This is a genomic window from Streptomyces sp. ME02-8801-2C (assembly GCF_033793965.1).
Lineage (GTDB): Bacteria > Actinomycetota > Actinomycetes > Streptomycetales > Streptomycetaceae > Streptomyces.
Window position 1 is genome coordinate 442849 of sequence record NZ_JARAXP010000001.1, and the last position, 57671, is coordinate 500519.

The 57671-nt window shown below is 69.4% G+C and carries 44 protein-coding genes, 1 tRNA gene and 2 rRNA genes (2 of these 47 only partly in view); 30 read left to right on the forward strand and 17 right to left on the reverse strand.

Annotated elements, in window-relative coordinates:
* The 4 genes from PV396_RS02025 to PV396_RS02040 form a co-directional block, all read left to right on the forward strand.
* A 23S ribosomal RNA gene (locus PV396_RS02025) occupies positions 1-1502 on the forward strand; it begins 1373 nt to the left of the window's first position.
* Between the two features lie 94 nt (positions 1503-1596).
* Positions 1597-1713 (forward strand): 5S ribosomal RNA (gene rrf / locus PV396_RS02030).
* Positions 1714-1829: 116 nt separating this feature from the next.
* Complete coding sequence (locus tag PV396_RS02035) at positions 1830-2492, forward strand: DegT/DnrJ/EryC1/StrS family aminotransferase (RefSeq protein WP_319200620.1); 663 nt, start codon at positions 1830-1832, stop codon at positions 2490-2492.
* Positions 2493-2575: 83 nt separating this feature from the next.
* Positions 2576-2651 (forward strand) — tRNA-Thr (locus PV396_RS02040).
* Between the two features lie 47 nt (positions 2652-2698).
* Here PV396_RS02040 and PV396_RS02045 read toward each other — a convergent pair.
* Positions 2699-5449, reverse strand: coding sequence for a SpoIIE family protein phosphatase (locus PV396_RS02045; RefSeq protein ID WP_319199821.1), 2751 nt, complete (start codon positions 5447-5449; stop codon positions 2699-2701).
* A 316-nt stretch (positions 5450-5765) separates the two neighbouring features.
* Between PV396_RS02045 and PV396_RS02050 the strand changes: the two genes are divergently transcribed.
* The 9 genes from PV396_RS02050 (at position 5766) to PV396_RS02090 (ending at position 20302) form a co-directional block, all read left to right on the forward strand.
* Complete coding sequence (locus PV396_RS02050) at positions 5766-11237, forward strand: HAMP domain-containing protein (RefSeq protein ID WP_319199822.1); 5472 nt, start codon at positions 5766-5768, stop codon at positions 11235-11237.
* 306 nt (positions 11238-11543) lie between these two features.
* Complete coding sequence (locus PV396_RS02055; RefSeq protein WP_319199823.1) at positions 11544-12230, forward strand: two-component system response regulator; 687 nt, start codon at positions 11544-11546, stop codon at positions 12228-12230.
* Positions 12231-12364: 134 nt separating this feature from the next.
* Positions 12365-15106 carry a DNA translocase FtsK gene (locus PV396_RS02060; RefSeq protein ID WP_319199824.1) on the forward strand — a complete coding sequence of 914 codons (2742 nt, stop codon included), beginning with the start codon at positions 12365-12367 and terminating at the stop codon, positions 15104-15106.
* Between the two features lie 271 nt (positions 15107-15377).
* Entirely contained in the window at positions 15378-16223 is an 846-nt protein-coding gene (locus PV396_RS02065) for a helix-turn-helix domain-containing protein (RefSeq protein WP_319199825.1), read from the forward strand.
* Between the two features lie 98 nt (positions 16224-16321).
* Positions 16322-17893, forward strand: coding sequence for a 30S ribosomal protein S12 methylthiotransferase RimO (rimO, locus tag PV396_RS02070; protein ID WP_319199826.1), 1572 nt, complete (start codon positions 16322-16324; stop codon positions 17891-17893).
* Entirely contained in the window at positions 17890-18702 is an 813-nt protein-coding gene (pgsA, locus tag PV396_RS02075) for a CDP-diacylglycerol--glycerol-3-phosphate 3-phosphatidyltransferase (RefSeq protein WP_319199827.1), read from the forward strand. The genes rimO and pgsA overlap by 4 nt, the downstream gene beginning before the upstream one ends.
* On the forward strand, positions 18699-19244 hold the full coding sequence (locus PV396_RS02080; protein WP_319199828.1) for a CinA family protein: 546 nt from the start codon (positions 18699-18701) through the stop codon (positions 19242-19244). The genes pgsA and PV396_RS02080 overlap by 4 nt, the downstream gene beginning before the upstream one ends.
* Positions 19245-19353: 109 nt before the next feature.
* Positions 19354-19728, forward strand: a complete 375-nt coding sequence (locus PV396_RS02085; RefSeq protein WP_235474452.1) for a helix-turn-helix domain-containing protein — start codon at positions 19354-19356, stop codon at positions 19726-19728.
* 274 nt (positions 19729-20002) lie between these two features.
* The gene (locus tag PV396_RS02090; RefSeq protein WP_319199829.1) at positions 20003-20302 is read left to right on the forward strand and encodes a hypothetical protein; all 300 of its coding nucleotides are present in this window, start codon (positions 20003-20005) and stop codon (positions 20300-20302) included.
* On the opposite strand, the gene PV396_RS02095 is transcribed toward PV396_RS02090, so the two are convergent.
* The 4 genes from PV396_RS02095 to PV396_RS02110 form a co-directional block, all read right to left on the reverse strand.
* Positions 20250-21014: an SDR family NAD(P)-dependent oxidoreductase gene (locus PV396_RS02095; RefSeq protein ID WP_319199830.1), complete on the reverse strand. Its 765-nt coding sequence runs from the start codon at positions 21012-21014 to the stop codon at positions 20250-20252. The genes PV396_RS02090 and PV396_RS02095 overlap by 53 nt on opposite strands.
* 99 nt (positions 21015-21113) lie before the next feature.
* Positions 21114-21953 carry an Fpg/Nei family DNA glycosylase gene (locus PV396_RS02100; protein WP_319199831.1) on the reverse strand — a complete coding sequence of 280 codons (840 nt, stop codon included), beginning with the start codon at positions 21951-21953 and terminating at the stop codon, positions 21114-21116.
* A 51-nt stretch (positions 21954-22004) separates the two neighbouring features.
* On the reverse strand, positions 22005-26864 hold the full coding sequence (locus PV396_RS02105; protein ID WP_319199832.1) for a DEAD/DEAH box helicase: 4860 nt from the start codon (positions 26862-26864) through the stop codon (positions 22005-22007).
* A gap of 153 nt (positions 26865-27017) precedes the next feature.
* Entirely contained in the window at positions 27018-27962 is a 945-nt protein-coding gene (locus PV396_RS02110; protein ID WP_319199833.1) for a hypothetical protein, read from the reverse strand.
* An 80-nt stretch (positions 27963-28042) separates the two neighbouring features.
* On the opposite strand from PV396_RS02110, the gene PV396_RS02115 reads away from it, so the two are divergent.
* The 4 genes from PV396_RS02115 (at position 28043) to recX (ending at position 32047) form a co-directional block, all read left to right on the forward strand.
* The gene (locus PV396_RS02115) at positions 28043-28237 is read left to right on the forward strand and encodes a DUF3046 domain-containing protein (protein WP_319199834.1); all 195 of its coding nucleotides are present in this window, start codon (positions 28043-28045) and stop codon (positions 28235-28237) included.
* An 82-nt stretch (positions 28238-28319) separates the two neighbouring features.
* On the forward strand, positions 28320-29639 hold the full coding sequence (locus PV396_RS02120) for an AI-2E family transporter (protein WP_319199835.1): 1320 nt from the start codon (positions 28320-28322) through the stop codon (positions 29637-29639).
* Positions 29640-29974: 335 nt separating this feature from the next.
* On the forward strand, positions 29975-31099 hold the full coding sequence (gene recA, locus PV396_RS02125) for a recombinase RecA (RefSeq protein ID WP_319199836.1): 1125 nt from the start codon (positions 29975-29977) through the stop codon (positions 31097-31099).
* Between the two features lie 3 nt (positions 31100-31102).
* On the forward strand, positions 31103-32047 hold the full coding sequence (gene recX, locus PV396_RS02130) for a recombination regulator RecX (RefSeq protein WP_319199837.1): 945 nt from the start codon (positions 31103-31105) through the stop codon (positions 32045-32047).
* 214 nt (positions 32048-32261) lie between these two features.
* On the opposite strand, the gene PV396_RS02135 is transcribed toward recX, so the two are convergent.
* The 8 genes from PV396_RS02135 to PV396_RS02165 form a co-directional block, all read right to left on the reverse strand.
* Positions 32262-32660, reverse strand: a complete 399-nt coding sequence (locus PV396_RS02135) for a rhodanese-like domain-containing protein (RefSeq protein WP_319200621.1) — start codon at positions 32658-32660, stop codon at positions 32262-32264.
* Positions 32651-33202, reverse strand: a complete 552-nt coding sequence (locus PV396_RS02140; protein WP_319199838.1) for a cysteine dioxygenase — start codon at positions 33200-33202, stop codon at positions 32651-32653. The genes PV396_RS02135 and PV396_RS02140 overlap by 10 nt, the downstream gene beginning before the upstream one ends.
* Before the next feature lie 78 nt (positions 33203-33280).
* A complete protein-coding gene (locus tag PV396_RS44975; RefSeq protein WP_416071316.1) occupies positions 33281-33373 on the reverse strand; it encodes a putative leader peptide in 93 nt (30 codons plus the stop codon).
* A gap of 102 nt (positions 33374-33475) precedes the next feature.
* Positions 33476-35212: an FAD-dependent monooxygenase gene (locus PV396_RS02145; protein WP_319199839.1), complete on the reverse strand. Its 1737-nt coding sequence runs from the start codon at positions 35210-35212 to the stop codon at positions 33476-33478.
* A gap of 177 nt (positions 35213-35389) precedes the next feature.
* Positions 35390-36295: an amino acid ABC transporter permease gene (locus PV396_RS02150; protein ID WP_319199840.1), complete on the reverse strand. Its 906-nt coding sequence runs from the start codon at positions 36293-36295 to the stop codon at positions 35390-35392.
* A complete protein-coding gene (locus PV396_RS02155) occupies positions 36292-36960 on the reverse strand; it encodes an amino acid ABC transporter permease (RefSeq protein WP_319199841.1) in 669 nt (222 codons plus the stop codon). Before PV396_RS02155 ends, PV396_RS02150 begins: the two co-directional genes overlap by 4 nt.
* 75 nt (positions 36961-37035) lie before the next feature.
* Complete coding sequence (locus PV396_RS02160; protein WP_319199842.1) at positions 37036-37878, reverse strand: glutamate ABC transporter substrate-binding protein; 843 nt, start codon at positions 37876-37878, stop codon at positions 37036-37038.
* 88 nt (positions 37879-37966) lie between these two features.
* Positions 37967-38743 (reverse strand): amino acid ABC transporter ATP-binding protein, encoded by a 777-nt coding sequence (locus PV396_RS02165; protein ID WP_319199843.1) that lies wholly within the window; start codon positions 38741-38743, stop codon positions 37967-37969.
* A 288-nt stretch (positions 38744-39031) separates the two neighbouring features.
* Between PV396_RS02165 and PV396_RS02170 the strand changes: the two genes are divergently transcribed.
* The gene (locus PV396_RS02170; RefSeq protein WP_319199844.1) at positions 39032-39718 is read left to right on the forward strand and encodes a response regulator transcription factor; all 687 of its coding nucleotides are present in this window, start codon (positions 39032-39034) and stop codon (positions 39716-39718) included.
* A gap of 9 nt (positions 39719-39727) precedes the next feature.
* Positions 39728-41140 (forward strand): HAMP domain-containing sensor histidine kinase, encoded by a 1413-nt coding sequence (locus PV396_RS02175; RefSeq protein ID WP_319199845.1) that lies wholly within the window; start codon positions 39728-39730, stop codon positions 41138-41140.
* Between the two features lie 21 nt (positions 41141-41161).
* On the opposite strand, the gene PV396_RS02180 is transcribed toward PV396_RS02175, so the two are convergent.
* A complete protein-coding gene (locus tag PV396_RS02180; protein ID WP_319199846.1) occupies positions 41162-42157 on the reverse strand; it encodes a TAXI family TRAP transporter solute-binding subunit in 996 nt (331 codons plus the stop codon).
* Positions 42158-42225: 68 nt separating this feature from the next.
* Between PV396_RS02180 and PV396_RS02185 the strand changes: the two genes are divergently transcribed.
* From PV396_RS02185 to PV396_RS02195, 3 genes are all read left to right on the forward strand, one after another.
* Positions 42226-42684 carry a MazG nucleotide pyrophosphohydrolase domain-containing protein gene (locus tag PV396_RS02185; protein WP_319199847.1) on the forward strand — a complete coding sequence of 153 codons (459 nt, stop codon included), beginning with the start codon at positions 42226-42228 and terminating at the stop codon, positions 42682-42684.
* A gap of 40 nt (positions 42685-42724) precedes the next feature.
* A complete protein-coding gene (gene miaB / locus PV396_RS02190; protein ID WP_319199848.1) occupies positions 42725-44242 on the forward strand; it encodes a tRNA (N6-isopentenyl adenosine(37)-C2)-methylthiotransferase MiaB in 1518 nt (505 codons plus the stop codon).
* A 113-nt stretch (positions 44243-44355) separates the two neighbouring features.
* A complete protein-coding gene (locus tag PV396_RS02195; protein ID WP_319199849.1) occupies positions 44356-45069 on the forward strand; it encodes a class III extradiol dioxygenase subunit B-like domain-containing protein in 714 nt (237 codons plus the stop codon).
* 106 nt (positions 45070-45175) lie between these two features.
* Here the strand turns inward: PV396_RS02195 and PV396_RS02200 are convergent, their stop codons facing one another.
* Both PV396_RS02200 and PV396_RS02205 read right to left on the reverse strand, forming a co-directional pair.
* Entirely contained in the window at positions 45176-45445 is a 270-nt protein-coding gene (locus PV396_RS02200) for an antitoxin (protein WP_319199850.1), read from the reverse strand.
* A 23-nt stretch (positions 45446-45468) separates the two neighbouring features.
* On the reverse strand, positions 45469-45744 hold the full coding sequence (locus tag PV396_RS02205; protein WP_319199851.1) for a hypothetical protein: 276 nt from the start codon (positions 45742-45744) through the stop codon (positions 45469-45471).
* Positions 45745-45925: 181 nt separating this feature from the next.
* On the opposite strand from PV396_RS02205, the gene miaA reads away from it, so the two are divergent.
* The 6 genes from miaA (at position 45926) to hflX (ending at position 54071) form a co-directional block, all read left to right on the forward strand.
* Positions 45926-46864 (forward strand): tRNA (adenosine(37)-N6)-dimethylallyltransferase MiaA, encoded by a 939-nt coding sequence (miaA, locus tag PV396_RS02210; protein WP_319199852.1) that lies wholly within the window; start codon positions 45926-45928, stop codon positions 46862-46864.
* Between the two features lie 108 nt (positions 46865-46972).
* Positions 46973-47464, forward strand: coding sequence for a hypothetical protein (locus tag PV396_RS02215; RefSeq protein WP_319200623.1), 492 nt, complete (start codon positions 46973-46975; stop codon positions 47462-47464).
* 23 nt (positions 47465-47487) lie between these two features.
* Entirely contained in the window at positions 47488-48357 is an 870-nt protein-coding gene (dapF, locus tag PV396_RS02220) for a diaminopimelate epimerase (RefSeq protein ID WP_319199853.1), read from the forward strand.
* A gap of 298 nt (positions 48358-48655) precedes the next feature.
* Positions 48656-50872 (forward strand): RelA/SpoT family protein, encoded by a 2217-nt coding sequence (locus PV396_RS02225; protein WP_319199854.1) that lies wholly within the window; start codon positions 48656-48658, stop codon positions 50870-50872.
* A gap of 69 nt (positions 50873-50941) precedes the next feature.
* Entirely contained in the window at positions 50942-52396 is a 1455-nt protein-coding gene (locus PV396_RS02230) for a M1 family metallopeptidase (RefSeq protein ID WP_319199855.1), read from the forward strand.
* Between the two features lie 178 nt (positions 52397-52574).
* Positions 52575-54071 carry a GTPase HflX gene (hflX, locus tag PV396_RS02235; protein ID WP_319199856.1) on the forward strand — a complete coding sequence of 499 codons (1497 nt, stop codon included), beginning with the start codon at positions 52575-52577 and terminating at the stop codon, positions 54069-54071.
* A 106-nt stretch (positions 54072-54177) separates the two neighbouring features.
* Here hflX and PV396_RS02240 read toward each other — a convergent pair whose 3' ends face one another.
* Positions 54178-55407, reverse strand: a complete 1230-nt coding sequence (locus PV396_RS02240) for a hypothetical protein (RefSeq protein ID WP_319199857.1) — start codon at positions 55405-55407, stop codon at positions 54178-54180.
* 381 nt (positions 55408-55788) lie between these two features.
* Between PV396_RS02240 and PV396_RS02245 the strand changes: the two genes are divergently transcribed.
* Both PV396_RS02245 and PV396_RS02250 read left to right on the forward strand, forming a co-directional pair.
* Complete coding sequence (locus PV396_RS02245) at positions 55789-57276, forward strand: diaminobutyrate--2-oxoglutarate transaminase family protein (protein WP_416071317.1); 1488 nt, start codon at positions 55789-55791, stop codon at positions 57274-57276.
* Positions 57277-57447: 171 nt separating this feature from the next.
* Positions 57448-57671, forward strand: partial view of an IucA/IucC family protein gene (locus PV396_RS02250; protein ID WP_319199858.1) — the start only. Its footprint extends 1711 nt past the window's final position; 224 of the gene's 1935 nt are visible here — the first part of the coding sequence; the start codon lies at positions 57448-57450; its stop codon lies beyond the right edge, outside the window.

The following is a 57671-nucleotide window of genomic DNA, read 5'->3' on the forward strand; positions in this document are numbered from 1 at the left end:
TGCAGTAGGTGAGTGATGGGGTGACGCAGGAAGGTAGTCCATCCCGGGCGGTGGTTGTCCCGGGGTAAGGGTGTAGGACGGTGTGTAGGCAAATCCGCACACCACATAGTCTGAGACCTGATGCCGAGCCGATTGTGGTGAAGTGGATGATCCTATGCTGTCGAGAAAAGCCTCTAGCGAGTTTCATGGCGGCCCGTACCCTAAACCGACTCAGGTGGTCAGGTAGAGAATACCGAGGCGTTCGGGTGAACTATGGTTAAGGAACTCGGCAAAATGCCCCCGTAACTTCGGGAGAAGGGGGGCCACGCTTGGTGAGGAGACTTGCTCTCCGAGCTGGGGGTGGCCGCAGAGACCAGCGAGAAGCGACTGTTTACTAAAAACACAGGTCCGTGCGAAGCCGTAAGGCGATGTATACGGACTGACGCCTGCCCGGTGCTGGAACGTTAAGGGGACCGGTTAGTCACATTTCGGTGTGGCGAAGCTGAGAACTTAAGCGCCAGTAAACGGCGGTGGTAACTATAACCATCCTAAGGTAGCGAAATTCCTTGTCGGGTAAGTTCCGACCTGCACGAATGGCGTAACGACTTCTCGACTGTCTCAACCATAGGCCCGGTGAAATTGCACTACGAGTAAAGATGCTCGTTTCGCGCAGCAGGACGGAAAGACCCCGGGACCTTTACTACAGTTTGATATTGGTGTTCGGTTCGGCTTGTGTAGGATAGCTGGGAGACTGTGAAGCGGGCACGCCAGTGCTTGTGGAGTCGTCGTTGAAATACCAGTCTGGTCGTGCTGGATGTCTAACCTGGGTCCGTGATCCGGATCAGGGACAGTGTCTGATGGGTAGTTTAACTGGGGCGGTTGCCTCCTAAAGAGTAACGGAGGCGCCCAAAGGTTCCCTCAGCCTGGTTGGCAATCAGGTGTTGAGTGTAAGTGCACAAGGGAGCTTGACTGTGAGACCGACGGGTCGAGCAGGGACGAAAGTCGGGACTAGTGATCCGGCGGTGGCTTGTGGAAGCGCCGTCGCTCAACGGATAAAAGGTACCCCGGGGATAACAGGCTGATCTTCCCCAAGAGTCCATATCGACGGGATGGTTTGGCACCTCGATGTCGGCTCGTCGCATCCTGGGGCTGGAGTCGGTCCCAAGGGTTGGGCTGTTCGCCCATTAAAGCGGTACGCGAGCTGGGTTTAGAACGTCGTGAGACAGTTCGGTCCCTATCCGCTGCGCGCGCAGGAACATTGAGAAGGGCTGTCCCTAGTACGAGAGGACCGGGACGGACGAACCTCTGGTGTGCCAGTTGTTCTGCCAAGGGCATGGCTGGTTGGCTACGTTCGGGAGGGATAACCGCTGAAAGCATCTAAGCGGGAAGCCTGCTTCGAGATGAGTGTTCCCACCTCCTTGAGAGGGTAAGGCTCCCAGTAGACGACTGGGTTGATAGGCCAGATCTGGAAGCCCGGTAACGGGTGGAGGTGACTGGTACTAATAGGCCGAGGGCTTGTCCTCAGTTGCTCGCGTCCACTGTGTTGGTTCTGAAACCACGAACAACCCCATTGCCCATGGTCACGGGTGGTGGTGCGGTTGAGTTGTTTCACTGTGTTTCGGTGGTCATAGCGTGAGGGAAACGCCCGGTTACATTCCGAACCCGGAAGCTAAGCCTCACAGCGCCGATGGTACTGCAGGGGGGACCCTGTGGGAGAGTAGGACACCGCCGAACAAATATTGAAAAAGGGTTGGATCCTGAACTTCGGTTCGGGGTCCAACCCTTTTTTATTGTGCGTCACTTGACGTTCACGTCGCGAGCCCAACATCCAGAGCATGGGTACCGCTGAAATGCTCAGGGCCGCCGGAGTCGGAATCGGCGACGAGGTCGTCGTGTCGGCCTTCGGGAACGTGGAAGTCACCGAGGCGGTGATCACGGCCGGTGGGACACCGGTGTTCGCCGACATAGATCCCGTGACGTACTGCCTGGACCCGGCAGCTGTCGAGGCGGCCACAACTGCGCGGACCGCGGCCGTCGTTGTCGTACACCGCTTTGGCCGGCCTGCCGACATGGGGCGGTTGCTCGAGGTCGGGCAGCGGCACGGGCTGTTGGTGTTGCAGCACAGGGAGTCCGAGGCGCCGTACGGCGAGATCGCTCAGCGGCGGCAGCGCGCGGCGTTTCTCGATCTGCGGCTGCGGGGTGTGCGTACGCCCCACGACGGGGACGGGCACACGTATCAGCAGTACGTGGTGCGAGTGCCCGGCAATGGGCGGCCCGATCGGGATGCCTTCGCCCGCGCCTTGCGGGCCAGGGGAGTTGACTGCCGGGTGCCGGTGAAGGCGCCGGTGCATCGCATGCCGGTGTTCAGGTCCTGTGTCTCGCTGCCCGAGACCGAGCTGGCGGTCGACGAGACTCTGGCGTTGCCGGTGGACGCCTCTTTGACCAAACGGGAAATGCAGCGGATCGTGTCGGCGTGCAACTCTCTCGGGGGACTGTTGCAGCCCGCGTTCTGATTGCGCGGGCGTAGTTGGGAGCACGGGCCTGTTCGGGGTATGATCTATTTCGTTGCCGCGAGGGAAACCTCGAAAGGTGACCGGCCCCCCTAGCTCAGTCGGCAGAGCGTCTCCATGGTAAGGAGAAGGTCAACGGTTCGATTCCGTTGGGGGGCTCCACACAGAAGGCCCCGCCCAATCGGGCGGGGCCTTCTGCATGTCTGCAGTCAGTTCTTCTGGAGGCCCGGCACACGCATCGCGAGGATCGCCATGTCGTCGGACGGGGCGTCGGAGGCGAAGCGTTCGACGGCTCGCATGATGCGGGCCGCGACCGCGCCGGCCGTCAGGCCCGTACATGTCGTCAGGACGTCGGTCAGGCCGTCGTCGCCCAGCATGCGGGCGCCCTCGCGGCGTTCGGTGACGCCGTCCGTCACGCAGAGGAGGACGTCGCCGGGGTCGAGGGTGATCGTCTGCTCGTACAGCTCCAGGTCCTCCAGAACGCCCAGGAGCGGCTGGGGTTCGGCTGCCGGTTCCACCGTGCCGTCCTGACGCAGGCGGAGCGGGAGGGGGTGGCCGGCGCAGACGATCTTGAGTACGGCGCTGCCGTCCTCCTGCGGCCACAGTTCGCCGTACAGAAGAGTCAGGAAGCGGCTGCGGGCGCCCTCGTCGAGGATCGCCGAGTTCAGGCGTTCCAGGACCGCCGGGCCGCCGAAGCCCTCCCTGGCGAGCAGGCGGAGGGCGTGGCGGGCCAGGCCTGTCACTGCTGCGGCCTCCGGGCCCGTACCGCAGACGTCGCCGATGGCGAAGCCGTAGGCGCCGTCGCGGATGGGGAAGAGGTCGTAGAAGTCGCCGCCGACCTCGTTGCCCTCGCCGGCCGCGCGGTAGATGACCTCCACCTCCACGCCGTCGATCTCCGGCAACTCCGGGGGCAAGAGGCTGCGTTGGAGCGACTGGCTGATGGCGGTGCGTTCCGAGTAGAGGCGGGCGTTGTCCAGGGCCAGGGCGGCCCGGCGGCTCAAATCCTCGGCCAGTTCAAGGATCTCCTGGCGGAAGTGTTCGTCGGTCGGCTTGCCGAGGGTGAGCATGCCGATCACACGGTTGCGGGCGACCAGGGGGAGGACGACTGTCTCGCCGCCGACTGCCGCCGCCGTGGCGAGGGTCGTACCGATGCCCGAGCTGACCGTGGTGGTGGGCGAGTTGAGGCCCAGGCTGCGCATGGACGTACGCAGGGCTGCCTGGTGGGCGGCTGCCGCGGGGGCCGACCAGACGCGGGCGCCCGGTGTGGGGACCGGGTCCGGCGGGGCGATCTTGGACAGGAGGGCCTTGAGGCCGTCGATGCGGTCCTCGTCCTCGTGCAGGACGTACGAGAGGTAGGGCTCGGAGGCCTGGTCGGCGATCGTGTAGACCGCGCACCAGGTGGCCAGGGTCGGGACCGTCATCTGGGCCATGAGAGCCAGGGTCTGGTCGCGGTCGAGCGTTCCCGCGAGGAGATCGGAGGCCTCCACCAGGAAGCTGAGGGAGCCTCGGCGCAGTCGTTCCAGTTCTCCCAGGCGGGCCGACTCCACCGCCAACGCGATGCGGTCGGCGGCGAACTGGAGACGGAGGGCCTCCTCGTTCGTGTAGCGGCCGGGGGACTCGGCGGCCACGCCCAGGGCGCCGGTGAGGCGGCCCTCCACCTTCAGGGGGACGGTGACGACCGAGCGCATGCCCGTGCCGCTCAGGAGGGGGACGGCACCGGGGACGGCCGAGAGGTCGTCGTGTACGGCCGGCATACGGGCCGAGCCGTAGCGGCCGGGGCCCGCCTCGACCGGGACGCGGGCGAAGCGCTGGCGGGCGGAGGGCAGACCGGTGGAAGCCCGTACCTCCAGCTCTGTTTCGTCGTCGGTGGCGAGGAGGAGGAAGGCGGAGTCCGCGTCGAGCATGTCCCGGGCGCGCTCCACCGTGCGCTGGAGCAGGCCGTCGAGGTCGTCCGGTGCCGGGGAGCCGATGAACACCTCGAAGGGGTCGGTGTTCGGGCCCTCCGAGCTTGACGTCGTGTCGGACGAGCTGCCGCGGAGCGGGGTCTGCAGGACCGCCCGTTCGTGGTCGCGTACGAGGAGGCAGACCGTGGAGGGCTCGCCGTCCGTGTCGCGGACGCGGAGGTGGGAGGCGTACACCGGGATGACGCGGCCGTTGGCGCCCCTTATGCCGTAGCTGCCTTCCCAGCGGGAGAGCTGGAGGGCGTCGGCGATGCCGGTGCTGGTGCCGGGGGTGTGCGGCCACGCTGCGAGATCGGTGAGGGGTTTGCCGATGACGGACTCGGGCGCGTACCCGAAGAGTTCCTCGGCGTCCTCGTTCCACGCCGCGATGGATCCGGCGCGGTCGATCTGGATGACCGCGACCCTGACCCGGCCGTCGGCCAGCGGGAGGAGAGCGGCCGGCAGGGAGGGGCCGGCGGAGCGGGTGCCCACCGCGCGTTCGGGAAGGTCGAGTTGGAACCAGACCTGTTTCTGTGTGGGCGTGTACTCGACGCCCCAGCGTCCGGCCAGCGCCGCGCACAGCTGGAGGCCGCGGCCTCCCTCCCGGTCGGGGCTGCCCATGTTGACGGGCGAACCCTGGAGGGGGATCTCCCGCTCCGGGTAGCGGTCGGCCACCTCGACGCGTACGCCGTCGTCACTGCGTAGACACAGGACGTCCGCGGAGGTGCCCGCGTGGATCACGGCGTTGGTGACCAGTTCGCTCGTGAGGACCACGGCGTCGTCGACGATGTCGGCGAAGCCCCAGCCCTGCAGGGTGTCGCGGACGAAGGAGCGGGCGGTCGCGACCGATCGCCCCACGGGGTCGAAGCTGGCTGCCGCGCGCGCGGTGATCACAGAACTCCTCGTCCGGTTGTCGGCATGCGGCGTGCCGGGGCTGTTCCGCTCCTGCTTGGGCAGAGGCGGGTTCCCCGTCGCCCGGGGATCCTGGGGGGATTCCCCGGGACGCAGTCCGGTGGTCATGGTGCGGTGCCCCTCCGATGCCTGCCCGCTCGTGGTCGTGCCACCGCCCAGACCGGACGGACCGGTGTGGCTGGACAGCCGTATGCAAGGTTACTTACCTTCGCGGTCCCTGAGGATGCAGGTCTGCAGTGTTTACGTCCCGAGAGTGTGCGGACGGTGTGCGAAGGTGCCGAACTGTTATGGCCGGGTTCGGACGGGGTGAAACACTGGGCAGGCTCCAGGAGAAGGTCTGAGCACGGCTGGCAGTATCCGGGTACGCCCGGGTGATGGCAGAGCACACAGAGCAGAAACGGTCGACCCCTTCGGGAGGGACACAGTGGAGTCTGGCGCAGCGACGCGGGGCACAAAGGCGCGCGCGAAAGGCGGACAGTACCCCAGTAATCGGCGTAAACCACGCAATGGGACGATCGAGGTGGACACGGCCTCCCTGGATCGGTTGCTGTCGGCGCTGGAGTCGATGCGTGACGGGAACTTCCGGAAACGGCTCACGGTGTCCGGCGACGGCGTCATGTCGGAGATCGCGGCGGTCTTCAACGAGGTGGCCGACCGCAATCTCCATGTGACGGGTGAACTGTCGCGCGTACGGCGCATGGTGGGGCGCGAGGGGAAGTTGACGGAGCGGCTGGAGGTGGGGGTCAGCGAGGGCTCGTGGGCCGCCGCGATCGAGGCCTCGAACGCGCTCGTGGACGATCTCGTACGTCCGGTCTCCGAGGTCGGGCGGGTGCTGAGCGCCGTCGCGGAGGGGGACCTCTCCCCTCGTATGGAGCTGCGGGCGCATGTCGCGGACGGCAACGGGCATCCGCTGCGCGGGGAGTTCCTCAAGGTCGGGCGCACGGTCAACAATCTTGTCGACCAGCTGTCGACGTTCACCGACGAGGTCACGCGTGTGGCCAGTGAGGTCGGTACGGAGGGCAAGTTGGGCGGTCAGGCCCAGGTGCGCGGGATGTCCGGTTCGTGGCGGGATCTCACGGACTCCGTCAACACGATGGCGTACCGGCTGACGGCGCAGGTGCGGGACATCGCGCTGGTGACGACCGCGGTCGCCAAGGGTGATCTGTCGCGCAAGGTCACGGTTCACGTGGCCGGCGAGATGCTGGAGCTGAAGAACACCGTCAACACGATGGTGGACCAGCTGTCGTCCTTCTCCTCCGAGGTGACGCGAGTCGCGCGCGAGGTGGGTACGGAGGGCGAGCTCGGCGGGCAGGCGCAGGTGCCCGGCGTGGACGGGGTGTGGAAGGACCTCACCGATTCGGTGAACCTCATGGCCGGCAACCTGACGGCCCAGGTGCGCGGGATCGCGCAGGTAACGACCGCGGTCGCCAACGGTGATCTGTCGCAGAAGGTGACCGTTTCGGCACGCGGTGAGATGGCGCAGCTCGCCGAGACGATCAATCAGATGACCGAGACGCTGCGCACGTTCGCGGACGAGGTGACCCGGGTCGCCAATGAGGTCGGTGGCGAGGGGCGGCTCGGCGGTCAGGCGAATGTGCCGGGTGCGGCGGGAACGTGGAAGGACCTCACCGATTCGGTGAACACGGTTTTCCGCAACATCACCACCCAGGTGCGGGACATCGCGTCGGTGACGACGGCCGTGGCCAGTGGTGACCTGTCGCAGAAGGTCACCGTCGATGTGGCCGGCGAGATGCTGGAGATGAAGAACACCGTCAACACGATGGTGGACCAGTTGTCCTCCTTCGGTGACGAAGTCACGCGGGTGGCGCGGGAGATCGGTGTCGAGGGTGAGCTGGGCGGCCAGGCTCAGGTGCCCGGGGCGGCCGGTACCTGGAAGGATCTGACGGACTCCGTCAACACCGCGTTCCGCAACCTCACCGGTCAGGTGCGCAACATCGCGCAGGTGACGACGGCGGTGGCCAACGGCGATCTGTCGCAGAAGGTCACCGTGGACGTCTCCGGCGAGATGCTCGAGCTGAAGAACACCGTCAACACGATGGTGGATCAGCTGTCGACCTTCGCCGACCAGGTGACGCGTATGGCGCGTGACGTGGGTACGGAGGGCCGGCTCGGCGGTCAGGCGCGGGTGGACGGCGTCAGCGGCACCTGGAAGGACCTCACCGACTCCGTCAACTTCATGGCGGGCAACCTGACGTCCCAGGTGCGGCAGATCGCGCAGGTGACGACGGCGGTGGCGCGGGGTGACCTGTCGCAGAAGATCGAGGTCGACGCGCGCGGCGAGATCCTCGAACTGAAGAACACCATCAACACCATGGTCGATCAGCTCAGTGCCTTCGCCGAGCAGGTGACCCGGGTGGCCCGTGATGTGGGTACGGAGGGTCGGCTCGGCGGCCAGGCGCAGGTGCCCGGTGTCGCCGGTGTGTGGCGTGACCTGACCGACTCCGTGAACGGCATGGCGGGCAACCTCACCTCCCAGGTGCGCAACATCGCGCAGGTCGCGACGGCGGTGGCCCGGGGTGATCTGTCGCAGAAGATCGGTGTGGACGCGCGTGGCGAGATCCTGGAGCTGAAGAACACCCTCAACACGATGGTGGACCAGCTGTCGAACTTCGCCGAGCAGGTCACGCGGGTGGCGCGTGAGGTGGGTACGGAGGGCATCCTCGGCGGTCAGGCCGAGGTGCAGGGTGTCTCCGGCACCTGGAAGGACCTCACGCAGTCCGTGAACTTCATGGCGAACAACCTGACCATCCAGGTGCGCAACATCGCCGAGGTGACGACCGCGGTCGCCAAGGGCGATCTGTCGAAGAAGATCACTGTTGACGCGAAGGGCGAGATCCTCGAACTCGTCACGACGGTCAACACGATGGTCGATCAGCTGTCGTCGTTCGCCGAGCAGGTGACCCGGGTGGCCCGCGAGGTGGGTACGGAGGGCATCCTCGGTGGTCAGGCCCATGCGTCGGGCGTGACGGGCATCTGGAAGGACCTCACCGACAACGTCAACCTGATGGCGAACAACCTGACCGTGCAGGTGCGGAACATCTCCCAGGTGGCGGCGGCCGTCGCCAACGGCGATCTGACGCGGACGGTGACGATCGAGGCGCGTGGTGAGGTCGCGCAGCTCGCCGACACCTTCAACACCATGGTGAAGACGCTGAGTTCGTTCGCCGACCAGGTCACCAAGGTGGCCCGTGAGGTGGGTACGGACGGCATCCTGGGCGGGCAGGCGCGGGTGCCGGGTGTGGCCGGCACCTGGAAGGACCTGACCGAGTCGGTGAACGGGATGGCGTCCAACCTGACCGGCCAGGTGCGCAACATCGCCATGGTGACGACGGCCATCGCCAAGGGTGACCTGACGAAGAAGATCGACATTGACGCTCGGGGCGAGATCCTCGAGCTCAAGACGACGATCAACACGATGGTTGACCAGCTGTCGTCCTTCGCCGAGGAGGTCACCCGGGTCGCCCGGGAGGTGGGTACGGAGGGCCAGCTCGGCGGCCAGGCACGCGTGCGTGACGTCGACGGCACCTGGCGCGACCTCACCGAGTCGGTGAACGAGATGGCCGGGAACCTGACCCGGCAGGTGCGTGCCATCGCGCGCGTGGCGACGGCGGTGACCCGCGGTGACCTCAACCTGAAGATCGACGTGGACGCCGCCGGCGAGATCCAGGAGCTGCAGGACTACATCAACAAGATGATCGCCAACCTGCGAGACACCACGATCGCCAACAAGGAACAGGACTGGCTCAAGGGCAACCTGGCCCGTATCTCGGCCCTGATGCAGGGCCGCCGGGATCTGGACGACGTGGCTTCGCTGATCATGAGCGAGCTGACGCCGGTCGTGACCGCCCAGCACGGCGCGTTCTTCCTGGCGATGCAGACGGTAGACGGCAAGGAGGCGGGCAGCGCTCCGGAGAACGCGTACGAACTGCGCATGCTCGGGTCGTACGGCTACTCCATGGGCTCCATGCCGACCTCGTTCAGGCCCGGTGAGGCGCTGGTCGGGACGGCCGCCCAGGAGAAGCGCACGATCCTGGTGGAGAACGCGCCAAGCGGTTATCTGAAGATCTCCTCGGGGCTCGGCGAGGCGCCGCCCGCGCAGGTGATCGTGCTGCCGCTGCTGTTCGAGGGCAAGGTGCTCGGGGTCATCGAACTGGCGTCGTTCACGCCGTTCACACAGATCCAGAAGGACTTCCTGAACCAGATCGCCGAGATGATCGCGACCAGCGTCAACACGATCTCCGTCAACACCAAGACGGAGGTGCTGCTGAAGCAGTCGCAGGAGCTGACCGAGCAGCTCAGGGAGCGTTCGGCCGAGCTGGAGAACCGGCAGAAGGCGCTTCAGTCGTCCAACGCGGAGCTGGAGGAGAAGGCCGAACTGCTGGCCCAGCAGAACCGCGACATCGAGGTCAAGAACACGGAGATCGAGGAGGCGCGGCAGGTCCTGGAGGAGCGCGCCGAGCAACTCGCCGTGTCGATGCGCTACAAGAGCGAGTTCCTCGCCAACATGTCGCACGAACTGCGTACGCCGCTCAACTCGCTGCTGATCCTGGCCAAGCTGCTCGCCGACAACGCGGACACCAACCTCACCCCGAAGCAGGTGGAGTTCGCCGAGACGATCCACGGGGCGGGCTCGGACCTGCTCCAGCTGATCAACGACATCCTCGACCTGTCGAAGGTCGAGGCGGGCAAGATGGACGTCTCGCCGACGCGTATCGCCCTTGTCCAGCTCGTGGACTACGTGGAGGCCACCTTCCGGCCGCTGACCGCGGAGAAGCGCCTCGACTTCTCCGTGCGGGTCTCGCCGGATCTGCCCGCCACGCTGCACACCGACGAGCAGCGGTTGCTCCAGGTGCTGCGCAACCTGCTGTCCAACGCGGTGAAGTTCACCGACTCGGGAGCGGTGGAGCTGGTGATCCGGCCGGCCGGCGCGGAGGTTCCGGTGGCCATCCGGGAGCAGTTGCTCGAGGCGGGCTCGCTGCGGGACGCGGACGCGGACCTGATCGCGTTCTCGGTGACCGACACCGGTATCGGTATCGCCGCGAGCAAGATGCGGGTGATCTTCGAGGCGTTCAAGCAGGCGGACGGCACGACCAGCCGCAAGTACGGCGGTACGGGCCTGGGGTTGTCCATCTCGCGGGAGATCGCGCGGCTGCTCGGCGGTGAGATCCACGCGCAGAGCGAGCCGGGCCGGGGCTCGACGTTCACGCTCTATTTGCCGCTGCACCCGAGTGAACTGCCCCCGCAGGGCTATGCGCAGCTGGCGCCTTCCCTGGAGGTCGGCGAGTTGTTGGCCTCCGACGCGGAGCGTGCCGGGGCGGACCTCGGGACGCCGGCCGAGGTGAAGTCGTACCAGGAGGCGCAGAACGGGCCCGCCGCGCTCTTCAGGCGGCGCCGCAGGGCGGTGTCGGTGGCTGATCTGAACGCATCCTCCCGGGCGAACGGCCATTGGGCGGGCGGCGAGCAGGAGGTGGCGCAGCAGCCGCGCCCGGGGATCAGGTTCGAAGGCGAGAAGGTGCTGATCGTCGACGACGACATCCGTAACGTGTTCGCGCTGACGAGTGTTCTCGAGCAGCACGGGCTGTCGGTGCTGTACGCCGAGAACGGCCGGGAAGGCATCGAAGTCCTGGAACAGCACGACGATGTGACGGTCGTACTGATGGACATCATGATGCCCGAGATGGACGGCTACGCGACGACCACGGCGATCCGCAGGATGCCGCAGTTCGCCGGGCTGCCGATCATCGCGCTGACCGCCAAGGCGATGAAGGGCGACCGGGAGAAGGCGATCGAGTCGGGAGCCTCCGACTATGTGACCAAGCCGGTCGATCCCGACCACCTGCTGTCGGTGATGGAGCAGTGGATGCGGGCGGAGTGACGTTTGAGCTGGGTGTTTCCGTCGCGCGGACGGGAACCCCGGTGTTCACACGGAGTTGCTGACTCAGTGTGGCCGAAGCCGTGTAGAAGTACGGGATTCGGGGAACCTTCTGGTCTCCCGCTACGTTTCTGCTACGTGCACAGTGACATCGCGGTGACAGGGTGTGGCGACAGGCAGGGTGCGGCTACCATGACCGGCACGAGGACGGACGGCGCAAGGGAGCCGTCCGCTGGGGCGGTACCCGGTGGTGCCGCCTCAAGTCCTGAGGACAGGGGAGGCCCCAAGCCGGGGCGAGGAGGGCGGGCCATGGTGCAGAAGGCCAAGATCCTCCTGGTCGATGACCGGCCGGAGAATCTGCTGGCGCTGGAGGCCATCCTCTCTGCGTTGGATCAGACACTGGTGCGGGCATCGTCCGGGGAGGAAGCGCTCAAGGCGCTTCTGACGGACGACTTCGCGGTCATTCTGCTGGACGTGCAGATGCCGGGCATGGACGGTTTCGAGACGGCCGCGCACATCAAGCGGAGGGAGCGGACCCGGGACATCCCGATCATCTTCCTCACCGCGATCAACCACGGTCCGCACCACACCTTCCGGGGGTACGCGGCGGGTGCGGTGGACTACATCTCCAAGCCGTTCGACCCGTGGGTGCTGCGGGCGAAGGTCTCGGTGTTCGTCGAGCTGTATATGAAGAACTGCCAACTCCGGGAGCAGGCAGCCCTGTTGCGGCTTCAGCTGGAGGGCGGTGGCGGCAAGACGGCGGTCGGCGCGTCCAAGGAGCCGGCGGGTCTGCTCGCCGAACTGTCCGCGCGGCTCGCGGCCGTCGAGGAACAGGCCGAGGCGCTGTCCAAGCAGCTCGACGACGAGTCGGCGGACGCGGCGGCGGTGGCCACGGCGGCCCATCTCGAACGCAAACTGACCGGTCTGCGCCGGGCACTGGACGCGCTCGAACCAGGCACGGGCAGTGGGGCGCCCGCGCTCCCGTCGCAGAACTGACCCAGAACTCACCCCGACATCGAACGTAGTTGCGCGTGAGCGCGCGTCAGTTTCGTGCTCACGCAACGCGACACGAACGGGTGAAGCAGTAGGCGCACGTGTCCGCTGTCGTCTCCACCGGTAACCTCACACCCATGGCCTCACGTCCTTCCGCAGCCAAGAAGCCGCCCGCGAAGAAGGCGGCCGCGAAGAAGGCGGCCGCGCCCGCGAAGGCTCCGGCGAAGAAGGCCGCGGCGAAAAAAGCCCCCGCGAAGAAGGCGCCCGCCAAGAAGGCCGCGGCGAAGAAGGTCGCGCCCCCTCCGGCCCCCAGTCCCACCGGCGGTATCTACCGCCTCGTACGCGCGCTGTGGCTGGGCATCGCGCACGGCGTCGGTGCCGTGTTCCGGGGCATAGGACAAGGTGCGAAGAACCTCGACCCGGCCCATCGGAAGGACGGCGTGGCACTGCTGTTGCTCGCCCTCGCGCTGATCGTCGCCGCGGGTACCTGGTCCAGCCTGCGCGGGCCCGTCGGTGACCTCGTCGAGATGCTGGTCACCGGCGCGTTCGGACGCCTCGACCTGCTCGTGCCCATACTGCTGGCGGTCATCGCCGTACGGTTCATCAGGCACCCCGAACAGCCGGATGCCAACGGCCGGATCGTGATCGGTCTGTCCGCGCTCGTCATCGGTGTGCTCGGGCAGGTCCACATCGCGTGCGGCGCCCCCGCCCGCAGCGACGGCATGCAGGCCATAAGGGACGCCGGCGGGCTCATCGGCTGGGGAGCGGCGACCCCGCTGACGTACACCATGGGCGAGGTTCTCGCGGTACCGCTGCTGGTGCTGCTCACCGTGTTCGGGCTGCTCGTCGTCACCGCGACGCCCGTCAACGCGATTCCGCAGCGGTTGCGGCAGCTCGGGATCCGGCTCGGGATCCTTCGCGACCCGGAGGAGGACGCTCTTTCCGAGGACGACGAGCGGTACGACGACCAGTGGCGCGAGTCGCTTCCCGCGGGCCCGCGCAGACGCGGGTCCGCCCCCGAGGCGTATGACCCGGACGAGGCCGAGCAGGAGGCGCTCTCCAAGCGCCGGCGCCGCCCCAGGCGCTCCGCTGTGCGGCAGCCCGACCCCGGGCGGCCCATGGACGCCGTGGACGTCGCCGCGGCCGCCGCTGCCGCCCTCGACGGGGCCGTCCTGCACGGAATGCCACCGTCGCCGATCGTCGCCGACCTCACCCAGGGGGTGACCTCGGCCGGAGATCGCGAGGAGACGGCCCGGACGCCCACTCCCGTTCCGGCGGCGCGGCCCAAGCAGGAAAAGCTCAAGGCGGAGCCGGCCAAGGCCGCCGTGCAGGACCTCACGAAGGCGCCGCCGGAGGTGATGCGCGACCTGCCGCCGCGTGCCGAGCAACTGCAGCTCTCCGGGGACATCACCTACTCGCTGCCGTCCCTCGATCTGTTGGAGCGCGGCGGACCGGGCAAGACCCGCAGCGCGGCGAACGACGCCGTGGTGGCCTCCCTCTCGAACGTCTTCATGGAGTTCAAGGTCGACGCCGCGGTCACCGGCTTCACCCGTGGCCCGACGGTCACGCGGTACGAGGTCGAACTGGGCCCCGCGGTGAAGGTCGAGCGCATCACCGCCCTCACCAAGAACATCGCGTACGCCGTCGCCAGCCCCGACGTCCGGATCATCAGCCCGATCCCCGGCAAGTCGGCGGTCGGCATCGAGATCCCCAACACCGACCGCGAGATGGTCAACCTGGGGGACGTGCTCAGGCTGGCCGACGCCGCCGAGGACGACCACCCGATGCTGGTCGCGCTCGGCAAGGACGTCGAGGGCGGTTACGTGATGTCCAACCTCGCAAAAATGCCCCATATGCTCGTCGCAGGTGCGACCGGTTCGGGTAAATCATCCTGTATCAACTGTCTGATCACCTCGGTCATGGTCCGGGCGACTCCCGAGGATGTCCGCATGGTCCTCGTCGACCCCAAGCGCGTCGAGCTGACCGCGTACGAGGGCATCCCGCACCTGATCACGCCGATCATCACCAACCCGAAGCGGGCCGCGGAGGCACTCCAGTGGGTCGTACGGGAAATGGATCTGCGGTACGACGATCTGGCCGCGTTCGGATTCCGGCACATCGACGACTTCAACGAGGCCATCAGGAACGGCAAGGTCAAGCTGCCCGAGGGCAGTGAGCGCGAGCTGCAGCCGTACCCCTATCTGCTGGTGATCGTCGACGAGTTGGCCGACCTGATGATGGTGGCCCCCAGGGACGTCGAGGACGCCATCGTCCGTATCACGCAGCTCGCGCGCGCGGCCGGCATCCACCTCGTCCTCGCCACGCAGCGGCCGTCCGTCGACGTGGTGACCGGGTTGATCAAGGCGAACGTGCCGTCGAGGCTCGCCTTCGCCACCTCCTCCCTGGCCGACTCGCGGGTCATCCTCGACCAGCCCGGCGCCGAGAAGCTGATCGGCAAGGGCGACGGACTGTACCTGCCGATGGGCGCCAACAAGCCCACCCGTATGCAGGGGGCGTTCGTCACCGAGGACGAGGTCGCCGCGATCGTCCAGCACTGCAAGGACCAGATGGCACCGGTCTTCCGGGACGACGTCACCGTGGGCACCAAGCAGAAGAAGGAGATCGACGAGGAGATCGGCGACGACCTCGAACTGCTCTGTGCGGCGGCCGAACTGGTCGTCAGCAGTCAGTTCGGGTCCACGTCGATGCTCCAGCGCAAGCTGCGGGTCGGGTTCGCCAAGGCGGGGCGGCTGATGGACCTCATGGAGACGCGGGGGATCGTCGGGCCGAGCGAGGGGTCCAAGGCTCGTGACGTTCTTGTGAAGGCTGACGGTCTGGACGAGATGCTCGCGGTGATTCGTGGGGAGACTGAGGCGTAGGGAGCCGTCCGGCGTGTCGGCGTCTGTGTGTGCGGCAACCGGGTGGTCGAAAGTGACTCACTCGTAAGGGATCATTGAGCAACCGTTTCCCTTCCTCGTACGTCAAGTTGAGGGAGGCAACAGATCCTTGCCTCTCCAATGACCTCACCATCAGCGTGTCCTGGCCATTCTGATGGCGTACAAAGTCCCTCCGCCCGGTTGCCCGACCCTTCCCGAACCCCCCTAAACTGAACCTCCAGCACAGGTGGCTAAACGCTCGAAAGGCGCCCCCGTGTCCATCGGCAACTCTCCACAAGACGAGCGTCCGTTCGAAGAAGACCGTGACGATCGCGAGGAAGCAGCCCGCCCTTCGATCGGTCGCGCCCTCCAGCAGGCGCGTATCGCGGCCGGGCTGACCGTCGACGACGTCAGTTCCGCCACCCGGGTCCGCATCGCCATCGTGCACGCGATCGAGCAGGACGACTTCGCCCCCTGCGGCGGAGACGTCTACGCGCGCGGGCACATCCGGACCCTCGCCCGTGCCGTCCACCTCGACCCCGAGCCGCTGCTCGCGCAGTTCGCCGACGCCCACGGCGGGCGTCCGGCACCGACTCCGGCCGCGCCCCTGTTCGAGGCGGAACGCATCCGCCCCGAGCGACGCGGACCGAACTGGACCGCGGCGATGGTCGCCGCGATCGTCGCGGTGATCGGCTTCGCCGGTTTCACGCTGGTCAAGGGCGACGACGGGGACGCGAACGCGCGGGCGCAGGTCGCCTCGCCCACGCCCAGCGGCCCGGCCTCGCCCACGCCCAAGAAGGACAAGCCCGCCGACCCGAAGCCGGAACCGTCGGACAGCGCGATCGCGGCGGCGCCGCGCGACAAGGTGACCGTCCAGGTGAGCGCCGCGGACGGACGAAGCTGGATCTCCGCCAAGGACCACAACGGCCGACTGCTCTTCGACGGCCTGCTCAAGCAGGGCCAGTCCCAGACCTTCCAGGACAACGAGGAGATCAACCTCGTCCTGGGTGACGCGGGCGCCATCCAGCTGTACGTGAACGGCAAGAAGATCGAGGACGAGTTCAAGCCGGGGGCCGTCGAACGGCTCACCTACACGAAGGGCGACCCCGAGGTCGGCTGAGCGGTACCGCACTCGCGGGGTTGACACAAACGGGGCTGGCCGGCAACGGCCAGCCCCGTCGACGTGGGGTGTCAGTGGGACGAAGTAGTCTTGAGCCCATGCCTGAACGCCGTACCGTCGCACTCGTCACCCTTGGCTGCGCCCGTAACGAGGTGGACTCGGAGGAGCTCGCAGGCCGCTTGGAGGCGGACGGCTGGCAACTCGTGGAGGACGCCGAGGAAGCGGACGTAGCCGTCGTCAACACCTGTGGCTTCGTCGAGGCCGCCAAGAAGGACTCCGTCGACGCCCTCCTGGAGGCCAACGACCTCAAGGGGCACGGCAGAACCCAGGCCGTCGTGGCGGTGGGCTGCATGGCCGAGCGGTACGGCAAGGAACTCGCCGAGGCCCTGCCCGAGGCCGACGGCGTGCTCGGCTTCGACGACTACGCCGACATCTCCGACCGCCTCCGGACCATCCTCAACGGCGGCATCCACGCCTCGCACACCCCGCGCGACCGGCGCAAGCTGTTGCCGATCAGCCCGGCAGAGCGGCAGGGTGCCGGTGCCGGGGTCGCTCTTCCGGGGCACGGTACGGCCACGGAGGCTGACGCCGGTTCGGTCGCCGGGCCGGTGGAACCGGTCGAGGCGCCCGCCGATCTGCCCGAGGGCGTCGCCCCGGTCTCCGGTCCCCGTGCGCCGCTGCGCCGTCGGCTCGACGGCGCGCCCGTTGCCTCGGTGAAGCTCGCCTCCGGCTGCGACCGGCGGTGCACCTTCTGCGCCATCCCGTCCTTCCGCGGCTCCTTCATCTCGCGCCGCCCGAGCGACGTGCTGAACGAGACCAGGTGGCTCGCCGAGCAGGGCGTCAAGGAGGTCATGCTGGTCTCCGAGAACAACACCTCGTACGGCAAGGACCTGGGCGACATCCGGCTGCTGGAGTCGCTGCTGCCCGAGCTCGCGGACGTCGACGGCATCGAGCGCGTGCGCGTGAGCTACCTCCAGCCCGCCGAGATGCGCCCGGGACTCATCGACGTACTGACGTCGACCCCGAAGGTCGCCCCCTACTTCGACCTCTCCTTCCAGCACTCCGCGCCCGACGTGCTGCGCGCGATGCGGCGCTTCGGTGACACCGACCGCTTCCTGGAACTGCTCGACACCATTCGGAGCAAGGCGCCGCAGGCCGGTGTGCGGTCCAACTTCATCGTGGGCTTCCCCGGCGAGTCCGAGGCCGACCTGGCGGAGCTGGAGCGGTTCCTGAGCAACGCGCGCCTGGACGCCATCGGTGTCTTCGGGTACTCCGACGAGGACGGCACGGAAGCGGCGACGTACGAGAACAAGCTGGACGAGGACGTCGTCGCCGCCCGGCTCGCCCGGGTCTCGCGGCTGGCCGAGGAACTGGTCTCGCAGCGAGCGGAGGAGCGGGTCGGCGAGACGGTGCAGGTGCTGGTCGAGTCGGTGGGCGGCGAGGAGGGCGCGTATGGCCGCGCGGCGCACCAGGCTCCCGAGACGGACGGGCAGGTGCTGTTCACCAACCTCGCCGAGTTCGAGGGCTTCACGAGCGGCGAGGAGCTGACTGTCGGCCGTATGGTCGAGGCCAAGGTCGTCGGTACGGAAGGTGTCGACCTGGTGGCTGAGCTGCTTCCCGGCTCGCTCGGCTCGCACGCGTGTTCGGCGTCAGAGGAGGCGGCCAGATGACCGGAGTCCCGGCATCCGCAGCGGGCGGCCCCTCCAGTGCGCGGAACGCCAAGAGCGTGCCGGGTGCGGTGGGTGTGCCGGGCACGGTGGGGGCCGCCGGCTCTCCGGTCGCTCCCGGGGCTGCCGGCTCCGCTGTGGGGTCCGGCGACTCCCGGGTCTCCGGTGATCAGGGGGGCACGAAGGCGGTGCGCGGCGGGAAGCTGGGGGCCGCGGCCGTCAATCAGGCCAGCCTCTGGAACATCGCGAACATTCTGACGATGATCCGTCTGCTGCTGGTGCCGGGTTTCGTGGCCCTGATGCTGACGGACGGCGGATACGACCCGGCGTGGCGCTCGCTCGCCTGGGCGGCCTTCGCCATCGCCATGATCACCGACATCTTCGACGGCCACCTCGCACGTACGTACGACCTCGTCACAGACTTCGGGAAGATCGCCGACCCCATCGCCGACAAGGCGATCATGGGGGCGGCGCTGATCTGTCTCTCCGCGCTCGGCGATCTGCCGTGGTGGGTGACCGGTGTGATCCTCGGGCGTGAACTCGGGATCACCCTGCTGCGCTTCGTGGTGATCCGCTATGGCGTGATCCCCGCGAGCCGCGGCGGCAAGCTCAAGACGCTCACGCAGGGCGTCGCGGTCGGGATGTACGTGCTGGCGCTGACAGGTCCGCTGGCGACTCTGAGGTTCTGGGTGATGGCCGCGGCGGTCGTACTGACCGTCGTGACCGGCCTCGACTATGTAAGACAGGCCATTGTGCTGCGCAGCCAGGGAATCGCCGAGCGCGAGGCCGCGTCGGCGGAGGCGGAACGGTGAGTTCCACGGCCGCCGACGTGGTGAGACTACTGACGGTGAGAGGCGAGACGCTCGCTGTCGCGGAATCCCTCACGGGCGGACTGGTTGCGGCGGAGATCACATCGGTGCCCGGAGCCTCGAAGGTGTTCCGGGGTGCGGTGACGGCCTACGCAACCGACTTGAAGCACCAGGTGCTCGGTGTCGACGCCGCTCTGCTGGCCGGTAGAGGAGCGGTGGATCCGCAGGTCGCGGCCCAGATGGCGGCCGGCGCGCGCAGGGTTCTCGGTGCTGACTGGGGCGTCGCGACCACCGGCGTCGCCGGCCCGGATCCGCAGGACGGGCAGCCCGTCGGGACGGTTTTCGTCGCCGTGGCCGGCCCCTTCGCGGCGGAAGCCGGGGCCGAATCTGGCGGAAAAGTGGCGTCGCTGCGGTTGAACGGCTCCCGGGCGGAAATTCGTATGGAGAGTGTACGGAGCGTACTCGCACTCCTCCTGGAGGAGATCGCGGGCGAACAGACCGGGAACGAGCGGGCACAGGATACGGAACAGAACGGGGGGACCTGATGTTTGCAGCCCTGAGTGAACACGACATCGCTCCCCGCACGGCCGCGGCGCAAGGCGGTACGGTGGGGCGTGAAGGATGCGGCTACGCGGTCCGAGGAGGGAGCCACCGATGATTCTGCTCCGTCGCCTGCTGGGTGACGTGCTGCGTCGGCAGCGCCAGCGCCAGGGCCGTACTCTGCGCGAAGTCTCCTCGTCCGCCCGAGTCTCACTCGGCTATCTCTCCGAGGTGGAGCGGGGGCAGAAGGAGGCATCCTCCGAACTGCTGTCCGCTATCTGCGACGCGCTGGACGTACGGATGTCCGAGCTCATGCGGGAAGTGAGCGACGAGCTCGCCCTCGCGGAGCTGGCCCAGTCTGCTGCGGCCAACGAGCCTGTACCCACGCCGGTGCGTCCCATGCTGGGTTCCGTATCGGTGGCCGGTGTGCCACCGGAACGGGTGACCATCAAGGCGCCCGCCGAGGCGGTGGATGTCGTCGCCGCCTGAGGGTGCACGAGTAGCGAGTGTGTGAGAGCCCCGGCCGGGGCCTCTCCGGGGAAACCCGGAGGGGCGCGGTCGGGGCTCTCGCGTTGTGCGCACTCTCCGGGGCGCTTTCCGGGTCCGTTTGCCGGTGGGTCCCGGGGCGGTCATGGTGGGGAGGAGTCGGCCGCGTCCGGGTACACCGGGCCGCCGGCTCAGAGAAGGCGGTGCGCCTCTGTGCCGGTGATGCGCCCTGGTTGCGGGTGAGCGTGGCGTTCTAGCGTGGTGCTGGAGGTGAGCCATGGCGGTGCGGACAGTGCGCTGGGGGGTGCTGCTGGGGCTCGGAGCCGTGTGGTGGTGGGCCGTTCTGCGGCTCGCGCTGGCCCCCGGCGCGGGGGTGCTGGAGGGGGCGGTCGCGGCCGGGGGGTGGGGGCTGAGCCTGCTGCCGGTGCACTGTGCGCCGAAGGGGCGGGCGGTGAGGGCCTCGGGGGTCGTGGGCGTGGTGGGGCCGGGGACGGTCGGCGGGGGCGTTCGAGTGGGTGCCGGAGCTACCAGGGCATCGCCACGCCGCCGTTCGGGCGGAGGATCTGGCCCGTTGTGAAGGCCGACGCGTCGGACGCCAGATGCAGCACAGTGTGGGCGACCTCCTCCGGTTCGCCGACCCTGCCCAGCGGAGCCATCCGGGCCATCAGTGCCTCGGTGTGCGCCTGTGCCTCGTCGTCGTGGCGGTCGGTCATGGGCGTACGGATCCAGCCCGGCGCGACGGCGTTCACGCGGATGCCGTGGCGCCCGATCTCGGCGGCCAGCGTCCTCGTCAACTGCACGACCGCTGCCTTCGCCACGCCGTAGCAGAGCAGGCCGGGGCTCCCCGTGTCGACGGCGCCCGAGGCCATGGTGATGATGCTGCCCCTCGTGTTCCCGGAGATCATCAGACGGGCCGCCTCCTGACAGGCGTACAGGACGCCCTTGAAGTTGACGCCCAGGATGCGGTCGAGGTCCTCGTCGCGGGTCTCCAGCACGGGGCTGCTGTGCATGATCCCGGCCACCGCCGCCATGACGTCCAGCCGCTCGCACGCGGCCACGGCCTGCCGGACCTGGGCCCGGTCGCTGACATCCAGGTGGTGGGTACGGGCCGTGCCGCCCATGCCCTTGATCAGCGTCGCCGTCTCGTGCAGTCCCTGCGCGTCCCGGTCTGCGCAGTGCACTGTGGCGCCGGCTTCGGCGAGCAGCACGGCGGATGCGCGTCCGATGCCGCTGGCGGCCCCGGTGACGAATGCGGTGCGTCCGGTGAGGTCGTACGCCTGTACGGGCATGGTGGGACGGTACGAGTATTTCTGACGGGTCGTCAATTGTCGTGCGGGGTTCGGTTCTGGGCACTCCGGGCGAGGTCGTGATCGGGTGCAGGTGCGCTGTCAGTTGTACGGGGGTGAACTCCGGCGAGCTCTGGTGGCGCCGGGGGCGGGGGCCGGGCCCAGTTGGCAGGTCGGGCACCAGTAGGTGGGGCGTTCGCGGGAGCCGTCGCCCTGGTCGGCGACGCGGATCGGCGTGCCGCAGCGCAGACAGGGACGGGGGGCGCGGCCGTACACGAACAGGTCCTGGCCACGGTGTCCTGTCGTGCTGCGGATCGGACGGTCCCGGTTGGCTTCGAGGAGTTTCTTCGCCAGCGCGGGCAGCATCGCGGCGCGGTCGGCGGGCAGACCGCCGATGGGGAGCCATGGTGTGGCACCCAGGATGAAGCACAGCTCGCTCTTGTAGACGTTGCCGATGCCGGCGAGATTGCGTTGGTCGAGCAGCGCTTCGCCGAGGGAGCGGGCGGGGTCCGAGACGAGGTTGGCGAGAGCCTGGTCGGGATCCCAGTCCGGGCCCAGGAGGTCGGGGCCGAGGTGGCCGACGGCCCGTTGCTCGTCGGTGGTGCGGAGCAGTTCGAGTACGGGGAGGCGGTAGCCGACGGCGGTGCGGTCCGTGGTGGCGAGGATGGCGCGGATCTGGTGCGACGGGCCGCCGCTCCAGCGGCGGCCGTTCTCGTACACCTTCCAGGAACCGTCCATCCGTAGATGGGAGTGGAGGGTCAGGCCGCCCTCGATGCGGGTGAGAAGGTGCTTGCCGCGCGGGGTGACCTCGAGGACGGTGCGGCCGGTGAGATCGGCCGTGGCGTACCTGGGCACCCGGAGGTCGGAACGGGTCAGCGTTTTGCCGGCGAGCGCGTTGTGCAGTCGCCTCGCGGCTTGCCAGACCGTGTCACCTTCGGGCATGGGTCCAGGGTGGCATGTCGTGGGGCACGGCGGGGTGGGGCGGGGACTCGCTCAGGCGCGCAGGCGCAGTCCGCGAGGGGTCGCGATGAAGCCCGCTCCTTCCAGGAGGGCCCCGATGGGCGAGGTCAGGGCCGAGGCACCGTTGACGCGCTCCACCGTGACCGTGCCGAGGGAACCCGCGCGGGCCGCTGCGGAGAGGGCCTCCGCCGCCGCGCGCAGCCGGGGGTCCTCGATGGGTCTGCCGTCCGGTTCGGAGGGCCAGGCCAGCAGGGTTTTGCCGCCTCGTTCCATGTACAGCGTCAGCTCTCCGTCCACGAGTACCACCAGCGATCCGGCCTTGCGGCCCGGCTTGTGGCCGGCGCCGGTCGGGGGTTCCGGCCAGGGGAGCGCGGCACCGTACGCGTTCGCCGGATCGGCTGCTGCGAGGACGACGGCACGGGCGGCGTCGGAGGAGGGAGCTCCGGACCCGGTGTTTCCGGGGAAACCCTGGGCCGAGGCGTGCCTGGTCTGTGCGGCGGGGGTGTGGGGGAACGCGGAACTGAAATCGAGGTCGAAGTCCTCTGCGAAACCGTGGTCAGCGGGAAACGCGACGCCGTGGGCATCGGCCGGGGCGGTGCCAGTTCCAGTGCCGGGGGCCGGGGCGGGCCGGGAGTCGCCGCGATCACGCGCGTTCGCTGTCGCCCGGAGGCGGTCCACGGCACCGTCCATGGCGAACTGGGCGGCGCCGAGGCCCTCCACCACGTAACCGCGCCGGGCCTGACCGCTGTCCTCGAAGGCGGAGAGGACGCGGTACACGGCTGAGAAGCCGCCCTCGACGCCCTCCGCGGAAACGGCACCTCTGGTCACCACCCCGTGGCGGTCGAGCAGGGTGCGGGCCAGGGCGTGGGCGCGGACGGTGGGGTCGGGCTCATGCCCGGGGAGCAGGGACCAGCGGCCGGCGACGGTCGGGGGGCCGCCGCGAGAGGCGGGGCGGGCGGCAGCCGTCAGCGAGCCGTACCGGCCGCGCGGCACGGCGCGTTTGGCCCGGTGCGCCGTCGAGCCCGCTGTGCGGCCGGAGCCGAGGAGTGAGCGCATCGGGGTGAGTGTGTCGTTCGTGAGCCGGCCCGACCACGCCAGGTCCCAGACGGCGTCGGCCAGTTGGGGATCCGTGGCGTCCGGGTGCGCGGTGGCGCGGACCTGGTCGGCGATCTGGCGGAAGAAGAGCCCGTACCCCCCGCCGAGGGCGTCGAGGACGGACTGGTGGAGCGCGGTGGGCTCCAGGGGGTGGGGCGGTGGCAGGAGCAGCGGGGCCGCCTCTGCCAGGTACAGGGACACCCAGCCGTCCTTTCCGGGGAGGGCGCCTGCCCCGGCCCAGACGATCTCCCCGGCTGCCGTGAGCTCGTCGAGCATCGCGGGGGCGTAGTTCGACACCCGGGACGGCAGGACCAGCTTCTCCAGGGCGGACGCGGGCACGGAGGCGCCCTGCAACTGCTCGACGGCGCGCACCAGTCCGTCGATGCCGCGCAGCCCGTGACCCTTGCCGATGTGCTGCCACTGCGGCAGGAACTGCGCGAGCGCCGCGGGCGGCACCGGTTCCAGCTCGTGCCGCAGGGCAGCCAGGGAACGGCGCCGAAGACGGCGCAGCACCGCCGCGTCGCACCACTCCTGGCCGATGCCCGCCGGATGGAACTCCCCCTGTACGACGCGACCGTTCGCCGCCAGACGTTGAAGCGCGCCCTCGGTGACCGCCACGCCCAGGCCGAAACGGGCTGCCGCCGTGGCAGAGGTGAACGGGCCGTGAGTGCGGGCGTGGCGGGCGAGGAGGTCGCCGAGGGGGTCCTTGACCGGCTCGGTGAAGGCCTCCGGGACACCGACCGGCAGGGCTGTGCCGAGCGCGTCGCGCAGGCGTCCCGCGTCCTCGATCGCCGCCCAGTGGTCGACGCCGCCGATGCGGACCCGGATCGCGCGGCGGGCGTCCGCCAGTTCCCGGGCCCACTGTGGATCGGCGCCGCGCGCGGCCAGTTCGACGTCGGTGAGCGGGCCGAGCAGACGCAGCAGGTCCGCGACGCTCTCGGTGTCCTTCGCGCGTCGGTCCTCGGTGAGCCACTGGAGTTCTCGCTCCAGTTCGGTCAGTACATCGGCGTCGAGCAGTTCGCGCAGCTCCGCCTGGCCGAGCAGTTCGGCCAGCAGCCGCGAGTCCAGCGACAGGGCGGCGGCGCGCCGCTCGGCCAGCGGTGAGTCGCCCTCGTACAGGAACTGTGCGACGTACCCGAAGAGGAGGGAGCGGGCGAAGGGAGAGGGCTCCGGGGTGGCGACCTCCACCAGGCGCACCTTGCGGGACTCGATGTCGCCCATCAGCTCCACGAGCCCGGGCACGTCGAAGACGTCCTGAAGGCACTCGCGGACCGCTTCGAGGACGATGGGGAAGGAACCGAACTCGCTTGCCACCTGAAGCAGTTGGGAGGCCCTCTGGCGCTGCTGCCAGAGCGGGGTGCGCTTGCCGGGATTGCGGCGCGGCAGGAGCAGGGCCCGGGCGGCGCACTCGCGGAAACGGGCCGCGAACAGGGCCGAGCCGCCCACCTGGTCGGTGACGATCTGGTTGACGTCGCCCTTGTCGAAAGCGACGTCCGCCGCGCCCACGGGGGCCTGCTCGGCGTCGTACTCCGTGCTCAGGGGGGCGCCCGCCCTCATCGGCTCCTGGTCGAGGAGGTCCAGGCTCATCAGGTCGGCGTCCGGCAGACGCAGCACGATTCCGTCGTCGGCGTGCATGACCTGGGCGTCCATACCGTACCGCTCGGAGAGACGGGCGCCGAGGGCGAGCGCCCACGGGGCGTGGACCTGGGCGCCGAAGGGGGAGTGGACGACGACCCGCCAGTCCCCGAGTTCGTCCCGGAACTGTTCCACGACGATGGTCCGGTCGTCCGGGATGTGGCCGCAGGCCTCACGCTGTTCGGCCAGGTAGGAGAGCACGTTGCCGGCCGCGTAGGTGTCGAGCCCGGCGGCGAGGAGCCTGAGGCGGGCGTCGTCCTCGGGCAGGGAACCGACCTCGCGCAGGAACGCGCCCACCGCGCGGCCCAGTTCGAGCGGGCGCCCCAGCTGGTCGCCCTTCCAGAAGGGGAGGCGGCCGGGAACACCGGGAGCCGGGGACACCAGGACGCGGTCGCGCGTGATGTCCTCGATACGCCAGGAGCTCGTACCGAGTGTGAAGACGTCCCCCACGCGGGACTCGTACACCATCTCCTCGTCCAGCTCGCCGACCCGGCCGCCACCCTTCTTCGGGTCGGAGCCGGCGAGGAAGACACCGAAGAGCCCGCGGTCGGGAATCGTGCCCCCGGAGGTCACGGCGAGCCGCTGCGCGCCGGGGCGGCCGGTGACGGTACCGGCGACGCGGTCCCACACCACACGCGGGCGCAACTCCGCGAACGCGTCGGACGGATAGCGCCCCGCGAGCATGTCCAGGACCGCCGTGAACGCCGACTCCGGGAGGGAGGCGAAGGGCGCCGCTCGGCGGACAGTGGCCAGCAGATCGTCGACCTGCCACGTGTCCAGCGCCACCATCGCGACGAGCTGCTGGGCAAGGACGTCCAAGGGGTTGGCGGGGACCCGCAGGGACTCGATGGAACCGGTGCGCATGCGTTCGGTGACCACGGCCGCCTGGACGAGGTCGCCCCGGTACTTGGGGAAGACGACGCCCGTCGAGACCGCGCCCACCTGGTGTCCGGCGCGGCCCACGCGCTGCAGACCGGAGGCCACGGACGGGGGCGACTCGACCTGGACGACCAGATCCACGGCGCCCATGTCGATGCCCAGTTCGAGGCTGGAGGTGGCCACCACGGCAGGCAGCCGGCCCGCCTTGAGGTCCTCCTCGACGAGTGCGCGCTGCTCCTTGGAGACCGAGCCGTGGTGGGCCCGGGCGATGACCGGAGGGGCGCCCTGGGCCGCGCCCGAGCCGCCCATCAGCTCGGCGGGAGCGTGGTGCTCGGCGAGGGGCTCACCGGTGGCCCGCTCGTAGGCGATCTCGTTGAGCCGGTTGCACAGGCGCTCCGCCAGGCGGCGCGAGTTGGCGAACACGATCGTCGAGCGGTGCGCCTGGACGAGATCGGCGATCCGCTCCTCGACATGCGGCCAGATGGACGACCGTTCGGCCCCGTCGTTCGCGTCGGCCACCGGGGAGCCGCCCAGCTCGCCCAGATCCTCGACCGGGACGACGACCGAGAGGTCGAACTCCTTGTCGGACGTGGGCTGGACGATCTCCACCTTGCGACGGGGGGACAGATACCGCGCGATCTCGTCGACCGGGCGGACGGTGGCGGAGAGCCCGATGCGCCGGGCGGGTTTGGGCAGCAGTTCGTCCAACCGCTCCAGGGAGAGTGCGAGATGCGCGCCGCGCTTGGTGCCCGCGACCGCGTGCACCTCGTCCAGGATCACCGTCTCCACGCCCGTCAACGCGTCGCGCGTGGCCGACGTCAGCATCAGGAACAGCGACTCCGGGGTGGTGATCAGGATGTCCGGTGGGCGGGTGGCCAGGGCGCGGCGCTCGGCCGGCGGGGTGTCGCCGGAGCGGATGCCCACCTTGACCTCGGGTTCGGGCAGGCCCAGACGTACGGATTCCTGGCGGATACCCGTGAGGGGGCTGCGCAGGTTGCGTTCCACATCGACCGCGAGGGCCTTGAGCGGTGACACGTAGAGCACGCGGCAGCGTTTGTGGGGGTCGGCGGGCGGGGGTGTCGAGGTGAGCTGGTCGAGTGCGGCGAGGAACGCCGCCAGGGTCTTGCCGGAGCCGGTCGGGGCGACCACCAGCACGTCCGAGCCCTCACCGATGGCCCGCCACGCCCCGGCCTGGGCGGCGGTGGGCGCGGAGAAGGCCCCCGTGAACCAGCCACTGGTCGCGGGGGAGAAGCCATCGAGGGCTCGGTGTGCGGAGCTGACCATGCGTCCATCCTGCACCCCACCACTGACAATCGCGCTGACCTGCGCGTTTGCCTCCGACGGTGGGGCGGTGCCGTGAGGCGGCGGGGCCATGGACGAGCCGGGGGTGTCCGTCCTCGGCCGAAGCGGAAGCGGACACCCCCGATCGTGGTGGCGTCAGCCGATGGGGCGGCCGTACGCCCTCAGGGTGCGCAGTGCCTCGACCGTCACCATGGGGCGTGCCTCGAGGGCGGTGCCCGGTGCCCACGCGCGCCAGCGGATGGGCCAGCCGCCGTCCTCGCACTGCTCGCCGGCGAGGAAGTCCAGGGAGCGTGCCATCTCCTCGTCCGTGAACCACGCGCGCGCGAGTGAGCCCGGCGTTTTCGCGTAGTCGTACGGGAAGTGGTGCTCACCCGGGGCGTAGCCGGACGCCACCGGGGAGGCGTCGAGTCGCTCCGGGTCGAGTGCCACGAGCCGGTGCTCGCGTACCAGGCGGCCCAGCCGGTCGGCCGTCGCCTCGGCGCGCGAGCGGTCGGGAACCGAGTCCAGGAAGGCCACGGCGGCCTCGACCTCGTACGGATGGGACTTCTCCAGCGAGTCGACCGCCTGCCAGCAGAAATCCGTGGCCCGGAACAGCCAGGCGTGCCATACCTCGTTGCGGTGCAGCAGACCCACCACCGGGCCGGTGGCGAGGAGTTCGCTGGGCGGGTCGTCCACGATCGGGACGAACGGCGCCGCCGGATAGCCGCGCTGGCTGGGATGGATGGCCGGCAGCGCGCCGTCCGTAGTGGAGATGGACGTCAGATACCGGCACACACGCTCGACCCGCTGTCCGCCGCAGCGCCCGATGGCGTCCAGGACGCGCAGCGCGTGTCCGACGTGCAGGGGTTGGCTGACGGGGCCGCGCAGGTCGGGTTCCAGCGCGTGGCCGTATCCGCCGTCCTCGTTGCGATAGGCCTCCAGCGCGGTCTCGACCGCGTCGGCGCCTCCGTTCAGGAAGTGGTACGCGAAGCGGCGCTGTTCCAGCACGCGCGCGGTGAGCCACATGAAGTGCTCGGCACGGAAGAGCGGGGAACGCGCCGGAGGCGTCGGGGGAAGTGGGGATTCTCCTGTTTCGGCCATGGGTCAGACCGTAGGGCGCAAAGCACCCCTGGCGAGCGGTCCCGGCGCGGGCCCACCCTCAGGGGCGGGATACTGAAGTCATGCGGTTGACGGTCTTCTGGCAGCGGATGGCGGAACACTTCGGTTCGGGCTACGCCGACACCTTCGCGCGCGATCACGTGATGACGGAGCTCGGCGGCCGGACCGTGCACGAGGCCCTGGACGCCGGCTGGGAGGCGAAGGACGTGTGGCGTGTGGTGTGCGTGGCGATGAACGTTCCGTCGGAGAACCGGTGAAATCGCACTGAAACGGCGCCTGTCGGCCACAAAGAGCGCAGGGCGGCGACTGATTGTCGGCGGCGTGGGCGAGACTTGGACCGTGGCATCCACAGACGAGACCGGGCAGCTCGGACAGCAGAAGTCCCAGTTCGGCGCGCAGCCGCCCGCACCCCCGGTCGGGCATGACGCCGGGCAGGGCGCGCGCATGCCACGCTGGCTGCCGCGCGCCATGATGCTGGCGCTTGCCCTGGTCGGCGCGTTCCAGCTGGGCAGCTGGGCCTTTCACCAGCTCACGGGCCTGTTGATCAACATCCTCATCGCGTTCTTCGCGGCGCTCGCGATCGAACCCGCGGTGAGCCGTATGGCGTCGCGCGGTATGCGCCGGGGGCTGGCCACCTTCCTCGTCTTCATCGGTCTGCTCATCGCGATCGCCGGATTCGTCACCCTGCTCGGGTCCATGCTCGCGGGCCAGATCATCAAGATCGTCGAGGACTTCCCGAGCTATCTCGACTCCGTCATCAGCTGGGTCAACGCGCACTTCAACACCGACCTGAAGCGGGTGGACGTCCAGGAGGGCCTGCTCCGTTCCGACTGGCTGCGCAGTTACGTCCAGAACAGCGCCACCGGGGTCCTGGATGTCTCCGCCCAGGTGCTGGGCGGCCTCTTCCAGCTTCTGATGATCACACTGTTCGCGTTCTACTTCGCCGCCGACGGGCCGCGCCTGCGCCGTGCGCTGTGCTCCGTACTGCCGCCCGCCCGGCAGGCCGAGGTACTGCGCGCGTGGGAGATCGCCGTCGACAAGACCGGCGGCTATCTGTACTCGCGCGGCCTGATGGCGCTCATCTCCGGGGTGGCCCACTATGTGCTGCTGGAGATCCTCAGCGTGCCGTACGCGCCCGTGCTCGCCGTCTGGGTGGGACTGGTGTCGCAGTTCATCCCGACCATCGGCACCTATCTCGCGGGCGCCCTGCCGATGCTGATCGCCTTCACAGTCGATCCCTGGTACGCGCTGTGGGTGCTGGTCTTCGTCGTGCTCTACCAGCAGTTCGAGAACTACGTCCTGCAGCCCAAGCTGACCGCGAAGACGGTCGACATCCACCCCGCCGTCGCCTTCGGCTCGGTCATCGCCGGCACCGCACTCCTCGGCGCCGTCGGCGCGCTGATCGCCATTCCGGCGATCGCCACGCTCCAGGCGTTCCTGGGGGCATACGTGAAGCGGTACGACGTCACGGACGACCCTCGTGTCCAGGGGCACCGCAGCCGCGGCGCGGGCGCCCTCACGCGGCTGCGGGGTCTGCTGGAGGGGCGGCGCGGTGCCGGCGCCGACCACCGGGCGCCCTCCGCGGAGGAGCCGGAACCGGGGTCGGGTTCAGGGCCGGATGCCGATTCGTCGTCGGGGGAAGGCTCCGGACGCTCGTAAAAAGCGTTGCTCGTGTCGCGGTGCCGCTGATGAGCGTCGGGTAGCTCGTCCGACGGTGTGCAGAGGTGTCCCCGAGGGGGTCGAACCCGACATCCCGACCGTTGACGTACCGCGAACCCGGTCCCGAACGTGCAGGGTGTTGCGCTTGACACGAAAATCGAACATCCATTCTGATGGAGGTTCCGGCGAGGCTCTCGACGGGGATTTCGTCAGGGTTTCCATGGAGATGTGCCCGAGTTATCCACAGGCCGGACGGGCGTCGGGGCGCATTGTCAGTGGCAGGCGTTAGCGTCTTTGACGTGAAGCGATCGACACAAGCAAATCGGGTGGAACCCATGGCAGGAACCGACCGCGAGAAGGCGCTCGACGCCGCGCTCGCACAGATTGAACGACAGTTCGGCAAGGGCGCGGTGATGCGCCTGGGCGAGCGGCCGAACGAGCCCATCGAAGTCATCCCCACCGGGTCGACCGCGCTCGACGTAGCCCTCGGCGTCGGCGGCCTGCCGCGCGGCCGAGTGGTGGAGGTGTACGGCCCGGAGTCCTCCGGTAAGACGACCCTGACCCTGCACGCCGTGGCGAACGCGCAGCGGGCCGGCGGCCAGGTCGCGTTCGTGGACGCGGAGCACGCCCTCGACCCCGAGTACGCGAAGAAGCTCGGCGTCGACATCGACAACCTGATCCTTTCCCAGCCGGACAACGGCGAACAGGCGCTGGAGATCGTGGACATGCTGGTCCGCTCCGGTGCCCTCGACCTCATCGTCATCGACTCCGTCGCCGCACTCGTCCCGCGCGCGGAGATCGAGGGCGAGATGGGCGACAGCCACGTCGGCCTTCAGGCCCGTCTGATGAGCCAGGCGCTGCGAAAGATCACCAGTGCGCTCAACCAGTCCAAGACCACCGCGATCTTCATCAACCAGCTCCGCGAGAAGATCGGCGTGATGTTCGGCTCCCCGGAGACCACGACCGGTGGCCGGGCGCTGAAGTTCTACGCCTCGGTGCGGCTCGACATCCGTCGCATCGAGACCCTGAAGGACGGCACCGACGCGGTCGGCAACCGCACCCGGGTCAAGGTCGTCAAGAACAAGGTCGCGCCGCCCTTCAAGCAGGCCGAGTTCGACATCCTCTACGGGCAGGGCATCAGCCGCGAGGGCGGTCTGATCGACATGGGCGTGGAGCACGGCTTCGTCCGCAAGGCCGGCGCCTGGTACACGTACGAGGGCGACCAGCTCGGCCAGGGCAAGGAGAACGCCCGCAACTTCCTGAAGGACAACCCCGATCTCGCCAACGAGATCGAGAAGAAGATCCTCGAGAAGCTGGGCGTCGGCGGGCGGTCGGAGAAGCCCACCGAGGAGCCGGGCACTGACGCGGCGGTCACGGCCGGCTCGGACGATCCCGCGAAGACGGTGCCCGCTCCGGCGGCCAAGACCACCAAGGCCAAGGCCACGGCGGTCAAGAGCTAGCCCGTGACACGACGAACCGACTGGGCGGAGTACGTAAACCCCGGTGCCTCGGAAGACCGGGGCCACGGGGGCCCTGCCGGGGGCGGTTACAGCGGCCACGGTGAGGCCTGGCCATACGGGGGTGGCCACGGAGCCCGCGCGGGCGCCGGGTCGTACGAGGGTGACGGCGAAGGTGACTTCGGCGCCGGCGCGCGTCGCGGAGAGGATCTGCCGGGGGACGGCCGACGCAGGGGCGACGGTTCTCCGGGCGGCAGAAAGCGCCGTGGCGCTGGTGGCCCGAGTGGCGAAAGCGGCCCGTACGGCGAGGGCGACTCGCGTGGCGACGGCTCACGTGGTGGACGTGGACGACGTCGGCAGCGCGGCTTCGGTGAGGCGGGCGGCGACCCACAGGACGGAGGTTCCGTTTCCTCGTCGAGGGCCGAGACTGCGGAACCCCCGGCGGACCCGGCTGAGCGGGCGCGGGCGATCTGTCTGCGCCTGCTCACCGGGACCCCGCGTACGCGTAAGCAGCTCGCGGACGCCCTGCACAAGCGCGAGATCCCGGACGAGGTGGCCGAGGAGGTGCTGTCGCGGTTCGAGGAGGTCGGACTGATCAACGACAGCGCGTTCGCGGACGCCTGGGTCGAATCCCGGCACCACAGCCGGGGACTGGCCAGGCGGGCACTCGTACAGGAACTGCGCACCAAGGGCGTGGACCCGACACTCATCGACGAGGCCGTCGGACAGCTCGACTCCGAGCAGGAGGAGACGACCGCGCGTGAACTTGTCGCCCGCAAACTGCGTGCGACCCGCGGTCTCGACCGCGACAAACGGCTGCGGCGCCTGGCGGGCATGCTCGCCCGCAAGGGCTACTCCCAGGGCATGGCCCTGCGGGTGGTCCGCCAGGCGCTGGAGGAGGAGGGCGAGGACGGCGAGGACACCGAGTTCCTCGTTGACGACGGGTACTGAGCCCTGCTGGGCCGAGGTCTGGCCGTCCCGAGCGGCAGTCGGGTGCTCGGGGGGTCCACGTCCCCGGCTCTGAACACGGTGGACGCGCGGGGGCGCCGACCGCGTTCAGAGCCGGACGGACGGAACGACGACAGCGACAACGACGACAGCGACGACAACGACGACAGCGACAACGACGACAACGACGACTTCGCGCACGCAGATTCCGGTACGCCTAGGAGGTCACCGGAAGTCCGGCCGCCCGCCACGCCTGGAACCCGCCGACCAGGTCGGTCGCCCGCCGCAGCCCCAACTGGTGCAGCGACGAGACCGCGAGGCTCGACGCGTATCCCTCGTTGCAGATCACCACGATCCGCAGGTCATGGCCGGTCGCCTGTGGGGCGCGATGGCTGCCCCGGGGATCCAGGCGCCACTCCAGCTCGTTGCGCTCGATGACGAGCGCGCCGGGAATCAGACCGTCCCGCTCCCGCAGGGCCGCGTACCGAATGTCCACCAGCAGTGCCTCGCCGGCCTGCGCGGCCTCGTACGCCTCGGGTGTCTCCACGCGCGCGTAGGTGTCGCGGACGCGGTCGAGCAACTCGTCGATGCCGAGCGGCTGTTCGCTCACTGCCAGTCCTGCGGGCGCTCCACGTGCTCCAGGCGCAGCACCGGTCCCGTGCGGCTGTAGCGGCGGATCTGGGGCAGCGGCGGGTAGTAGGCGTGGACCGAGATCGCGTGCTCGTCGCGGGACTCGTTGAGCACCTCGTGCACATGGTGGCGGCCGAAGCTCCGGCCCTGGCCGGCCGCCAGTCGTCGCTCCCGGTCGACGTCCTCGGAGAGTTCGAGGGTCTTCCAGCCGTCGGTGGGCAGCCGGGCGGCGAGCGAGTTCTCCTTGAGTTCGCCGGCCGCGGTGAGGAAGGCACCGACCGAGTCGGCGTGGTCGTGCCAGCCGGTACCGGTGCCGGGCGGCCACCCGATCAGCCAGGCCTCGCTGCCACCGGGACCCTCGAGACGCACCCAGGTACGCCCTTCGGGGTCGAGCGGCAGGGAGGCGATCAGCTCGGCGTCGGCGGCCGTACGCCGTACGAAGCCGAGAAGTTCCGCCTGGGTCGGGGTCCTGGGCGCACCGGCGGCCTGAGCGGGTGCGGGTGCGGATACGGAGGGTGACACGGACACGGGTACCGTCCTGGTGACGTTCGCGGGGAGCGCGCGATGGCGTGGATGAACGGCGCGCGCGGGAAAGTGGGATGCGAATCAGCAGGACGGACGACACACGCAGCCCGCGTAGCGGACGAGGTCCATGTGGACCCTCCGCCACAGGCGCACATCAGTGTCGACTTTGGTCACGTTCCGGAGTACAGCATGACGGTGCGGAGCGGTCAACTCCGCCTCACCATGTGGACTCGCGCGAGGAGAGGGGCGTAGGGGGGGCGCGGGAAAGGGGAGGTGTCAGCGCCTGCCAGCCGCAGCTTCCGTGTTCGACGTCGTGTCCGATGTCTCGTTCGTATCGCCGGCCTCGCTCGCCTCCTCGGCCTCGGCCCTGGCCTTCGCCCTGTCCTGCACGGGGCCGCCCAGGGTTGCCTCGGCCGCCGCGTACAGGTCTGCGGGCCGTACCCCGTTCAGCGCCGTGACCAGGTGCCCGTCCGGGCGGATCAGGAGCACGGTGTGGGCTGCCGCGCCCGGATAGCTTTCGGTGACCAGCAGCTCGGCGGGATGCGGCAGCGCCGCCACCGCGGCCGCCAGCCGGGGCATGATCCCGGCGCTCACCCAGTGCTTGCGCTCCCACACCCCTGTACCCGGCGCGACCAGCAGCACCAGCAGCGCGCCCCGGCCCAGCCGTTCCCGCAGTTGTACGAAGGAACCGTCCTCCGCGGTGACCCGTACGTCCGTCACCTGGGAGCCGGGCGGGGTGTCCACCGAGATCTCCGCCTCGATGTGCTGGGGCGACAGCGGTGAAAGGGCGTACGCCCCCGGCGCGCCCAGGATGCCACGCCCCAGGTGACCGTCCGTGAGGAGCCCGTCGTGTCCGCGGGCCGACCCGGGGACGTACGACCGCAGCCCTCCGCCGCCGCGCAGCAGCGGCAGTGCCTGGTCGGCGGCGCGCAGTCGGGCGGAGACGGCCGCGCGACGCTCGGCCTGATAGCTGTCGAGCAGTGCCTCGTGCGGGCCGTGATGCCAGGCCAGGGCCAGCTTCCAGGCGAGGTTGTCGGAGTCCCGCAGCCCCTCGTCCAGCCCCTGGGTGCCGAGCGTGCCGAGCAGATGCGCGGCGTCCCCGGCGAGGAAGACCCGCCCGGCCCGCCAGCGCCGGGCGAGCCGGTGGTGGACGATGTGGACACCGGTGTCGAGCAGGTCGTACGGCGGTGTGGAACCGTCGCTCCAGCCCGCGAGGGTCTCCCGGACGCGGGTCACGAGGAGTTCGGGCGTGACCAGGTCCTTGCCGGGCGGCATCAGCCAGTCCAGGCGCCACACGCCGTCGGGAAGAGGACGGGCGGTGATCTCCCCGGCCGAGGGGCCGGACGTCCGCCACGGAGGCATCCGGTGCAACAACGCCTCGCCGGGCCACGGAAGTTCCGTACGCAGCGCGGCCACGGCGTGTCGTTCGACGGCGGTACGCCCGGGAAAGCGGATGTCCTGGAGTTTGCGCACCGTGGAGCGGGGGCCGTCGCAGCCGACGAGGTAACTGCCGCGCCACCAGGTGCCGGCCGGGCCGCGGGTGTGGGCCGTGATGCCGGATGGTTCCTGCTCGATGGAATCGAGGCGGCTGTTGACGGCGACCTTGACGAGCCGCTCGCGCGCGATGGCGGCACGCAGTGCGCCGGTCACGATGTGCTGGGCGATGTGCAGGGGGGCGTCGGATTCGGTGACGGGCTGCGAGGTCGGTCCCGGCGGGGGCGTGTCGGCCGGCCCGTCCGGCTCCTCGCCGCCGAAGGAGATCCGACGCATCACCTGCTTGCGCCGCATCGACCGCCATCCGGCCCAGCGGAAACCGGCGTCGGCGATCGGCACACCGGACAGCCGCTCCAGAAGCGCGGCGGTGTCCTCGCGCAGCACGACCGTGCGCGCGGGGCGCTGGTCGTCCTTGCCCGGCCCCTCGTCGAGAACGACCGAGGGGACCTCCTGACGCGCCAGCGCAAGCGCCAGCGTGAGACCGACCGGCCCCGCGCCGACGATGATCACCGGGTCCATGGCGCGGCGCCCCCTGCCCAGAGCGACGTTTTCATCGAAACAAGTGAACAGGAAGTTGGAGCGGGGTGCACGATCACAGAACGTATGCAACAGATTGCGGGTGCTTGCGTCAAGTGACGGAGGGCAGTGGCGATCATGCCACTGCCCTCCGTGTGCTGCACGCCGATTGACTGAGCGTCAGAGGCCGCCTGTGCCGCCGGCGGCTCCCGTTCCCGCAGCGCCCGCGATCGACGCGTCGTTCGGATCGAGTACCACGCCGGTGCTCTTCTTGCCGCGCCTGAGGCGCCGCTCCAGCCAGCTCGCGAAGGTCGTGAGAGCGAAGTTGATCGCGATGAAGATCAGAGCGACAACCGTGAAGCTGGCGATGATGTTGGCGCCGTAGTAGGAGCTCATCGGGCTCACCGCGGCGATCAGATCGGGGAACGTGAGGACGCCGCCACCGAGAGCCGTGTCCTTCACGATCACGACCATCTGGCTGACGATCGTCGGCAGCATCGCGGTGACCGCCTGCGGCAGCAGGATCGTCCGCATGACCTGGCTCTTGCGTAGACCGATCGCCATGGCGGCTTCGGACTGGCCCCTGGGCAGTGCCAGGATGCCCGCCCGGACGATCTCCGCGAGGACCGCCGCGTTGTACAGCACAAGGCCCGTGACAACCGCGTAGAAGGGCACGTCGTCCGAGCTGACGTTCGTGTACTCGGAGTACAGGGCGACCCCGAAGATCATCAGGATCAGTACCGGGATGGCACGGAAGAACTCCACGACCACGGCGGCCGGTACACGTACCCACACGTGATCGGAGAGCCGTGCGATACCGAAGACCGCCCCGAGCGGCAGCGCGATGACCATGGCGAGCGCCGCAGCCTTCAGCGTGTTCTGCAGTCCGGGCCAGATGTATGTGGACCAGGCTTCCGTCCCGCCGAGGAAGGGCTTCCACTTCGCCCACTCCAGCTGCTGCTTGTCCTGGAGAGCGTCGAACACCCACCACAGCACTGCCGCGAGGGCGATGAAGAAGACGACGGTGATAAGGACGTTGCGCCGCTTGGCCCGGGGACCCTGGGCGTCGTACAGAACGGAGCTCATCGCTTCACCGCCACCTTCTTGCCCACCCAGCCCATGATCAGACCGGTCGGCAGCGTCAGACACACGAAACCGAAGGCGAAGACCGCGGAGATCAGGATCAGCTGGGCCTCGTTCTCGATCATCGTCTTCATCAGCAGGGCTGCTTCGGCGACGCCGATCGCCGCGGCCACCGTGGTGTTCTTGGTGAGGGCGATCAGGACGTTCGCCAGCGGGCCGACCACCGAACGGAACGCCTGCGGCAGCACCACCAGGGTCAGCACCTGGGTGAAGTTCAGGCCGATGGCACGCGCCGCCTCCGCCTGGCCGACCGGCACCGTGTTGATGCCGGAGCGCAGGGCCTCACACACGAAGGCCGAGGTGTAGAGGATCAGACCCAGCACGGCGAGCCGAAAGTTCAGGGTCTCGAAGTTGTTCGGTGCGCCCATGGTGACGCTGAGTGTCTGATTCAAACCCAGTGAGGTGAACAGGATGATCACGGTCAGCGGGATGTTCCGAACGATGTTCACGTAGGCGGTGCCGAAGCCGCGCATCAGCGGCACCGGACCGACGCGCATGGCGGCCAGCATGGTTCCCCACACCAGCGAACCGACGGCCGAGAGAAGGGTGAGCTGGACAGTCACCCAGAAGGCACCCAGCAGGTCGTAACCTTCAAGAAAGTCGAACACGATCTCCCGCGCTTCCGCGTGTCGAGGGCCCCGGTGCGCCGGCCTGAGGACCGGCGCACCCCGTCAGGCGCTGATTCAGCTCTTGATGTCGCCGATCTTCGGCGCGGGCTCGTTCTTGTAGCCGGCCGGGCCGAGGTTGGCGTCCACGGCCTTCTGCCAGGAGCCGTCGGAGACCATCTTCTCGAGGGCGGTGTTGATCTTCGCCTTCAGATCGCTGCCCTTCTTGACGCCGATGCCGTAGTTCTCGTTGGTCATCTTGAAGCCGCCGAGCTTGAACTTGCCCTTGAAGGCGTCCTGCGCGGCGTAGCCGGCGAGGATCGAGTCGTCCGTGGTCAGCGCGTCGATGGCCTTGTTCTGCAGACCGGACAGGCAGGCCGAGTACGTCGGGTAGTTCTGCAGCTGGGCCTTGGGCGCCAGCGTGTCATGGATGTTCTGAGCCGAGGTCGAGCCGGTCACCGAGCACAGCTTCTTGCTGTTGAGGTCCGCCGGCGACTTGATCGAGTCGTCGTCGGAGCGGATCAGGACGTCCTGGTGGGCCAACAGGTACGGACCGGCGAAGTCGACCTTCGCCAGACGCTTGTCGTTGATCGAGTACGAGGCCGCGATGAAGTCGACGTCGCCGCGCTGCAGCATGGTCTCGCGGTCGGCGCTCTTCGACTCCTTCCACTCGATCTGGTCCTCGCTGTAGCCCAGTTCCTTGGCGACGTATTTGGCGACGTCGACGTCGAAGCCCGTGTAGCCCTGGGGGGTCTTCTGGCCGATGCCGGGCTGGTCGAACTTGATGCCTACGGTGATCTTCTTGCCGTCACCCGAGCCGCTGCCGGAGCTGTCCTTGTCGCTGTCACCCCCGCACGCCGTGGCGGTGAGTGCGAGGACGAGGGCTGCGGCCGAGGCGGCGGTGACCTTGCGGAGCTTCATGGTGAACATCCTTTGGCTGGTGGAGTGACGCGGGCCGTCGGTGCCGTGCGGGTCCGACGGGCGAGGCCCGCCGGGAACGCGGAGGTCGTCAGTGGTGCAGGATCTTGGACAGGAAGTCCTTGGCGCGGTCGCTGCGCGGGTTGCTGAAGAACTGGTCCGGCACAGCCTCTTCGACGATGCGGCCGTCCGCCATGAACACCACCCGGTTGGCGGCCGAACGGGCGAACCCCATCTCGTGGGTGACGACGATCATGGTCATGCCGTCGCGGGCGAGTTGCTGCATGACCTCGAGGACCTCGTTGATCATCTCCGGGTCGAGCGCCGACGTGGGCTCGTCGAAGAGCATGACCTTGGGGTCCATGGCCAGGGCACGCGCGATGGCGACACGCTGCTGCTGGCCGCCGGAGAGCTGCGCGGGGTACTTGTCCGCCTGGGTCGCGACGCCCACCCGGTCGAGCAGGGTGCGGGCCTTCTCCTCGGCCACCTTCTTGTCGGCCTTGCGGACCTTGACCTGGCCCAGCATCACGTTCTCGAGGACCGTCTTGTGCGCGAAAAGATTGAAGGACTGGAAGACCATGCCGACGTCGGCGCGCAGCCGGGCCAGCTCCTTGCCCTCCTGGGGCAGTGGCTTGCCGTCGATCGAGATGGCTCCCGAATCGATGGTCTCCAGACGGTTGATGGCGCGGCACAGGGTGGACTTACCGGACCCCGAGGGTCCGATCACCACGACCACCTCGCCACGGGTGATGGTCAGGTCGATGTCCTGGAGAACATGCAACGCGCCAAAGTGCTTGTTGACGCTCTTCAGGACAACCAGATCGCCGGTCGCGGCCGCGTCGTCCTTGGCAACCGATACTTCCGTCATCGCTTACTGGCTCCGTCCACCTCGGTTTCGGAGGACAGTAGTGACCCCCCGAGACCAGCGTCATTACATCTGAGGGGAACTTGAGGATAACGATCTGATGTCAGGTCAACACAGTTTGTAGCGCCATTCGAAAGATACGTAGCGGCTGGATAAACAGGCGTACCGGCTGGATAACGGATGCGGTCCGCAACCGGGACGAGGCACGCGCGCGTGGGGGTCCACGTGGTGTACTCCGCTTGACACACGGTTGCACCACGACCGAATCCGACGAAACCGAAAGGGGTCGCGATGAGACTGCTCCTCGTCGAGGACGACAACCACGTCGCCGCCGCGCTTTCCGCGGTCCTGGCGCGGCACGGTTTCGACGTCACCCACGCCCGCAGCGGCGAGGAGGCCCTCCAGGCACTCGTCCCGGAGGGCAACGGCTTCGGCGTGGTGCTGCTCGATCTGGGCCTGCCCGACCAGGACGGCTACGAGGTGTGCGGCAAGATCCGCAAGCGCACCAGCACCCCCGTGATCATGGTCACCGCGCGCTCCGACGTCCGCTCCCGCATCCACGGCCTCAACCTCGGCGCCGACGACTACGTGGTGAAGCCGTACGACACCGGGGAGTTGCTCGCCCGGATCCACGCCGTCAGCCGGCGCAACGTCCACGAGGACAGCGCCGACGCCGGTGAGAACGCGCTGCTCCTGGGGTCCTTGCGGATCGAACTGTCCACCCGGCAGGTGCTCGTGGACGGTTCGGTCGTCCAGTTGACCCGCAAGGAGTTCGATCTGCTCGCCCTCCTCGCGCAGCGTCCCGGAGTGGTCTTCCGCCGGGAGCAGATCATCAGTGAGGTCTGGCGCACCAGCTGGGAGGGGACCGGCCGCACTCTGGAGGTGCATGTCGCGTCCCTGCGTGCCAAGTTGCGCATGCCGGCGCTGGTCGAGACCGTCCGCGGCGTGGGCTACCGGCTCGTCGCCCCGACGCAGTAGCGGGCACGGGTGCGCACACGCCTTCTCCCGCTGCTCATCGTCCTGATGGCCGCCGTCCTGCTCGCGCTCGGCATCCCGCTCGCCATCAGCGTGGCCGGCGCCCAGCAGCAGACGGTCGTGGTCGACCGGATCGACGACACCGCGCGCTTCGCCGCGCTCGCCCAGTACGTCACCGACCGGCCCGTCGGCTCCCGGGTCAAGGACGCCGTCACCGACGAGCGCGGCGAGACCCTCCAGCGCGAACTCGAGAGCTACTACGACGTCTACGGCATCCGTGCCGGGGTCTTCTACCGCAACGACGCTCCCATGGCCAACGCGCCGGCCGACTGGTACCTGCCAAAAACGGGCGAGGTGCGCGACGCGTTCGCCGAAGCGCTCCTCTCGCGCCGCAGCCACGACCCCCAGCAGGTCTGGCCCTGGCAGGACCACCGGCTCGTCGTCGCCTCACCGGTCATCCGGGACGGCGATGTCGTGGCCGTCGTGGTCACCGACTCACCCACCGGGCAGATGCGTTCACGGACACTGCACGGCTGGCTCGTCGTCGGCGCCGGTGAGATCGCCGCGATGCTGCTCGCCGTGGGAGCCGCGCTGCGCCTCACCGGCTGGGTGCTCAAGCCCGTACGCGTCCTCGACGCCACCACGCACCACATCGCGACCGGCAGCCTGAAGTCCCGGGTGGCGGTGGCCGGCGGGCCGCCGGAACTCAGACGGCTGGCCCGGTCGTTCAACGAGATGGCCGACAACGTCGAGGACGTGCTGGAGCAGCAGCGCGCCTTCGTCGCCGACGCCTCGCACCAGCTGCGCAACCCGCTCTCGGCGCTGCTGCTGCGCATCGAACTGCTCGCACTCGAACTGCCGGAGGGAAACGAGGAGATCGCATCGGTCCGCACCGAGGGCAAGCGCCTGGCCGAGGTCCTGGACGACCTCCTCGACCTGGCGCTGGCCGAACACGCCGAGGCGGACCTCGTCCTCACCGACATCGGCGCGCTGACGGCCGAGCGGGTCGCCGCCTGGACCCCGCTCGCCGAGGCCAAGGGGGTTCGCCTGGTCGGCGACTGCCCGGCCACCACCGCGTGGGCCGACCCGGTCACGCTGTCCAGCGCCCTGGACGCGGTGATCGACAACGCGGTGAAGTTCACGTCCGAGGACGAGTGCGTGCGTGTGTCGGTCGCGTCGAACGGTGAGACCTCGACGGTCGTGGTCACCGACGGCGGCCCGGGCCTCACCGACGACGAACTCGCCCGTATCGGCGACCGCTTCTGGCGCAGCGGCCGGCACCAGAACGTCAAGGGGTCCGGCCTCGGCCTGTCCATCTCGCGCGTCCTGCTGGCGGCGGGCGGCGGCACGATCTCGTACGGGCATCACGAGCCGCACGGTCTGAAGGTGACGGTGCGGGTGCCGAGGTCGGGCCCGGTGTCCTGAGGGCCGGCGCGCCCGCGGGCCCTATGGCTTGACCGAGCGGTAGTAGCGCCTGGCGCCGTCGTGCAGGGTCAGCGGGTCGGTGTAGATGGCGGTCCGCAGGTCCACGAGCTGCGCCGAGTGGACATGGGCGCCGATGCGGTCCCGGCTGTTGATCACCGACCGGGTGAGCCACTCGGTGAGCCTCGGGTCCACGTCCTCGCGTGTCATGAGCAGGTTGGCCACCGCGAGCGTCGCCACGGTCGAGCCGTCCTGGATGGACGGGTAGGCCGACTCGGGCATGTTGGTGGCCCGGTAGTAGCGCGAGGCCCCGCCCTGTTCGTGCAGCTTGGTGACCAGGTCCCCGTCGATCGGGATGAAGCGGAAGGGGAAGCTCTTCGCCAGCTGCACCAGACCGTTCGTGGGCAGCCCGCCCGACCAGAAGAAGGCGTCGATCTGACCCCGCTGGAGCCGTCCGGGCCCGGTGCTGATGCCGTCGGCGAAGGGTTTGATGTCCGTGGCGGGGTCGAGGCCGGCTGCGGTGAGTATCTTGTCGGCGATCAGCCGTACGCCCGACCTCTCCGGCCCTATCGAGACGCGTTTGCCCCGCAGGTCTTCCACGGTGTTGATCTTCGAGTCGCGCGGAACGACAAGCTGCATGTAGTCGTCGTACAGACGTGCGACTCCGCGCAGTTTGTCGGCCCCCGGCAGCCGCTGCAGTTTGTACGTCTCCACGGCGTCGGCCGCCGCGATGGTGAAGTCCGCCGCGCCCGTCGCCACACGCCTGACGTTCTCCTGGGACCCCTGGCTGTCCATCATCTGGACGTCCAGGTCCGGCATGTCCTTGGCGAAGGCCGTGCTGAGCCTCGATCCGTACTGCTGGTAGACGCCGGCGGGCGTTCCGGTGCTGAACCTGATCGTCCCGCCCGGGGGCGCCTCGTCCAGTGGCAGCAGCCACCACAGCAGCAGCCCGAAGACCACGAAACCGGCGGCCGACCCCATGAGGGCGTGTCGCCTGCGGATCCGGAGCACCGTGAACATGCGCGAGATCCTGCCAGTAGGGCCCCGGTGCTGGCCAGGAGAAAGGGCGAGATCGCTAGAGTCCCCGCATGCGTCCCGGTACCCCTGCCCCCTCAACCCCCGCCTCCCCCTCCACCGCAACCTCTCCCTCTTCGCCCGCTGCCCTCGTCCGGGAATTCCATCTGGCTTTCGGACTCGACACCCGCAGTACGCCCACCGAGGTCTCCCCGCAGCTCGCGGCGCACCGGGGTGAGCTGCTCGCGGAGGAGGCGGCGGAGGTCGCCGAGGTCGCGGTCACCGGCCCCCTGGACCGGCTCGCGCACGAACTGGCGGATGTCGTCTACGTCGCGTACGGCACGGCTCTGGTCCACGGCATCGACCTCGACGCGGTGATCGCGGAGATCCACCGCGCCAACATGACCAAGCTGGGCCCTGACGGCCTGGTCGCCCGCAGGGCCGACGGCAAGGTGCTCAAGGGCGACCACTACCGGGCCCCGGACGTCGGAGCGGTCCTGCGCGGCCAGGGGTGGAAGGCGGGCGAAAGGTAACCCGTACGGCCCTGCCTCACGTACCGCCTACCCTTGTCGCATGAGCAGCAGTGACCGGAGCCAGGCCGTGGGCGTCAAGACATACGAAGTGCGCACCTACGGGTGCCAGATGAACGTCCACGATTCCGAGCGATTGTCCGGACTGCTCGAGAACGCGGGTTATGTACGAGCGCCCGAGGGTGCCGACGGTGACGCGGACGTCGTCGTCTTCAACACCTGCGCCGTCCGCGAGAACGCCGACAACCGGCTGTACGGCAACCTCGGCCGGCTCGCGCCGATGAAGACGAAGCGTCCCGGGATGCAGATCGCCGTGGGCGGCTGCCTCGCGCAGAAGGACCGCGACACCATCGTGAAGAGGGCGCCCTGGGTGGACGTCGTCTTCGGTACGCACAACATCGGCAAGCTGCCCGTCCTGCTGGAACGCGCGCGCGTGCAGGAAGAGGCGCAGGTCGAGATCGCCGAGTCGCTGGAGGCCTTCCCGTCGACGCTGCCGACGCGGCGCGAGAGCGCGTACGCGGCCTGGGTGTCGATCTCCGTCGGCTGCAACAACACATGCACCTTCTGCATCGTCCCGGCCCTGCGCGGCAAGGAGAAGGACCGCCGCACCGGCGACATCCTCGCGGAGATCGAGGCGCTGGTCGCCGAGGGAGTCTCCGAGATCACCCTGCTCGGGCAGAACGTCAACGCGTACGGCTCCGACATCGGCGACCGCGAGGCCTTCAGCAAGCTGCTGCGGGCCTGCGGGAAGATCGACGGCCTGGAGCGGGTCCGCTTCACCTCCCCGCACCCGCGCGACTTCACCGACGACGTCATCGCCGCCATGGCCGAGACACCGAACGTGATGCCGCAGCTCCACATGCCCATGCAGTCCGGCTCGGACACCATCCTGAAGGCGATGCGCCGCTCGTACCGCCAGGAGCGCTACCTGGGCATCATCGAGAAGGTGCGGGCCGCCATCCCGCACGCGGCGATCACCAGCGACATCATCGTGGGCTTCCCCGGCGAGACCGAGGAGGACTTCGAGCAGACGATGCACGCGGTGCGCGAGGCACGCTTCGCGCAGGCGTTCACCTTCCAGTACTCCAAGCGCCCCGGCACCCCGGCCGCCACGATGGACGACCAGATCCCCAAGGAGGTCGTCCAGGCGCGTTACGAGCGGCTCGCCGCCCTCCAGGAGGAGATCTCCTGGGACGAGAACAAGAAGCAGGTCGGCCGCACCCTGGAGCTGATGGTCGCCGAGGGCGAGGGCCGCAAGGACGGTGCCACCCACCGGCTCTCCGGCCGTGCTCCGGACAACCGGCTGGTCCACTTCACCAAACCGGACACCGCGGTGCGCCCCGGGGACGTGGTCACGGTCGAGATCACCTACGCCGCCCCGCACCACCTGCTCGCCGAGGGCGCCGTGCTCGACGTGCGTCCCACGCGCGCGGGTGACGCCTGGGAGAAGCGCAACGCGGTGGAGGCCGCGAAACCGGCCGGCGTCATGCTGGGCCTGCCGGGGATCGGGGCGCCGGCTGCGCAGCCGGTGGCCGCGGGGAGCGGCTGCGGCTGCGACTGACGGCCCGCCGCAGCACGGCAAGCCGGTCGTGCCCGTGTGCACGCTCCTCGACCCGGCCGATGCGCTGGGCGAGGACTGACACCGGGTCGTCCTGCGGGGCTACGCTGCCGATCATGCTTGTCGCCGCCGCAGTCTGCCCCTGTCCGCCGCTCCTCGTGCCCGAGGTGGCCGCGGGCGCCGCACCGGAACTGGACGCGGCGCGCGCGGCCTGTACGGACGCGCTGGGCGTGCTCGCGGCCGCCCGCCCCGACCTGCTGCTGGTCGTCGGGCCCGCCGAACAGAGCGGGCGCGGGCCGCACCCAGAGGGCACCCGGGGCTCGTTCCGGGGCTTCGGGGTGGACCTCGACGTACGCCTGGGCGCCGGGAGGGACGAGAAGGCGGAGCGAGAACTGCCGACGTCACTGGCCGTCGCCGCCTGGCTGCTGGAGCGGACCGGCTGGTCGCACCCGCCCGTCGAGGGCCTCGGCGTGGGGGAACCCCTGGCGGCCGATCGGTGCGTCGCGGTCGGGCGGGAGACCGCCGGGCGGGCGGAGAGGGTGGCCCTGCTGGTGATGGGCGACGCCAGCGCCTGTCGCACGCTCAAGGCACCCGGGTACCTGGACGAGCGGGCGGCGGGGTTCGACGAGGCGGCCGGACGCGCGCTGGGGACGGCGGACGTGGCGGCACTCAAGGCGCTGGACGCGGAACTGGCGTACGAGCTGAAGGTCTCGGGGCGGGCGCCCTGGCAGGTCCTCGCGGGCGCGGCCGAGGGCGCCGGCCTGGCGGGCACGCTGCTGTACGAGGACGCGCCCTACGGTGTGGGATACGTGGTCGCGGCCTGGTCGTAGCCGCGGCGTTGCCGTTGCCGTCGCCGTGACACGGCGGACGGCCGGGAGCGAGTGCTCTGCAGCCGTCCGTCGATGTGTCGTGCTGTTGTTCGTTCCTGCGTGCCCGTCAGGAAGCAGGTGGAGGCGCGTCCGGTGGCGGTGTGAACATGTCGTCCCGCGAGCCACCGTCCTTGTGGGCCATTCGTTCCACGGCGCCCTTCGCCTTGTCGGTGCCCGTGTGGATCTTGTCGCTGTACTTGCCCTTGGTCTTCTCGTCGACCGTTTTCGCGGCCTTGTCGATACCCCGTTCGATCTTGTCCCCGTGCTGCTGCGCGAGGTCGGAGACCTTCTCCTTGGCCGGGGTGAGCTTTGCCTTCAAGTTGTCCAGCAGACCCATGGTTCACCTTCCCTCGCGGGCAGTTACTTGCGGGCGCCCTCGCCGGCCTCGCTGTCGGCGGCCTCCTCGGCGGACTGCTGCTTGGGGATCTCGACGCCCTCGGTGGCGACCACGGCCACGGCTTCCGACTTCTCCGCCGTGATCTCCGTCTCGGCACCGCTGTCGGCCTCGGGCGACCCCTTCGCCGCTTCCGTCTCCTCCGCCGCGGGCTCGTCCGTCACCTCGACGGACTGCTCGTCGGCGGTCGACGCCTCTTCCGTAGTCTTCGACCGTCCGAGAAGCCGTGCAAAAACGCCCATATCCACTCCATACGTTACTCGTGCGGGCGAAATCCCGCGTCGCCCGGTGCGTCCGTTTGCGTCGCCCCCGTCACCGCCTCCCGAATCCGGCGGCGCGAACCTCGCAACTGGGAACGACCCCGGGCCCGTGCCGTCACGTAACTCGTTCGAGGAGGGGTCCGGGGTTTGCGAGACTGGGGCGGTGAGCAGCGCAGCCCCCACCCCCCGAGTCATCGCCGTCGTCGGCCCCACCGCAGCCGGAAAGTCCGATCTGGGCGTCTTTCTGGCCCAGCGTCTCGGCGGAGAGGTCGTCAACGCCGACTCGATGCAGCTTTACCGGGGGATGGACATCGGCACCGCCAAGTTGACGCCCGAGGAGCGCGGCGGCATCCCGCACCACCTCCTGGACATCTGGGACGTGACCGTCGCGGCGAGCGTCGCCGAATACCAGCGCCTCGCGCGCGAGCGGATCGACGCGCTGCTCGCCGAGGGACGCTGGCCGATCCTGGTCGGCGGCTCCGGTCTGTACGTCCGTGGAGCCGTCGACAACCTCGAGTTCCCCGGCACCGACCCGGAGGTGCGGGCCCGCCTAGAGGAGGAGCTCGCCCTGCGCGGCTCCGGCGCCCTGCACGCCCGTCTGGCCGCCGCCGACCCCGAGGCCGCGCTGGCGATCCTGCCCAGCAACGGCCGCCGTATCGTACGGGCGCTGGAGGTCATCGAGATCACCGGCAAGCCCTTCACCGCCAACCTGCCGGGCCATGACTCCGTGTACGACACCGTGCAGATCGGCGTCGACGTGTCCCGCCCCGAGCTGGACGAGCGCATCGCCCGCCGGGTCGACCGGATGTGGGCGGCGGGGCTCGTCGACGAGGTGCGCGCGCTGGAGGCGCACGGCCTGCGCGAGGGGCTCACGGCATCGCGCGCGCTGGGCTACCAGCAGGTGCTCGCGGCGCTCGCCGGGGAGTGCGGCGAGGACGACGCGCGCGCCGAGACCGTACGTGCCACCAAGCGCTTCGCGCGCCGTCAGGATTCGTGGTTCAGGCGCGATCCTCGGGTGCACTGGTTGAGTGGGGCTGCGGCGGATCTCACGGAACTTCCTCACCTCGCACTGGCGTTGGTCGAACGACCGGTCACAGCCTGATCACGTCATGGCATCGGGACGCTCAGGCCGTCATCCAGGCCTCCGGCGCCGTGCCATCATCGAGCTTCGATCGACCAAGTGGAGTCCGAGTTGGGAGGGCGCGTGGCGATGGAGGCCGGCCCTCGCGACACCGCACAAGGCGCGGGAAACGTCACCGGTGACGGTGGCGAAACGGAACAGGGCGAGGACCGTCTGAGCCCGGACGGGCCGGACGAGACACAGGGCGGTGTGACCGACGACGGTCCCGAACCGGACGAGATGTTCCTCGGGCCCGAGGTCGAGGTCGAACTGCGACCGCAGCGCAGGCTGCGCATCTGGCAGCTCGCCCCGATCGTTGTCCTGGCCGCGGTCGGCTCCCTGATGTTCGCCTTCCCGCTCGCCTTCGACTTCGGCGACAGCGGAGCCGTCATCGCCATGCTGGGGCTGCTCATCTGCTCCTGCGCCGCCGGGTGGGGCATGATGGCTGCCCGCCGGGTCGGCTACACGGCACCGGGACTCGGTGAGGAGCGCCGCCGGGACTGGCGGGTCGTACTGGCGTACGTCGTGACGGTGGTCGTCGTCATCGCGCTCGCCGTCCTCAGAGTGGCCCGTCTGCGCTAGAGCGGACGCCGTACGATCGAGGAATGAGCACGCGGATCGCCTTCCTCAAGGGCCACGGGACCGAGAACGACTTCGTGATCGTCCCCGACCCCGAGAACGTCATCGACCTCCCCCCGGCCGCCGTCGCCGCCCTGTGCGACCGGCGTGCGGGAATCGGGGGCGACGGACTGCTGCACGTCGTGCGGTCCGCCGCGCACCCCGAGGCCAAGGGCATGGCGGCCGAGGCGGAGTGGTTCATGGACTACCGCAACGGCGACGGCTCGATCGCGGAGATGTGCGGCAACGGGGTGCGGGTCTTCGCGCGCTACCTCCAGCGGGCCGGACAGGTGACCGAGGGGGACATCGCGGTCGCCACCCGCGGGGGCGTGAAGCGCGTACACATCGCCAAGGACGGTGACGTCACCGTCGGCATGGGCAGGGCACTCCTCCCCGAAGGCGAGGTCACCGTGCGCGTGGACGAGCGCAGCTGGCCCGCGCGGAACGTGAACATGGGCAACCCGCACGCGGTCGCCTTCGTGGACGATCTCGCGCACGCGGGAAACCTGTTCACCCCGCCGCCGTTCAGCCCGGCCGACGTCTATCCGGACGGGGTCAACGTCGAGTTCGTCGTCGACCGGGGCCCACGGCATGTCGCGCTGCGCGTGCACGAGCGCGGCGCCGGTGAGACGCGGTCGTGCGGCACGGGCGCGTGTGCCGTCGCCGTGGCCGCCGCGCGGCGTGACGGCGCCGATCCGGCCGTGACCGGAACTCCGGTGACGTACACCGTCGATGTGCCCGGTGGGCGCCTGGTGATCACCGAGAGGGCCGACGGGGAGATCGAGATGACGGGGCCCGCGGTGATCGTCGCCGAGGGCGAGATCGACGCGGAGTGGCTGGAAACCGTGCGGAGCTGAAGTGATCGGCGGCTTGACAACGCAGGTCGCTAGCCCGGTGGGGTATGGAAACCCTGGCCACCGGGCTCGGTCCGGCTTGAGATCAGGGGTGATAGCCGGACGGGTGGCTCGAATGCACAGACCCTCGAACCATCGCTCGAATGGGTGATCCGTTTCACGCTCGACGAGAGGTGGTCAGTCGCGCGTGATGGGCTCGGTAGCATCAAGCACCGGCCCGGACGGGGGAACGACACCATCCCCTGAGCCGTCGTCCGCCATGGGGTATCCCGTCCGCCGGTCCAGGTAGCCGGAGGTGCCCATGAGTGCGGAGGCCACGAATCCCGCGAGCCCAGGTGCTGTGACGCCCTCGCACAAGCTCGCGGCCTCGCTGGAACAGGACGGGCCCCCGTCGCCCCGCCGGCGGACCCGCCCCCGGATCGACCTGCGCCGACTGGGCAGAGCGGCGTTCCTCGGCTCCGCTACCCGCGACCGGCTGCCCGACGCCATCGGCCATGTCGTCGAGGCGCACCGGGCCCACCACCCCGACGCGGACCTCGAACCGCTGCGCCGGGCCTACGTCCTGGCCGAGTCCTCGCACCGCGGCCAGATGCGCAAGAGCGGCGAGCCGTACATCACGCACCCGCTCGCCGTGACGCTGATCCTCGCCGAACTCGGCGCGGAGACAACGACCCTGACGGCATCTCTGCTCCACGACACCGTCGAGGACACCGATGTGACGCTGGATCAGGTCGGCCAGGAGTTCGGTGCCGAGGTCTGCTACATCGTCGACGGCGTGACCAAGCTGGAGAAGGTCGACTACGGCGCCGCCGCCGAGCCCGAGACCTTCCGCAAGATGCTCGTCGCCACCGGGAACGACGTCCGCGTGATGTCGATCAAACTCGCCGACCGGCTGCACAACATGCGCACCCTGGGCGTGATGCGGCCCGAGAAACAGGAGCGCATCGCCAAGGTGACCCGGGACGTGCTCATCCCGCTCGCCGAACGGCTCGGCGTCCAGGCACTCAAGACCGAACTGGAAGACCTCGTCTTCGCGATCCTGCACCCCGAGGAGTACCAGCACACCCGGCAGCTGATCCTCGACAACGCCTCCCGCGCGGACGACCCGCTCGCCGAGATCGCCGACGAGGTACGCGTGGTGCTCCGCGACTCGGGGATCCAGGCCGAAGTCCTCATCCGGCCAAGGCACTTCGTGTCCCTCCATCGCGCGTCACGCAAACGCGGCCGGCTGCGCGGCTCCGACTTCGGGCGGGTCCTGGTACTCGTCAACGAGGACGCGGACTGCTATGGCGTACTGGGCGAGCTGCACACCTGTATGACGCCCGTCGTCTCGGAGTTCAAGGACTTCATCGCCGTTCCCAAGTTCAACCTCTACCAGTCGCTGCACACCGCCGTCGCCCGCGCGGACGGCCAGGTCGCCGAAGTCCTCATCCGGACCCACCAGATGCACAAGGCCGCTGAGGCCGGCGTCATCGCGCTCGGCAATCCCTACGCTCCTCCTTCGGAGGAGCAGACGGACGGCGACAGGGCGCGGGCCGACCTCGACGGCGAGCGCGTCGACCCCACCCGGCCCGGCTGGCTGTCCCGGCTCCTCGACTGGCAGGAGGCCGCGCCCGACCCCGACACCTTCTGGTCGACGCTGCGCGAGGACCTGGCCCAGGACCGCGAGATCACCGTCTTCCGGGCCGACGGGGGCTCGTTGGGGCTCCCCGAGGGCGCGAGTTGTGTGGACGCGGCGTACGCGCAGTACGGCGAGGACGCGCACGCCTGTATCGGCGCCCGGGTCAACGGCCGGCTGGCGACGCTGAGCACGGTTCTGCGTGACGGCGACACGGTCCAACTCCTCATGGGCCAGGACCCGGCCTCCGAGCCCTCCAGGGAGTGGCTGGAGCACGCGCACACGCCCGTTGCCAGGATCGCCATCCAGCGCTGGCTGGCCGCCCACCCGACCCAGGACGACCCGGCGCACGCGTCCGAGTCCTCCGCGGACGCCTCCGAGGCCGAGGCCGCGCGGGCGGCCCTCGACGCCCGAGCCGCGCAGGACGGCTCCGACGAGTCCCCGCCCGCCGCGACCGCCGTCGTCGACCAGCCCGGCGCGACCGTACGACTCGCCGGTTGCTGTACGCCCGTACCGCCCGACGAGGTCACCGGCTTCGCCGTGCGCGGGGGAGTGGTGACCGTGCACCGGGTGGAGTGCGCCGGGGTGGCGCGCATGAAGAGCACCGGGCGCGCGGAGGTCGGCGTGCACTGGGGGGACACCACCGAGGCCCGCGTCACCCTGGTCGCCGAATCGTTCGGCCGGCCCCATCTGCTGGCGGACCTCACCGAGGCCATCGCCCTGGAGGGCGTCGCGATCGTCTCGGCGACCGTCGAACCCCCAAGCCAGCAGCGCGTACGCCACACCTACACGCTCCAACTCCCGGACGCGGCGCACCTTCCGGCACTCATGCGGGCCATGCGCAACGTGCCCGGCGTGTACGACGTGAGCCGCGCGCAGCATCACGTGGCGGTTCCCTGACCTACCCTTTCGGGTGGGCCTGGTGCGAGTCGCCGTCATGGGGCGGGCGGGCGCTGGTAGCGGTGGTGCATGCTGCTCAACCCCCGCACCCGGTTCACGTCGGCGCTGCTCGCCTCCGCCGTCTCCGTCTGCCTCGTCGCCGCGAGCGCCCCCGCGGCCCCCCTGGGCGTCGGCGACCGCCTCTTCCCGCACCTGGGCAACCCCGGGTACGACGTGGCGTCGTACGATCTCGCCTTCACCTACCCCGGAAGCAACAGCAAGCCGCTCTCCGCCGTCACGACCATCGACGCCTGGACCACCACCGGACTCGAACAGATCAACCTCGACTTCTCCCACGGGACGGTCGGGTCGGTCGAGGTCGACGGTGAGCCCGCATCGTTCACCAGTGCGGGCGAGGACCTGGTGGTGACGCCCCGGACACCGTTGCCCGCCGGGAGCTGGACGCGGATCACCGTGCGGCACACCAGCGACCCCGTGTCCGCGCCAGGCCGGGACGGCGGCTGGGTGCGCACCGACGACGGGCTCGCGATGGCCAACCAGGCCGATGTCGCGCACCTGGTGTTCCCGTGCAACGACCACCCCTCCGACAAGGCGATGTTCACCATCAGGGTCACCGCCCCGAACGCCTACACGGCGGTGGCCAGCGGTCTGCCCACCGGCGTCGACCGGATCGGCGAGGCCACCACCTGGACGTACCGCACCCAGCACCCCATGGCCACCGAGCTGGCCCAGGTGTCCATCGGCCGCTCCACCGTGGTGCACCGCACCGGACCGCACGGCCTGCCCCTGCGCGATGTCGTGCCCACCAAGGACCGCGCGCTGCTCGAGCCGTGGCTGAAGAAGACGCCCGCGCAGATCGAGTGGATGGAGAACCAGGTCGGCCGCTACCCGTTCGAGACGTACGGGCTGCTCATGGCCGAGGCGTCGACCGGTTTCGAACTGGAGACACAGACCCTCTCTCTCTTCGAGAGAGGGCTGTTCACCGAGCCCGCGTACCCCGAGTGGTACGTCGACTCGATCATGGTGCACGAACTGGCCCACCAGTGGTTCGGCGACAGCGTCAGCCCCCGCACCTGGTCCGACCTGTGGCTCAACGAAGGACACGCCACCTGGTACGAGGCCCTCTACGCGGAGGAGAAGGCCGGCCGGAAGCTGGCGGACCGGATGAAGGCGGCATACGCGTCCTCCGACCGCTGGCGCACCGCCGGCGGACCACCGGCCGCCCCCAAGCCGCCCAAGCCCGGACAGAAGATCGGCATCTTCCGCCCGAACGTCTACGACGGGGCCGCCCTCGCCCTCTACGCCCTGCGCCAGGAGATCGGCCGCCCGGCGTTCCAGCGGTTGGAGGAGGCCTGGGTCGGCCTCCACAAGGACGGTGTCGCGGGCACCGCAGACTTCACGCGCCTCGCCTCAGAGATCGCGGGGCGGGACCTGGGCGCCTTCTTCCAGGCATGGCTGTACGCGGAGAAGACCCCGCCGATGCCCGGACGCCCCGACTGGAAGTCCCTCGCGCCCACGACATAGCGCCGCGAAATAACACCGTGACGAGACGGGGCGTGCCGTGCGACCATCTTCAGGTCGGCGGCGCCGCCCCCGGCCGCATGCGACGGCCTCCGGGAATCTCCCGGGGTGCTCGTACGTTGTGATCAGTGACGGGCTCGCTCCGTCACCGCACACGAAACCCCATCGACGTAAGGACCCAATGACCTCCTCTTCTTCCCCTTCCCAGGACACTGAGCGCTTCGCGCACACCTACCCCGAAGGTCTTCGGGCCGATGCCCTGATGGAAGAGGACGTCGCCTGGAGCCACGAGATCGACGGAGACCGGGACGGCGACCAGTTCGACCGCTCCGAGCGCGCGGCCCTGCGCCGCGTGGCGGGCCTCTCCACCGAGCTCGAGGACGTCACCGAGGTCGAGTACCGCCAGCTCCGCCTGGAGCGGGTCGTACTCGTCGGCGTGTGGACCACGGGGACCATCCGGGACGCGGACAACTCGCTCGCCGAACTCGCCGCTCTCGCGGAGACCGCAGGCGCGCTCGTGCTCGACGGCGTCGTCCAGCGCCGCGACAAGCCCGACGCGGCCACCTACATCGGCTCCGGCAAGGCCAACGAGCTGCGGGACATCGTCATCGAAACGGGCGCGGACACCGTCATCTGTGACGGTGAGCTGAGCCCCGGCCAGCTGATCCACCTCGAAGACGTCGTCAAGGTCAAGGTCATCGACCGTACGGCCCTGATCCTCGACATCTTCGCCCAGCACGCCAAGTCCCGAGAGGGCAAGGCGCAGGTCGCGCTCGCGCAGATGCAGTACATGCTGCCGAGGCTGCGAGGCTGGGGTCAGTCGCTGTCCCGTCAGATGGGCGGCGGCAAGGGCGGCGGCCTCGCCACCCGTGGTCCCGGTGAGACCAAGATCGAGACGGACCGGCGCCGGATCCGCGAGAAGATGGCGAAGATGCGCCGGGAGATCGCGGAGATGAAGACCGGCCGCGACATCCAGCGGCAGGTGCGCCGACGCAACAAGGTGCCCTCGGTCGCCATCGCCGGCTACACCAACGCCGGCAAGTCCTCGCTGCTCAACCGCCTCACGGGCGCGGGCGTCCTGGTCGAGAACGCCCTGTTCGCGACCCTCGACCCGACCGTGCGCCGGACCGAGACGCCCGGTGGGCGCCTCTACACGCTGGCGGACACCGTCGGCTTTGTACGGCACCTGCCGCACCACCTCGTCGAGGCGTTCCGCTCCACGATGGAGGAGGTCGGCGACTCCGACCTGATCCTGCACGTGGTCGACGGTTCGCACCCGGCGCCGGAGGAGCAGCTGGCCGCCGTGCGCGAGGTCATCAGGGACGTCGGCGCCACCGGCGTACCCGAGATCGTCGTGATCAACAAGGCGGACGCGGCGGACCCGCTGACGCTTCAGCGACTGATGCGGATGGAGACGCGTTCCATCGCGGTGTCCGCCCGCACCGGTCAGGGCATCGACGAGCTGCTCGCGCTGATCGACAACGAGCTGCCCCGGCCCTCGGTCGAGGTCGAGGCGCTCGTGCCGTACACCCACGGCAAGCTGGTCGCCCGTGCCCACACCGAGGGCGAGGTGATCTCCGAGGAGCACACGGCGGAGGGCACGCTGCTCAAGGTGCGGGTGCATGAGGAACTGGCGGCGGAACTTGCGCCGTATGTTCCGGCGGCAGCGACGCTTTAGGCTCCGCCGGGGTGCGTTTTTGTCTGCGGGTGCCTTGTGGCTTGTCGCGCAGTTCCCCGCGCCCCTGAAAGAGGCCCCCATGCCTTCGGCATGGGGGCCTCTTTCATCACTGGGTGGCGAACTTTGCGCTTACCTCGTCGTAGACGCCCTTGGCCACCTTGCCCAGGTGGGGGCCTGCCAGCCAGCCTGAACTCACTGGGCCGATCGAGGTGTTGGAGACGAGGGCCGGGTTGCCGTCCGAGCCCGTGGTGACCCAGCCGCCGCCGGAGGAACCGCCGGTCATGGTGCATCCGATCCGGTACATCGTCGGGTCGGACCTGACGATCGACAGCCGGCCCGGCTTGTCCTGGCACCGGTACATCGTCTCGCCGTCGAACGGAGCCGCCGCCGGGTACCCGGTCGCCGTGATGCTCCCCACCCGCGACACAGCAGGCGCGTCGAAGTCCACCGGCAGAGCCGAACCGACGGTCTCCTCGAGCGACCTGCCGCTGCCGCCCTTCTCCGGCGTCACATGGATGACCGCGAAATCGTACGGAGCCCCGTCGCCGCCCGTCGAACCGCCCTGCTTGATCCACTGGTCCGAGGTCTGGGCCCAGTCGGCCCACCAGACGCCGAAGGGAGCGATCTCCGTGCGAGGCGCGTTCTCCACCTCGGCGCTCGAGACGCCGGCGTTGTTGTAAGACGGCACGAAGGCCAGGTTGCGGTACCAGCCGCCCTTCTTGCCGGCGTGCACACAGTGGCCCGCCGTCCAGACGAGGTTCGACTTACCGGGGTGAGCGGGGTCGGCCACCACGGTCGCCGAGCAGACCATCGTGCCCTCCGGGGCGTCGAAGAACACCTTGCCCGCCTCGGGCGAGTTGGAGTGGTAGGCGGGCGGCACCGCCCTGGCCGTCACGGCACGCGGTGTCGGGTCGGTGACGCCCTGGTCGCCCGAGAGGTCGCCCGCGTCGATGCTCTTCTCGGGGTCGTCGGCGTCCCGCATCCGGTCCGTGTCCCACAGGCCCTCGATGATCGGGTTGACGTAGTCCTCGGCCTTGCGCAGCCAGTCGTCCTTGTCCCAGTTCTTCCAGGCGCCGTTCTTCCACTTGTCGATGTCGATCCCGTGCTCTTTGAGCTTGTCCTTGAGCCCGTCCGGGATCGTGATCTTCCCGGCCCCGTCGTCGGCCGCGGACGCGGAGGGTTGCCCGCTCGCGTCGGCGCTTCCGGAGCCCGTACCGCAGGCGGTGGCGGTGAGTGCGAGCGCCACGGCGAGGCCGACGGCGGCCGGCACGGGGGAGGTGCCGCGACGCGTGTTCCTCCCTCGGCGGGTGGTGAAGGGTGAACGTATGGGTCGCATGAGCTGACTCCCCCTGGCGTGGCCGAACCGTGTGCTGTCCCCGCACGGCACCACACACTAATGCGGTCGCTGTGGGGGCCGACCGGTGGAACCGCAACGGTTTCGCTACGGGCTCCTGATCTGCTGATCGTCGTGCGGGCCGCCCATGTGACGGCTTGTCATCACTGTTTCGGAAGTGCCTCCTCTGGTGCGCTGCTGCCGCCCGTTCCCGTGCTTTTTCAGCAGCGCTCACGCCATCGCCCCGTCGCCGCAAGGATCTTGAGCCGACCCGTGACTCCCATGGCGCACCAGGTGTTGGTAACGGGAGGGGTGTATCGGCGAGTTGGTGTTCGGCGGGCGGCGGAGCAGTGGGGAGTCGGGGCATTGGGGTTGCGGGAGTCCATGGAGACGGGGGAGACGGAAGCGGGAGCGGACGCCGAGGTCGACATGTGCGCCGACGCGCGCGGAGCGCACGAGGGGATTCTGCGGCGCCAGTCGGCGCGTGAGTCATCGGCACGCACCTACGCACGCGCCCTGCCGATCGTCCCCGTACGAGCACGCGGGATGACGATCGAGGGCGCCGACGGGCGCCGCTACCTCGACTGCCTCTCGGGCGCGGGGACACTGGCCCTCGGTCACAACCACCCCGTCGTGCTCGAGGCGATCCGCAAGGTGCTCGACTCCGGGGCGCCGCTGCACGTCCTCGACCTGGCGACCCCGGTCAAGGACGCCTTCATCACCGAACTGTTCCGTACTCTGCCGCCCGGACTCGCCGACCACGCGCGCGTGCAGTTCTGCGGACCGGCCGGTACGGACGCGGTGGAGGCCGCGTTCAAGCTCGTGCGCGCCGCGACCGGTCGGACCGGGATGCTCGCCTTCGCGGGCGCCTATCACGGGATGACCGCCGGTTCGCTCGGCGCCTCCGGCCACGCGACCGATGTCCGGGTCGCCCGGCTGCCGTTCCCCCAGGACTACCGCTGCCCCTTCGGGATGGGCGGCGACCGGGGCGCCGAACTCGCCGCCCGCTGGACCGAGTCCGTCCTCGACGACACCAAGTCGGGCGTACCTCTGCCCGCCGGGATGATCCTCGAACCCGTCCAGGGCGAGGGCGGGGTGATTCCCGCACCGGACGCCTGGCTGCGGCGCATGCGACGGATCACCGAATCCCGCTCGATCCCGCTGATCGCCGACGAGATCCAGACGGGAGTGGGCCGTACCGGCACCTTCTGGGCGGTGGAGCACAGCGGGGTCACCCCCGATGTGATGGTGCTGTCCAAGGCGATCGGAGGCAGCCTGCCGCTGGCAGTCGTGGTCTACCGCGAAGATCTCGACGTCTGGGAACCGGGCGCCCACGCGGGCACCTTCCGCGGCAACCAGCTCGCCATGGCCGCGGGCACGGCCACACTGAGGTACGTCCGCGAGCACGGCCTCGCCGACCGCGCGGCCACCCTGGGGGCCTGCATGCTCTCCCAGCTCCGGCAACTGGCGGCGGAGTTCCCCATCATCGGCGATGTGCGCGGACGGGGACTGATGATCGGGGTCGAACTGGTCGAACCCGGGGAGGAGCGGGGCACCGGCTCCACCGCGGACTTCGCCGGCGGTGATCGAGGCACCGATCCCGAGGTCCTTCCCGGCCCGGTCGGCGGTGGGCCGCACCCTGCCGCGCCCGAACTGGCCGTCGCCGTACAGCGGGAGTGCCTGCGCCGGGGACTGATCGTCGAACTCGGCGGACGCCGGGCGAGCGTGGTCCGGCTGCTTCCTCCGCTGACCATCAGCGACGAACAGGCCGCCGCCGTCGTCGACCGGCTGGCCGACGCCGTGGCAGCGGTGGCACGCGGCCACACCGATCCCGGCAGCCCTCACGCCACTCGCTCCGAGCGAGCGGGGTAGTCCAGGCCCACCGCCCGCCCGTACCCCCCGAACCCCTCGGTCCACTCCCGCACGTGCACTCGAACAACTCCACGAGGAACCGTCTTGAACAGCACCCCCGTACCCGAAGGCCGTTCCCACCCCACCCCCGCGCGAGGTCGCGGGCCAGGGAAGGAGCCCGGGAAGGAGACCGTGCCCCGGCAGAAGGGGGCGGTCGGTGGAGCCGAGTGGGCGCGCGGTGCCACGGCCGATCTCCTCGAACACATCGACCCCCACACCGCGGCCCAGGCCGCTGCCACCGAGAACCTGTTGCGCTGCTGGGTACGGGAGAACGACCTCCCCGCTCCCGGCGACGCCGTCCTCCGCATCCCCCTCCCGGCCAGCGGCACCGCCCTGCTGGCCCCCGTCCACTACTG

Excerpts from the sequence above, each read along its gene's own strand:
- PV396_RS02035 (WP_319200620.1), top strand. The coding sequence starts at position 1,830 with ATGCTCAGGGCCGCCGGAGTCGGAATCGGCGACGAGGTCGTCGTGTCG.
- PV396_RS02045 (WP_319199821.1), bottom strand. The coding sequence starts at position 5,449 with ATGACCACCGGACTGCGTCCCGGGGAATCCCCCCAGGATCCCCGGGCG.
- PV396_RS02055 (WP_319199823.1), top strand. The coding sequence starts at position 11,544 with ATGGTGCAGAAGGCCAAGATCCTCCTGGTCGATGACCGGCCGGAGAAT.
- PV396_RS02060 (WP_319199824.1), top strand. The coding sequence starts at position 12,365 with ATGGCCTCACGTCCTTCCGCAGCCAAGAAGCCGCCCGCGAAGAAGGCG.
- rimO (WP_319199826.1), top strand. The coding sequence starts at position 16,322 with ATGCCTGAACGCCGTACCGTCGCACTCGTCACCCTTGGCTGCGCCCGT.
- pgsA (WP_319199827.1), top strand. The coding sequence starts at position 17,890 with ATGACCGGAGTCCCGGCATCCGCAGCGGGCGGCCCCTCCAGTGCGCGG.
- PV396_RS02085 (WP_235474452.1), top strand. The coding sequence starts at position 19,354 with ATGATTCTGCTCCGTCGCCTGCTGGGTGACGTGCTGCGTCGGCAGCGC.
- PV396_RS02090 (WP_319199829.1), top strand. The coding sequence starts at position 20,003 with ATGGCGGTGCGGACAGTGCGCTGGGGGGTGCTGCTGGGGCTCGGAGCC.
- PV396_RS02095 (WP_319199830.1), bottom strand. The coding sequence starts at position 21,014 with ATGCCCGTACAGGCGTACGACCTCACCGGACGCACCGCATTCGTCACC.
- PV396_RS02100 (WP_319199831.1), bottom strand. The coding sequence starts at position 21,953 with ATGCCCGAAGGTGACACGGTCTGGCAAGCCGCGAGGCGACTGCACAAC.
- PV396_RS02105 (WP_319199832.1), bottom strand. The coding sequence starts at position 26,864 with ATGGTCAGCTCCGCACACCGAGCCCTCGATGGCTTCTCCCCCGCGACC.
- PV396_RS02110 (WP_319199833.1), bottom strand. The coding sequence starts at position 27,962 with ATGGCCGAAACAGGAGAATCCCCACTTCCCCCGACGCCTCCGGCGCGT.
- PV396_RS02115 (WP_319199834.1), top strand. The coding sequence starts at position 28,043 with ATGCGGTTGACGGTCTTCTGGCAGCGGATGGCGGAACACTTCGGTTCG.
- recA (WP_319199836.1), top strand. The coding sequence starts at position 29,975 with ATGGCAGGAACCGACCGCGAGAAGGCGCTCGACGCCGCGCTCGCACAG.
- PV396_RS02145 (WP_319199839.1), bottom strand. The coding sequence starts at position 35,212 with ATGGACCCGGTGATCATCGTCGGCGCGGGGCCGGTCGGTCTCACGCTG.
- PV396_RS02150 (WP_319199840.1), bottom strand. The coding sequence starts at position 36,295 with ATGAGCTCCGTTCTGTACGACGCCCAGGGTCCCCGGGCCAAGCGGCGC.
- PV396_RS02160 (WP_319199842.1), bottom strand. The coding sequence starts at position 37,878 with ATGAAGCTCCGCAAGGTCACCGCCGCCTCGGCCGCAGCCCTCGTCCTC.
- PV396_RS02165 (WP_319199843.1), bottom strand. The coding sequence starts at position 38,743 with ATGACGGAAGTATCGGTTGCCAAGGACGACGCGGCCGCGACCGGCGAT.
- PV396_RS02170 (WP_319199844.1), top strand. The coding sequence starts at position 39,032 with ATGAGACTGCTCCTCGTCGAGGACGACAACCACGTCGCCGCCGCGCTT.
- PV396_RS02180 (WP_319199846.1), bottom strand. The coding sequence starts at position 42,157 with ATGTTCACGGTGCTCCGGATCCGCAGGCGACACGCCCTCATGGGGTCG.
- PV396_RS02185 (WP_319199847.1), top strand. The coding sequence starts at position 42,226 with ATGCGTCCCGGTACCCCTGCCCCCTCAACCCCCGCCTCCCCCTCCACC.
- miaB (WP_319199848.1), top strand. The coding sequence starts at position 42,725 with ATGAGCAGCAGTGACCGGAGCCAGGCCGTGGGCGTCAAGACATACGAA.
- PV396_RS02195 (WP_319199849.1), top strand. The coding sequence starts at position 44,356 with ATGCTTGTCGCCGCCGCAGTCTGCCCCTGTCCGCCGCTCCTCGTGCCC.
- PV396_RS02200 (WP_319199850.1), bottom strand. The coding sequence starts at position 45,445 with ATGGGTCTGCTGGACAACTTGAAGGCAAAGCTCACCCCGGCCAAGGAG.
- PV396_RS02205 (WP_319199851.1), bottom strand. The coding sequence starts at position 45,744 with ATGGGCGTTTTTGCACGGCTTCTCGGACGGTCGAAGACTACGGAAGAG.
- PV396_RS02215 (WP_319200623.1), top strand. The coding sequence starts at position 46,973 with ATGGAGGCCGGCCCTCGCGACACCGCACAAGGCGCGGGAAACGTCACC.
- dapF (WP_319199853.1), top strand. The coding sequence starts at position 47,488 with ATGAGCACGCGGATCGCCTTCCTCAAGGGCCACGGGACCGAGAACGAC.
- PV396_RS02225 (WP_319199854.1), top strand. The coding sequence starts at position 48,656 with ATGAGTGCGGAGGCCACGAATCCCGCGAGCCCAGGTGCTGTGACGCCC.
- PV396_RS02230 (WP_319199855.1), top strand. The coding sequence starts at position 50,942 with ATGCTGCTCAACCCCCGCACCCGGTTCACGTCGGCGCTGCTCGCCTCC.
- hflX (WP_319199856.1), top strand. The coding sequence starts at position 52,575 with ATGACCTCCTCTTCTTCCCCTTCCCAGGACACTGAGCGCTTCGCGCAC.
- PV396_RS02240 (WP_319199857.1), bottom strand. The coding sequence starts at position 55,407 with ATGCGACCCATACGTTCACCCTTCACCACCCGCCGAGGGAGGAACACG.
- PV396_RS02245 (WP_416071317.1), top strand. The coding sequence starts at position 55,789 with ATGGAGACGGGGGAGACGGAAGCGGGAGCGGACGCCGAGGTCGACATG.